Consider the following 47,557-nt stretch of genomic DNA (forward strand, 5'->3'; position numbering starts at 1 on the left):
GATAGTGGCGGCCAAGATTAGGATACATTGTCATTCTCCCCCGTGTTTAATTTTGTATCTATCCTATGCAAATGCCTTTAGATCCGTTTGCAACCTCTACGCAAATGGGCATGATTTCCGTACTCCCATCACCTCCCCCTCTGCTACAGTCACCAAAAAAGCCACCCGGCTTAGTATCGGATGGCTGCTGTCACTCTTTCATTTGAATGTTTTACACTTGGCTCGAGGATAACCTGAGAAGCTTTATTCACCTTGCTCCGCTATACAAGGAGAGTAATCCTTTCTGATCAAAATCCCCCGCTTGGCATAGTAACGGGCAAAGTCCTCCAAAGATAGATGATCATTCTCCTGTGTTTGCTGCGAATCTCCAGACGGATTGTGAAAAATGATCTCCCGACGCTGCTCGTCTTTTCCAAAGACGTACACCAGATGCCCGCCTTGCTTGGGCGGTGTCACCTCAGGGTTACGAATGCTCGGGTGGACTGAAGCGATATACACATACCCTTGATCGAGCAGGTCGTATATCTCTTCAATCGAGGTGTGCTCCTTCACCTCGGCCTGAAGGGAAAACCTTTCCGCTATGTAGGCTACAAACGGGCGGTATATCAAGCCTTTGATCGAACCGTCCTCGCTGACTACATATCCCCCGTACTCCCTACATGCTTTCATCAGCTCAATCGTGGGGATAATCCGGTTTTGCAAATGGGCGAGCGCCATTTCTGTCTCCTCCCGTAATGATGGCGACTTTTCCTTGCAATTTGCTGCTGCCAAGATAGTGAGGATTATCGAAAATGGGTCGTGGGACCATGAGATACTCGAAGCCTGGCTGACGGTCCTGATGCTGCGGCGGAAAGCTGATCGGCATTTCCTCGCAGGTCGTCTTATAGCCGATATACGGATACATTGGATACCAAAGAACCCCTCCTGCACAAAAGCGATACCTCCATGATATTCGCCCGTAAAACAGAGGTTCCCACTACGTGAAGGTACGTGGACTCCGAAAAAACGGAAAGACCCCCCGGACATTTCGCTTCATTTTCAAGACCTTTCCATTTCTTCTTTATGCACGGAAGGTTTTTCCTAAAGGCTGACCAAGGCCAAAATAGTGGCGGAAGTTATAGAGGATTGGACTCCATTTTGCTGGATCAATATGCTGATCGTCCTTCAGAATTCGCTCATGTGCGTGGACATGAATGACTTCTGTTTCCACGATGGCAAAGTCAGGTGAATAGTCCGGAATGCGAATATCTTTGACAACGGCTTCCAACTGCAACGGACACTCCAGAATGCGCGTCGGCTTTACGGTAGTAGATGCTATCGAAGTAAATTCACCCATCTCAAATTTGTCTTTTTGATAAGAAAAACCGATGCTTTTCTTGTAATCGGGTACAGGATCTTTCCCGGTATAGGGTGCCAGCCGCTCTACCTGCTCCCACAGGGTCGGGTCCGGAAGATTAAGCACACATTCACGGTGACGCTGCATATTTTCCAGTGCTTTTCCTCCTACACCTACTCCCAGAACGACTGTATACCCCAATGCCCACGATGAGGAAATCGGGCTTATGTTGGTCGTTCCATCCTCGTTCCATGTATTCAGCAGGACGACAGGTGTGCCGTAATACAGGATTTTTGGTTTCACGGTTATTGTATTCATCCTTGCACGCTCCCTTTGTTGTTTCTCTCGATGTGATTGTAAAAGAAAAGGATTTCCATCCCCATCGAAGTATGAAAGACAACAGAATACAAGTCAGCTTTTCAAGTAAATAACAGCTACAATAATCCCTGTAACGACTAGGCTTATCCCTGCGGTCAGTTTTATTTTTCCTCCTCGATCCAAAAAAGTTCATCAAGTTTTTTATCTAACGCTCGAGCCAATAGCAGACATAGTTTGATGGTGGGATTGTACTTTCCAGACTCAATCAGACTAATAGTTTGCCTGGTTACTCCCACCATTTCAGCCAACTCCTCTTGTTTGAGATTTCCCTTTTCAATACGAGCAATTTTCACTCTGTTTTTAATAGATGGATCCTTCATATCACCCTACTCCTTATTGATTTCGTTACTACAAATGTAACATATACATTTTATTTGTCAATTATATATTACAAACGGAATTTATATATGTATTTTTCAGTCTCAACTCCATCATTCTATTACTCATGATATCTTTCCAACTTTAACAAGTGCTTGATTTGACTCGAAGATTTATAGATAGTAGAGATGGACTTCCTTTTACTAGAAAATGATGAGGTATATAAAGGAGAATAGACGGGATGACCATGAAACCGTTAGAAACCCAAGACGTACAGCTATCCATGTATGAGGCAGCATTTGATGAGGCTCTCAGTCAGTTCTACCTCCCCGAAGAACAGCTGCAGTTTACAGCGCTGCCAAACTGGGTGCTGGATGAGTCCCTGCGAGATCCGGATCGCTATCCAGTCGTGATTCTGGCTGATCAGACTCCAGTCGGCTTTTTCGTTCTGCATAAAGGCGAAGGGGGCTCAGATTACACCTCCAATCCCCACGCCTTGCTTCTGCGCGCTTTTTCGGTGACCGAAGCCCATCAAGGCAAAGGCTACGCCAAAAAAGCCATGCTAGCCCTGCCTGGCTTTGTAGCTGATCACCTGCCGGGCATTGACGAGATCATTCTCGTGGTCAACGAGCGAAATCTGGCTGCCAAGCAGCTCTATGAAAAAACCGGCTTTGTGGACAAGGGAATCCGGCGCATGGGACCGATCGGCAGACAGTTTATGCTGCACTTTTCCCTCTAAATCCAACAGGGCTGTCGATGGTATCCATCAGACAGCCCTGCCATTACACCCTATTCAAATTCTTTATGTCAACGACAGCTTCATTCCCTCATGACTCGCTACGAAGCCGAGCCGATCATAGAATCGGTGGGCGTCCGGCCGCTTCTTGTCTGTCGTCAGCTGAACGAGTCCGCAACCATGCTCTTTTGCCAGTTCGATCGCGTGACGGAAAAGAGCTTCCCCGATGCCTTCTCCATCTTCCCACTCCTCTCATGATTGTCCCTCTATGATTCGTATAAGGTATACGCCAATGATCATTCATTTCCTTTTTATAGCGGCTAAGCCTAATCACCGCTACTCGTCACGCATAGCGATGGCCATTTTCAGCACAGCGCTTCGCTTGATTTCGTAATACCGCTGACGCGAAACCCCCAGCACCTTGGCGATCACCGTATTCTTATCCCCGTCCAGCAGCGCTTCTACGATCAGCCGCTCCTGCTCATCCACAATCAAGTCCACTGCCCGATTGATCCGCTCGATTTTCTTTTGCAGGTTTTGCAGCCGATTCCATTTGCGTTCCCGACGAACGACTTCAGCATGCGTCTTATCCCCGTTCAAGCCCTTTCCTTTGGGCATAGCCGCCTCCAAGCCGTACTGAGCTACCATGCCCTCTCCTGCATCACGCAGGTAACGCTGAATCCGAATCACTTCTATCTGCATGTACGGGTAGTCGCGTATGTCGTCCTCCGTTTGTTGAATGATTTCCAGTGCAGGCTGCCATTCGGAAGATGGGGCTTTTCTGCCTGGCTCCTGCATCGTTTTGCCTTGCTGATCCTGGATGAACTTGTCCCATTCCGGGCAGGACTCAATCATCCCGACATGCTGGTCGTGCACCTGACAACGCGCCTTTTTCCCCCATCCAGTCGCAGGACACTGCTCGCAAACCATCTCCCTCAGACAATCACTGCTCAACAATGTGTTCGATACCATTCCGCTTCCCTCCCTAACCGAAATGGGAACAAGTGTTCCCCTTATTTGGTACAAGTATCTCATACTTACATGTATAGTTCAAGCAATTTTTACTAATCTTTGTCAGCAAAAAAGCACCACCCCTTTTTTCGGGATGATGCTTTTTATGACCTTCATGTCCTATACCAGCTTTTTTGCTTCCCCAAGCTTGCTTCCCCGTGCCGACAAGACCTCCTTCTCGTAAGCCTTCACTTCAGGCAGCCAAGCTTCGCGTACCGGAACACCATTTTTTGCACAGTAGAAATCCCAGATCGCTCCAAAAGGATACGATTTGAACTCTTCCATCAACGCGAGTCGGGTCGTATAATCCCCAGCCAGCTCCACCTGCCGCAAAAGCTCGGTCGGCTCCAGCATCGCACGCAGCAAAGCCTTCAGCGTACTGCGCATCCCGATCACCCACGCCGCGACCCGATTGATGCTCGCGTCAAAAAAGTCGAGACCGATATGCGTCTTAGAAAGCAGATCGTGACGGACCAGCTCACGGGCAATGTCCAGCAGCTCGTCGTCCATAATGACCACGTGATCACTGTCCCAGCGCACAGGACGGCTGATATGCAAGAGCATCCCCTCGGCGAACAGCGCCAGCGAAGAGAGCTTGTTGGAGATCGTTTCGGTCGGATGAAAGTGACCGGCATCCAGGCAAATCAGCTTGTTGTTTTGCAGACCGTAGCCCATGTAAAATTCATGTGAGCCAACCACGTAGCTCTCCGAACCAATGCCGAACACCTTGCTCTCCACCGCATCCAGATGCAGGGCAGGGTCCAGCTGCTCGGCAAAAATCTCGTCGAGCGACTCCTTCAACCGCCTTCTCGGCCCCATGCGGTCGACAGGAATGTCCTTGTAGCCGTCCGGCACCCAGACGTTGGTCACGCAGGTCTGTCCCAGCTCTTGCCCGAAGTAGGCACCGATCCTCCTGGATGCCTTGCAGTGATCGATCCAAAACTGCCGAATCTGCGGATCAGGATGACTCAGCGTAAAGCCGTCAGCCGATTTTTGATGAGAAAAGCAGGTCGGGTTAAAATCGAGCCCCAGTCCTTGCTCTTTTGCCCATTCGACCCATTTGGCAAAATGCCTGGGCGCAAGCTGATCCAGCTCCACCCGCTCATCGGTATCCGCATAGATCGCATGCAGATTGACCTTGTGCTTGCCAGGGATCAGGGAGAAGGCTTTCTCCAAATCCTGACGCAATTCATCCGCTGTACGTGCAGCACCCGGGTAATTCCCCGTTACGGCAATGCCCCCCGTCAGTTCCTGGTCACGGTTTAGGAAACCGCGTACGTCGTCTCCCTGCCAGCAATGCATGGACACTTTGACCTGGGCCAATGCTTCCAAGGCCTTCTCGACATCAATGCCGTGACTCGCGTACAGTTCCTTCGCCATCTGAAAGCTCGCAATCTGATTTACCTGCATGTCCCCTGCTCCCTCCTGCTCCACGTTTGGTAATTTGGGTAAACGACTCGAACCAGACTCTCTGATCGCCCGGGTCTTGTGGCAGATACGTCTTCCCGACAAAAGAGTCCCGGATCAGCCTTCTGCCTTCCTGCACATCCTTCACCTTTTGGCTGGCGATCATCTGGACGAGCAGATTGCCCATCGCCGTCGATTCGGTCGGTCCCGCGACCACCTTTTTCCCAGAGACATTTGCCGTCCACTGACAGAGCAGCTCGTTGTTCGCCCCACCGCCTACGATGTGGATGACTTCAATCGGCGCTTGTGTAATCGCTTCCATTTCCTTGACGGCGAGTGCGTACAAGATCGCTAAATTATCAAAGATGCAGCGTGCGATTTCGCCCGGAGTTCCGGGTATCTCCTGTCCGGTCTCCTTGCAGTAGGACTGGATCTCCGCTACCATGTCGAACGGATGCAAAAAGCGGTCGTCCGTGAAATCGACATAATACCGAAACGCCTCTAGCGGCGTGGCCATCTCGACAAACGACGCAAACGAGTACTGTTCGTCATAGCTGCGATGCACTTCCTGAATCAGCCACAATCCCATGATATTCTTCAGAAACCGGTAAGTATGAAAGGCGCCCCATTCGTTGGTAAAGTTGCTGGTCTGCGCTTGCTCATCAACAATCGCTCGGATCGTCTCTACGCCGATCAACGACCAGGTGCCGCTGCTTAAATAAGCAAAGGACTCTTCTTCCGCTGCCGGAACTCCGAGAACTGCCGAAGCCGTATCATGCGTGGCGACTGCAATCACTTCGCAATCCGGCAAGTCGTACTTCTCTCTCCAAGTCTGTCTGATCGGCCCCAGAACAGTTCCCGGCTGCACCAGCTCGGCGAACTGATTCCGCGTAAGCGACAATAGACGGAGCAAATCCTCGTCAAAATCTTGTGTGTGCAGGTTGAGCAGCTGGGTCGTCGAAGCGTTGGTCACCTCATTGATATGCCTTCCCGTCAACAGATAATACAAATAGTCGGGAACAAGCAAAATCTTGTCCGCTTGCTGAAGCTGTGCCGGATCATGGACTGACAGCTGAAACAAGGTGTTGAACTTCTGAAACTGGATACCGGTCTTCTCGTAAATCACCCTCGCCGACAGCTGACTGGTCACCCTTTCTACCGCATCGCGTGTCCGCTCATCCCGATAGGCGTACACTTCCTCCAGCCTGTTTCCTTCCCGATCCAGCAGGACGTAGTCTACTGCCCACGTATCGATGCCCAGGGTGCAGGCCGTAATGCCCTGTTGCTTCGCTTTTTGCAGCCCGATCAGCACCTGCCCGAACAAATAGTCGATATTCCAGTAGCAATGCCCACCTCGCTCGGTAAAGCCGTTCGCAAAACGGTGGATCTCCTGCAAGGACAGCTCTCCATCGATCACCCGGCCCCAGACAAGCCTGCCACTGGATGCTCCTATGTCTACGGCAATATGGTCTTCCACTGGCTGCACCTCACCTTTGCCCGAGATGAAACACTTCTTTTAGCTCGACCGTGACCGGGCTGTGATCCTCATTTGTCTCCATGACGTCCTTCATATACGTCCACCACTTTTGGCAGATTTCCGTCTCGGCAGTCTTGCTCCAACGCTCTTCGTCCTCAATCTCCAGATAGGCGAACAGTGTATTGGACTGGGCATTCAGGAAAATGGAGTAGCTCTGTGCGCCATACTCGCGCAGCATCTCCACCATCTGCGGCCAAATCTCGTCATGGCGTCTTTGGTACTCCTCATGGCAATCGGCAAACACCTTCATGGTAAAGGCTTTGCGAATCATCGTGGATTCCTCCTCCGTTTATTTGGGCAGATGCATCAGCCGACGATCAGGGCAAATACGACGCCCGGTCCGTGAACGCCAATCGTCAGATCGTTCTCGATATCCGCAGAGCGGCTTGGCCCGGAAATAAAGTGAATGCCGGCAGGAAATTCGGCTCGGGGACGACCATCAAAATGCGCCAGCACCTCCCCCAAGCGCGTCGACATCCGTTCTGCTGGAAGGATCGCCATCACGACAGCGGGCAAGAGACTCACGGATCGTCCTTGGTCGCCTGACGAGGTGCAAACCAGAGACCCGGTATAAGCGACGCCATAATCCGCCATCGTAATCCCGATATCTGCTCCTGCCGCATAGCGGAGCACATCCGCCGCCTGTTCGGTCTGCCAGACGACCATCTCCACATCTGGCATTGCCCTCTCCCAATCCAGCGCGTTCAGCTCCGGTTGATTCTGTCGAATGATTGCGTGTGCCCTCAGCTCCTCTGCCTTTTCCGCTATAAATTGCTTCGCTGCCTCCAGATGAGGGAAGCGAAAGACATGACCGCCAGCCTTTTTCCAGTTGTCGCTAAACAGTGCGATTTGCTCTTCCTGGTCGAGCGCATAGCGATGCCATTCTGGCGGAGCGCCTTTGAACGGATGTTCTGGCTTTTCCGTCACCCTCTGCCGACCCAGCCGATCCGCGATCTGCTGCATGAATCGCTCCTGCTTGCTTCGCGACTCCTTTTCCAGCCTTAGAAGTACCTCCCGATCCGCTTCATTCATCGCCCTTGCTTCCTTTCTCTTGTCCTTCAAGATAGCGCCGCAGCCGTTCTCTTACCCGCTCATCCATCCCGCCATGCTCCCGCTGGATGTCCTGCTCCAATGCCTGCCAGCCCTCGCGAAAAGATTTCTTGGGCAGCGGAGTTGTATGCCTGTAGCTGTTCCAGCCCTTGAGCGGCCCGATTCTCACTTTGATGACACCGTCTTGCAGCAGGAGCTTTTGCATGACTCGTGCCCAGCGCAGAGCCCTGCCGTACCGCTTGTGCGAGGACATGACGTAGCGAAATCCTTTCATGCCTGTGCTCTCTTCTCGCGACCTTTCGCCCTGTTCCACTTTGCGCTGGCGCAAATAGACCAACATGTCGTGCAACGGAATCTTGACCGGGCACGCTTCATAGCAGGCGCCGCACAGACTGGAGGCATTGGCGATGTCATCCCACTCCGCCACGTTTTTGTTCAGCGCCGGCTTCAGCACCGCGCCGATCGGTCCGCTGTAGGTGCTGCCGTACGCGTGTCCGCCGATGTGCCGATAGACCGGGCACGCATTGAGACAAGCGCCGCAGCGAATGCAGTTGAGCAGCTCCTGAAAATGCGGATCGCCCAATTGCAGGGAGCGTCCGTTATCGACGATGATCAGGTGCATCTGCTCGGGACCGTCACGATCCTCTGCACGGCGTGGCCCGGAAATCCCCGACATGTAGACTGTCAGCTTTTGTCCCGTCGCAGACCGAGGTAAAAGTGTCGCCATCACCTCAAGATCAGCCCAGGTGGGAACGATCCTCTCCATGCCCATCAGCGTGATTTGAGTCTTTGGCACCGTCGTCACCATACGGGCGTTGCCTTCATTTTCAAACAGAACGATCGAGCCGCTCTCCGCGATCGCGAAGTTGCAGCCTGTCATCCCGATATCAGCTTCGAGGAATTTCTCCCGCAGCTTTCTGCGCACAAAGCCTGCCAAAGCAGTCGTATCCGGTGGCAGCTCCTCTCCCGCTTCCTTGGATAACAGCTCGGCGATCTGGTAGCGGTTCTTGTGTATGGCCGGAATGATGATATGAGATGGAGGTTCTTTTGCCAGCTGGATGATGTACTCACCCAGATCCGTCTCCACCGCTTCCACGCCTGCCCCTTCCAGCGCCTGGTTGATGTGCAGCTCCTCCGAGACCATGGACTTCGATTTGACGACTGAACGTGCACCGCGCAGTCTCGCGATTTCAAGCGTCAGCGCAGCAGCTTCCTCCGCCGTGTCGGCAAAATGGACGTGAACCCCGTTGGCCCGCGCATTTTCAACGAATTCCTGCAGGTAGTAGTCCAGATGCGCGATGGTGTGCAGTCTGATCTGCCGCGCGCGCTCCCGCCACTCCTCCCAGTTGGGGTGCTCCTCTGAAGCTGCCTGCTTGCCGGCGCGAAGCCGTTCTGTCGTAAATTTGACGGCATTGCGCAGGAATTCGTCGGAAAGTGCGTGGCGTACCCGCTCCTGAACCGTGCTAGGATCGGCTGATCGCATGTCCGCTCACCCCCTCGTACAGCAATTCCGCCAGATGCATGACCCGGATCGGCTCCTTTCGAACATGCAGATGTCCCGCGATATTCATCAGACAGCCCATATCCGTCCCAACCAGCACCTGTGCCTCGGTCTCCAGGATGTGGTCGACCTTCTCACTCACCATCGCACCGGAAATATCGCTCATCTTCACGGCAAACGTACCGCCAAACCCGCAGCAGTCCTCGGCAAAAGGCAATGGAACAAGCTCCAGCCCCTTCACCTGCTCCAGTAACAGCAGCGGTTCTTCCTTGACCCCGAGCAGCCGAGACCCGTGACAGGAAGGATGGTAGGTGACTTTGTGGGGAAAGGTCGCCCCGATATCCTGTATGCCCAGCACGCGAATCATGAATTGGGAAAATTCAAACGTTTTCTTCTGCAAGCGGAACGCTTTTTCCAGCATGACCGGATCGTCAGCAAACAGCTCGGGATAGTAATGGTGAATCATGCCCGTACAGGAACCGGAGGGAGAGAGGACGTAATCGCTCTCTTCGAAGGCCTCCAGAATCGTGTGTGCTGACGCTTTGGCTTCCTGCCAGTAGCCACTGTTGAACGCCGGCTGCCCGCAGCAGGTCTGCACGTCAGGAAAGTGAAGCGCAATGCCGTATCGGGCCAGCAGGCGGACCATCGCCTCCGCAGCGCGCGGATACAGACTGTCGCACAGGCAGGTCACAAACAAGGAAATTTTCACCGTTTCCACCTTCATTCTTCCGTCATCCCTTTTTCTTCGTGGATGCGGTCACAGATACCTGCCACTATCGCGTGAATGCCGCCGGTACACCGCCGTCAATCGTCAGCATGCAGCCCGTCGTTTTTTCCGCTCGGGAAGAAGCAAAGAACAGGATGCCCTCCGCGATATCCTTCGGGTAGATATTGACCAAAAGAGTGGTTCGCTTGCGGTAGTACTCTTCCAGCTCATCCGGCTCGATCCCGTAAGCAGCGGCACGCTCATTGCGCCAATTGGAATTCCAGATGGCCGAGCCCTGCAAAATCGCGTCTGGAAGAATCGAGTTGACACGAATCCCGTACTCGCCCCCCTCAGCAGCGATACAACGGGCCAAATGAACCTCCAATGCCTTGACGGAGCTGTAGGCGGTCACATTTTTCCCTGCGTAGACAGAATTTTTCGAGCCGACGAATACCATGCTGCCCCCGATTCCCTGCTCCTTCATTTGCTTGAAAGCCTCGCGAGCCACGAGGAAGTAGCCTGTGCCAAGCACGGAAAGGTTGAGCTCCCACTCCTTGAGCGTCGTTTCATCAAAAGGGCTGGAGGTAGCCAGACCGGCATTGTTGACCAGCACATCGATTCCACCGTAGGCAAGCGCCGCTTCCTTCATCGCCGCCGCTACCTGATCTTCGCGCGTGACGTCCATTTTGACCGCGATGGCCCTGCCCTCACCATAGCGCGCATTGATTTCGTCCGCCACCTGATTGGCACCCTCTATATTCAGATCAGCAACCACGACATGAGCACCCTCAGCCACAAAGCTGCGGCAGGTTTCGCTTCCGATCCCACCTGCTCCTCCCGTCACGAGCACGACTTGACGGGAAAACTCTGCTTCGGGTGGTGCCAGCGTCAGCTTATACAGCTCCAGCGGCCAGTACTCCACCAGAAATGATTCGTGTTCATGCAGCGAGACGAAGGTACCGAGTGCCGTTGCTCCGCGCATCACCGCAATCGCCCGATGGTAGAGGGCGCCACTCACTTTGGAATTGGACCAGTTTTTTCCTGTGTTGATCATGCCGATTCCCGGTACTAGGATCACGCGGGGTGCGGTTTCTGAGATTTGATCCCCTTCGCTGTGATGACGCTCAAAGTACGCCTGATACTCCACCTGAAAACGGGCAATGCCTTCGCGAATCTGCTCTTTGAGGACATCGACATCTCGTGTTGCCGGGTCCCAATCGACGATCAGCGGCACCATCTTGGTATGAACTAAATGATCCGGGCAAGCCGCTCCAATCTGGGAAAGGGTTCTGGCATCCCTGCTGTTGACGAATTGCAGGATATCCTCAGCGTCATCGTAGGTCAGGATCATTCGTTTCTGTCCGCTGACGGCACCGCGGATTAGCGGCATGATCTGAGCGAGGATGTCTTTTCGCTCCACTTCGGGAAGGCTTTCACAAACTGCCCCGCCAAATATCTGCTCTTCCTGAATCCTCGCCTCGATGTACGCTTCTGCTTCGGCAATGATGGCAATCGTCTTGGCGTAGCACGCTTCGGACGTTTCGCCCCAGGTGACCAGACCATGCTTCTCCATCAGAACCAGCTCGGCATGCGGATTTCTCGCGACGCCCTCTGCAATCATTTTGGACAGGGTGAAGCCAGGCCGCACATACGGCACCCAAACAAAGCGGTCGCCAAATATCTCGCGCGCTACCTCCTGACCGTTGTCGGCACAACAAATGCTGATGATCGCATCCGGATGCGTGTGATCCACATGCGCAAAAGGCAGAAATGCGTGCAGCAGCGTCTCGATGGAAGGACGCGGGTGTTTGCTGTCGATCATGCAGTGAGCGAGGTAGGCCACCATCTCTTCATCCGGCATTTCCTCTCGCTCCAGCAGCGGCATGACATCCTGCAGACGCAGTCCGGTAAACTGCTGAGCCTTCATCGTGGCGAGATCTGAACCGCTTCCCTTCACCCACATCACGTCGATCTGTCTGCCGCGAAAATCCGTCTCTTTTGTTTTCGTAGAGGTATTTCCCCCGCCCCAGTTGCAAACCCGACGATCTGCTCCGATCAGGTTCGATCGATAAACCAGCTCTTCCAATCCGCTTTGCAGGTGATCTGCTTGGTCACGATCCCATAAGCTTCGTATCATTTCGTACCTCCAACGAATGTAAGGATTTTAAGTGGTGCCCCCAGCAATCAGGCTGCTGGGGGCACCGATACGTACCGGGAAGACTAGTAGACCTGTTTCCACTCTCCGATGTTCGCAGGATCGAATTTGAACGGATCACCCAGCATGATCTGCGTACCATCCCCATCCGCGATGATTTCCTTCTCACCCAGCTTGCCTGCGGTGAACTTCTCGCCAACCTTGCCCGTGATCGTTCCCTTGACCAGCGCATCCGCGGCATAGCCCGACAGGTAGCCTACATCGACCGGGTTCCACAGGTACATCCACGGGCTGACTCCGCTTTCGATGTACTCGGCCATTTCACTCGGTAGTCCCAGTCCAGTCAGCTTCACTTTGTCCTTCAAGCCTTTGTCCGTCAGCACTTTCCCAGCCGCCGCAATCCCGACAGTCGTCGGTGCAATGATCGCTTTCAAATCAGGATAGGATTTGAGCAGGGCTTCGGTCTCGGACACGCTCTTGTCGCGCAGGTCGTCTCCATAAGCTACCTTGACCAGCTTCATATCCTTGTATTTGGGATCTTCCAGCTCTTTTTTCATCCATTCGATCCACAGGTTCTGGTTCGTCGCCTGCGAAGTGGCGCTCAGTACCGCGATCTCCCCTTTGCTGCCAATCATTTCAGCTGCAGCCTGGACCTGGACACGGCCAATCCGCTCGGGGTCTGCCTGGTTGATATGGACCAAGCGGCTCTGTGTGTTGACTGCGGAATCCAGCGAGAGTACCTTGATGCCGGCATCCATCGCTTTTTTCAGAGCTGGCTGCAATGCGTCCGGGTCGTTGGCGACGACGGCAATCGCATCTACCTTTTGTGAAATCAACTCTTCGATCATTTGAATCTGCGCCTCTGCTGTAGGCTGATCCGGCGCTTTCAGAATCGCTTCTCCGCCTGTCTCTTCAATGGCGATCTTAAAGCCTTCCATCTGTTTTTCGCCGTATGGATTGCCTGTGTTCTTAAAGATGATTGCGAATCGTTTCTTCCCGCCTGCGTCACCACCGGAGCTGCCCGGCTGACTCGCCGTTTGGCTACACGCAGCCAGCATGGATGCCGCTAGCAGAACGGTTAAGAATGATGTCAAAACCTTTTTCATGCCAATTCCCCCCATTTTCAATTCCTATACACAACAGGTTTCATCCTGTGATGTATCCCGCATCAACCACTTTTTTTGCCCTTGTATGGCCGCCCCTTGAGATTGGGAATCATGACTGCGGCGATCAGGAGCAGACCGATGATGATCAGAAGCATTTGGGCAGGCACATTGACAAGACCCAACCCATAACGCAGGTAGCCGATCAGAAATACAGCCAAAATCGCCCCGATCATGCGTCCCTTGCCTCCTGACGTGCTGATCCCGCCAAGCACCACCATCGCAATTACGTCCAGCTCATAGCCTGTCGCGATGTTAGGTCTGGTGCTGCCCATTCGCGAGGTCAGAAAGAGCGCCGTTACCGCTGCCATCAAACCAGCCAACGTAAAGACGATGATCTTGATTCGATCCACCTTGATCCCGGAAAATTGGCTGGCAGTCGCATTGCTGCCCATCGCGTAGACACGCCTGCCAAAGGTCGTCTTGTGCAGCAAGAGAATGAACAGAATGGCGAAAAGCACAAAGACGAGAAAGATAAACGGCACTGGCCCCACATATCCCCAGCCCAGGTAGCTGAACCACTCGGGAAATTTACCGGCAGCCTGATCTTCCAGGATAATGTAGGCGATTCCCCGATAGATAATCATCGTCGCCAGCGTCACGATGACCGCAGAAAGCTCTTTGAATTTCGTGATCAAAAGGCCGTTTATGTAGCCGCAGAGCGTTCCCACCGCCAGGCAGATGAAAATCGCCAGCTCCATCGGTACACCTCGCGTATACAAGTCCGCCATCACGACAGAAGACAAGGCGACGATAGAAGCAACCGATATATCGATATCTCCGAGAATGATGATTAGCACCATCGGCAGCACGATGAACGCCTTGTCCAGAAAGGTCATCGTCGCGTCTCGCAGGCTGTCGCCATTCAGATAGTAGGGGGAGAGATACGTATTGATAACGTTTACAAGAATAAAAATCAGGACGAGCATCCATTCCCATTGCAGAAAAAACGATTTCCACGAAAAATCACGACGGCCGAGCAAGACTCGCTTTTCCATGCCTAGATCCTCCTCCTCATCAAGTTGTTGCGATCCACGCCCCGCTTCACCAGTGCATTGATCACGACGGCAATGAGGATGATCAAACCCTGGATTCCCATTTGCCAGAACGGGGAAACATTGATCAGCGGCAGCGCATTATTCAGCATGCCGAGCAGGATCGAGCCCAGAATAATCCCGGAGATCTTGCCGGAGCCCCCCGCGATGCTGACACCACCCAGGACACATGCGGCGATGACGCTCAGCTCGTAGCCGACTGCCGTATCTCCCTGTGCAGAAGCGAACTTCGCAACCCATAGCACACCGGCCAGACCGGACAAGCCGCCCATGATCGTGTAAACCAGCCAGAGGATCTTGTCGTTGTTGATCCCGCTGATCCGAGCCGAGTCAGGATTGCTGCCGACGGCGTAGATTTGCCTGCCGGTACGCGTGTACGTAATGAAATAATAGAAGAGGGCATAAATGATGATGGCGATAAAAATGAGCGTGTTGATTCCCAGAATGGAGCCTGTGGCGATCGCCTTGAACGACGCCGGCATCTGATGGGCACTCACCCATTTTCCGCCGCTGACCATAAAAGTAGCGCCGCGAAATACGTTCATCATCCCCAGCGTCGCAATAATCGGAAGAATGCCCGACTTGGAGACGAGGAGGCCGATGATTGACCCGCATAGGAGACCGACCAGCGTCCCCAGAAGAATCGCCCACAGCGGATGAACATCGGGGTACGCACTCACGGTCAATGCCGCGATCATTCCTGACAAGGCCAGGGTGGCTCCGATGGACAGATCGATACCGCGTGTAACGATGACCAGCATCATTCCTACAGCCAGGATGCTTAATATCGCGGTATTGGTGACCATGTCATTGATATTTTCCAGAGTCAAAAAGCTCGGATTGCGAAGCTGTACCCCGATGGAGAGCAAGAGGATAAAGAGCAGCAAGCCCAGCTCACGAAAGCGGGCAAATCTCGCCCCGAGCGAGGTCTTCTCCAGTGTATTGCCTGTCAACTCAACCACCACCTTCTACTGCCAGCATGCCTCTGGCAGGTGTCTAGGAAATTGTCTGACTTACCATCGCAGCCTCCAGGATCGCCTCCTGGGTTACAGTCGCGGCATCGAGTGCAGCGGTCACTCTCCCCTCGCGCATGACGATGACCCGGTCACTCATCCCGATCACTTCCGGCATTTCGGAGGAAACCATGATGATGCCGTACCCTTGTGCTGCCAGCTCGCTGATCATTTCGTAAATCGCTGATTTGGCTCCCACGTCAACACCTTTGGTCGGCTCATCCAGAATGATGACGTCCAGCTGTGCCGTCAAAAGTTTGGCCACGACCACTTTTTGCTGATTGCCTCCGGAAAGAGAGCTGGCCAGATCAAAAATGCTCTGTGCCTTGACCTGCACCTTTTCCGCCAGAGACTTCGCCAGCTCCGCCTCTTTCTGTTCATCCACCCAACCGCGACTGGACAGCTGGTCCAACGCAGATAGCGTGATGTTGCGCCCGATGCCCCAATCCAGCACCAAGCCCTGCTTTTGCCGATCCTCTGGCAAATAGCCAATCCCCGACTCCATCGCCTGCCAGGGATGCTTGATGTGAATTTCCTCTCCACGCAGAAATATTCGCCCTTTATCGTAATCCGTAATGCCAAAGATAGCCTGACACACCTCTGTCCTGCCTGCCCCGACCAACCCTGTCAGACCGAGAATCTCTCCGCGCTTCAGGGAAAATGAAATGTCCGCAAAATACCCGGTCTTGCCCAGTCCCTCGACCCGCAGCAGTTCTTCTCCCGGCTCTCCTTGCCGCTTGGGAAAAAGCTGAGTGATTTCCCGTCCCACCATGGCGACGATCAAGTCCTCGTTGGCGATGTCGTTCACACCCCAGGTCCCGATGTAGCGGGAATCGCGAAACACCGTCACTTTGCTCGCCAGACGGTACATATCCTCGAAGCGATGGGAGATGAAGATAATGGCCGCCCCTTGATCCCGCAGCTTCTCCGTAATTTTGTACAGCTCCTCGCTCTCACGCGTAGTCAAGGCGGCCGTCGGCTCATCCATAATAATGATGCGAGCCTGCATGGACAAAGCTTTGGCAATTTCGACGATCTGCTGCTGGGCTACGCTGAGAGCGCCCATTTTCGTTCTCGGGTCCAGATTGCTGCCCAGCTCCTGCAACAGGCGCTTGGCTTCCGCATGCATGTCATTCCAGAGAATCCGCTTTGCTCGTCTGCTGATTTTCTCATGCCCCATAAAAATGTTCTCGGTCACGCTGAGGTCAGGAAAACAGGTCACATGCTGGTAAATGGCGGCGATCCCCAGCTTCTGCGCGTCTTTGGGACTTTTGATTTCTGTCCGTTCCCCATTGAGGTAGAGCTCACCCTCATCGGGCAGGTGAACGCCTGTAATGATTTTGATAAACGTGGATTTACCCGCGCCATTCTCCCCCATCAATGCGTGAATTTCGCCTTTTTTGAGCTGAAATTGGACCTGATCCAATGCCCGCACGCCTGGAAACGCTTTCGTAATTCCTTTCAGCTCCAGAACATATTCCGACATAAATCTCCTCTTTTCTGCCCGAATATATGTTTCTACGTTTGATTAACGGCTTTATTTTATTTGTTTTCGTCTGTTTTTCTTTATATCGCTGATTATATATGTTTTGTTTTTGTTTGTATATGTAATTTTTCTATTTTTCTTTGTTTTCTAAAAAATACTTCACATTCCGAGAGTACAAAAAAGCTGTCCAAGAGTCGCGGGACTCTTAGGACAGTTTCTTTATACTTGATGGGCGTGTTTTGGATAGCAATCACACGTCGTGATGTGGTCATTCACCATGCCCACGGCTTGCATATAGGCGTAGCAGATCGTCGATCCAACAAACTTGAAACCACGCTTCTTCAAATCCTTGCTCATCCGGTCGCTGATTTCCGTCGAAGCCGGCACTTCACTCAGCTGCTGAAAATGGTTTTGGATCGCCTTGCCCCCTACGAAGGACCAGATGTATTCGTGAAAGCTGCCGAATTCCTCTACTACCTTAAAGTAAGCATGGGCATTATTGATGACGGCGCGGATCTTCAGTTTATTGCGTACAATGCCTTCGTCCTGAAGCAGCTCCTCGATCTTTTTCTCGTCGTATTGGACGATTTTCGCCGGGTCAAACTGGTGAAAGGCCTTTCGATACCCTTCCCTTTTCTTCAAAATCGTGTACCAGCTCAACCCTGCCTGCGCCCCTTCGAGATTGAGAAATTCAAACAACAGTCGATCATCGTATACCGGGACACCCCATTCATGATCGTGATATGCTTCATACAAAGGATCTTGTGTCACCCAGCCACAACGGTTCATCCTACCTGCACCCCTTTAATAGCGAACGTATATTCTTATTCTAGAATGAATACTCCCACCACCTATAGAGGTGGGGGTTTCTTATGTGTCGTCCTTATCGGACGCTTAACACAAGCGGAGTTGACACAGCGACAGCCGACAGGCCGTCCAACCCCTCTATTCCATTAGCGAATACCTTTGGAACTTCTTTTCGCAAAATGTTGTAGGCTCCGTTCACATCGGCATTGATCAATGTCCCGTTTGCGCAACGGTACATGCCACGGTGAATTCGCTTCCCTGAAAAGATTGCGATTGTATCGCTTTCACCATACGTAGGGATGTCGTCGTTATCTAGGAAGCTTGCTTTTGAAGTGTAGGATTCTTCCCTCACGATGGTTGTCATCCCTGACCGCTTTGCCTTGTAGCGAATCATTTGAATCAACAGGTTGTGCGGAATGTGGCAAAACGATTGATTGTTCCTTTTGCCCATATTGGATTCGCTTTTCCATTGGGTGTTATGACCAATGACAATCGTTCCGATCTGCTCTTGTAAAGCGATTTCCACAATGGCATGACTTGCCTTATGGAAGATGTCCTTGATTTTGAGAAATCGCTTGCGATGCAAACGTTCCAGTCGTTTCGAGGTCTTTTGTCCTTCATGCGACTTCTTTCCTTGGCGCAAAATGCCAACAAAATACGCCTTTTGCTTGTTGTAATACTGATTGATCGACTTGACAACTTTGCCCTTGACCAACGTAGGCGTTCTGCCTGTATTGGTCACAATGGTTGCAAGGTTATCAATGCCCAGATCAATCGCCATCACTCGATCCAAAGGATGCTGTTGCGGTTGCTCGTCACAAGTAAAAATGAGTTCCACCACATAGCGTCCGTAGGACGGAATCACTCGTACTTGCATAAGCCTCCCGTTTGTAAAGCCGACTTTCCCAATATTCAACCGTTGCTTCGTAAAAGGAAGCTTCAAGAACCGATGATTCCTGATTTCGCAATCCTGATTCGTGAAAATGAACTCTTTTTGTGGAGTACGGCAATACTTCGGAATCCGTGGCTTTCCTGACAAGGAAGTTGGATTGCTCTTATACTTCTTGATTAAGGCAAAAAAACTCTTCCAATTTTGAAACGCTACTTTCATGATGTTCTGACTGCTTTGCGTCGGTAAGGCTCGATAGTTTTCCTGCCCCATCGCTTTGAACAGCGCATCGAGGAAGTGGTAGCTAAGCATCGGTTCTTCCTTGGTTGGAAGGGGAAGCAGGTTCGCTTTCACGTCTTTACGCTGCTCCTCAGGCTTCATGCTTTCCTTTACCACCTTTTTCTGGAAAGCAAGAAATTGATTCTCATTCATTGCATCCAAATGTTGATGAATGAGGTCCATCACTTCCTGTTGGAGCGGTTGAAGCTCCTTGCCTTGGGTGAGAGCCGTATACACCTGCCGAATGAAGAAGTTCGTGGTGTTGTACAAGCTTTTGGCTTGTTGACACAACTGCTGAAAGTACGGAAAGAGCCGATGTCCTGGTTTGATCCAGATCTGGTAGGTTTGGTAGGAACCTTTGTCGTGCATGTGTTTTCACCTCCTTTTGCAAGCGTCCTGCATACGGAACATTCGTTCGTTATGTTCTCTTTGATTATATGCAAAAGAAGGAAAAAAGAAAAGCGATTCACCCCACCACTTATAGAAGTGGGGGTACTCTCGCTTAACTTAGATAGATGATCTTTGGAGGGAGTGCAAGTTTTGTTGCCAGAATGCTCCAATCATACTCCTGCTTCAGACTCTTCACCGGAAGCAGCCCCCGCTTCTTCAGCAGCTGTGGCTGCTTCCTGTTCCAATTGAAGCTGCTGCTGATGCTCCCTCACCGCCTTCAACCCGCTCGTAATCGCGACGAACATCGCAATATAGGACAACGAGACAATCACTTCCATACCCACCGTAAGCAAGAGCAGGTTGATAGAGTACTCTTCCTCCATCAACAATCTTCTGTTCAGAAAGCTATAGATCATATGAGAAAAATAATAGTAGGGAATGAACGCGCGCAGTCTTTTCCCATGCTTTTTGACACTGGTATCATACTGGATCAAAAAACGCGACATATTTGAATAGATCGTCCAAAGCCCGACGATGTTGTAGAACGGGATCAAGATTCGGCAAAGCGCCCCGCCAGGTGTGACCGGATAATCCGGGCTGATCTCCTTGTATTCTTTATGCACGCGATAAATCCAGCCTAAAAATAAAATCGTCGCAATAATTGCCGCAATACTGGTAAAAATCCCAACTGCAATATCGAGATCTATCACGAATTCCATGTAAAACGGCTCATTCCACGCTTCGACCAGGCTAAATAGCAGGCTGACCCCTGAACTCGCCAAACCAACTATCAAAAAGACAAATAAATATTTGCCCCATGCATCGACTTTTTCTTGCATCTCACTGACTCTCCTTTTTTCTCCCTTACGGCAAACTCGCTAAATAAACCAGGGCTTCATCCAAGGTTTCCACGGGGACAATCTTCATCTTCGGATTGACCGTAAGCTGATATTGCTCTGCTTCTTCCTGATTGCTCAAGCCATCGTAGAAAAAGGAGTACACTTCCTTGTCTTTGGGAACCAGAAAGTGGGTGACGCCCTGCTCTTCTGCCGTCAGCAGCTTTTCCTGGATTCCGTCAATAGAGCCAACCGTTCCATCGAATTCCATCGTCCCGGTCCCTGCAATCATGTACTTCCCACCTCTGGAGAAATCCTCGCCCGTCTCTTCCTCCACTAGCCCGATCGCGACCATCAGACCAAAGGAATCACCGTGATACTCGGCAGCCTGATCCATGATGCTCGCATATTTCTCGTCCTGTGAGTCCTCCTGGTTCACAGAATATCCTGAAACCTCAATAGCGTTGGAGACAACCATTTCTTTATAATCGTCGCCAATCTCTTCTGCCTCATCGTCCAATTCGACCTCTTCTTCACTCATGGGGCGAAACCTCACATCTCGCTCCTCAGCCCAATAATCCATTTGCACCAGGATTTTTTCGAGATTGTTGGCCGTAACCCCACCTTCGATATAAGTAAAGTACACGTTGCCATCAATGCCCAGCTTTTGAATCGACACGATCTCTCCCGTCGCGTAAAAGCTTTCGTAGCGCGGATAGGCCAACAGGAGGGTAAGCACTGTAGGAATGGCCAGCAATCCCGCCAAGACCCATTTTTCTTTCTTGTTAAATTTCACGTTGATCACCTGTCAGTAGGTTTCTTTTCCAAATTATACAATTTTTCATTATACATGAATACAGGATTTCCTTTCCGGTTATTCCCATGTACAAAAAGAAACCCGAGACAGCGGCCTCGGGCAGTGGTGAGAAAATAGCCTAATCACATAAAACGTCGCAGTGAAAATGGAGTGATATCCATCTCTGTCTTCCCTTTCAAGCTCATCTGCATGGCGATTTCGCCAATCGCGCTGGCAAACTTGAAGCCGTGAGCCGAGCAGGCTGAGATGAGCAGGACATGCTCGTGGTCGGGATGACGATCGATAATAAAATCGTGGTCGGGCGTCCAGGTGACAAGACATACCTGTCCGCGCTTGTTCTGGCGGGACACACCCGGGAAAAAGCGTTCGACCATGAGGGCCAAATCCCCCTCATCATCGGGCTGGGAACCAAATTCCCTGTTTACCTCGTCAGGGTCAACGATTCTTCCTGCATCATGGCTGCCTATTTTCAACCCGGAGCCCTGGATGCTAGGGAAGCCATAGAAGCGCTCTCCCGGCAAATCCATGAAGTACGAGGGAAAAGATCCAAGTCCGTACAAGGCTTCGTCAGCTTCGTACCACACTGCCGTTTTTCGGAAGGGCTGCAGGGGAATGTCAAGATCGCGCAGCAGTGAGCCAGTCCACGCTCCAGCGGTCACAACCAGCCTGTCCGCCTGAAAATCCCCCTTTTCCGTATGCACAGTCACGCCGTCTGCATGATAGGTAATCCGATTCGCTCTCGTGTTCATGCAGAGCTCGGCTCCATGATGCTGTGCGACACGGCGATAGGCGGAAATGCACGCCTCGCTGTAGAGCAGCCCGGAATTTGGTTCAAAGGCGCCAATCAAGTCGTCTTCTATCCGAATCCCCGGCCAACGCTTCCGCACTTCTGCCGCTTCCAGGATCTCCAGCGGCAAGAAAAACTCCTTGGAGCTGGCGATTTCCTCTATGAGAAAAGGAGAATCCGATTTTCCAAGTCCCAATACGCCAGTCTTCTCGAAAAGGCGCTCTCCCGTCTCTTCCTCCAGTTGATGCCATAGCTTCTGAGCGTGCAGCACCAGCGGTACGTATTTTTTCCCTTCCCCGTAGGCGTGCCGTATCATGCGCGTATCACCGTGATGGCTGCCCTGATGATCAGGCGGATCAAATGCGTCCAGCAACAGCACACTGGCCCCCTGCTTGGCGATAAAGGCCCCTGCAGCCATTCCCATCGAGCCTGCCCCTAAGACGATGACGTCAACTCTCTTCTTCATTCCAGTACCCCCTCCAGGCTTTATCTCTAAAAAACAAGGCCCCCTCCTAATAGGAAGAGACCTGTGTAGACGGGTGAATAGACAGACTGCCGATTACCAGGCAGCTACCATCGAATCACCGTATTTTTCTTCAACGAACTTCTTCACCTCATCAGACTGGTAAGCTTTCACCAGCTTTTGGAACACTGGCTTGTCTTGTTCTCCCTCACGAACGGCAATAATGTTCACCCAAGGAGAATCTTTTGGTTCCATGTAGATGGCGTCTTTGGTTGGAACCAATCCAGCTTCGATCGCGAAGTTGGTGTTGATCACGGCAGCGCTCATATTACCCAATGTTTTAGGAATGAAAGCGGCATCCAGTTCTTTGAAAGTCAGGTTTTTCGGATTTTCTGCGATGTCGAGGACAGTCGCTTTTACACCTTTGCCTTCTTTCAATTTGATCAGACCAGCGCTTTCAAACAGAATCAGAGCGCGTGCACCATTGGTCGGGTCGTTTGGCAGACCTACGATGTCTCCTTCTTTCAGCTCGGAGATATCTTTGATTTTCTCGGAATAGATACCGATCGGGAAGTTGATCGTATCAGCCAGCTTCACAACTTTCGTGCCGTGGTTTGCATTGAACTCTTCCATGTACGGTACGTGTTGGAAAGCGTTGGCATCGAGATCACCTTTGTCCAAAGCTTTATTTGGCAGCACGTAGTCGTTGAACGGTACGAGCTCCAGAGTCAAGCCGTCTTTTGCTGCTACGTCTTTTGCTACTTTCCAGATCTCTTCTTCCGATCCGGACATTACGCCGATTTTTAGTGTTTCATTTTGTTGTTCGGCAGCTGGTGTGCCACCTTCAGAACCAGTGCCGGTTTGTGGAGCTGCTTGCTGACCGCCGCCGCAACCAGTCACAACCAAAGCCAGAGCGAGTCCCATAAATAGAGATAGATATGACTTCTTCATAATGTCCCCCAAATTTTGTTAATATTTCCGATTGGATAACTACGAATTAAATTATCCACATCTTCTCTAGTTTCGTCAATCCTTTTTCTATTTATTAATAAACTTATCGTGTGGTCATTCATGGATGTGATTCTACTATAGTGCTTCTGCCATCAGGAGGATAAGATACAGGAGAATTCTTTGCGCGTAACCTGTTCCGGCGCTCGATCGAGATACAGGACGATTTCCCCGCCTTCTTCTTTAACCTCGTACATTTTGATAGACAGATCCGGCGAGAACATCGCTTTCCCTGTTTTCAGGTTGAATTCCCAACCGTGCAGCGGGCAACGAATGATCTCATTGTGATTGCCGTAGATGTACTGATGCGGATCAGAGGGTAGCATCGTTCCCACAACCGAGCCGTACAGCATCGGAACACCCTGATGGGGACAGCTGTTTCGAAAGGCGTAGCAGACTCCCTCTGCACGAATCAAGCCGATTTCTACTCCGTTGACTTCGATCAGCTGCCGCGAGCCTTCCTGCATTTCCTCGGCAGGACAGACGACCAAACGATGCTTTTCTTTTGTACTCACTTCCCGTCTCCCCTTCCTATTAAAACCGGAATGACTCCAGCGGATTTTGATAAAAGATCTTATCCTTCAGCTCTTGCGGGAAGTGCAAGAACGCCCGATCCAGCTCGTCTCCGTCCCAGTGCGGATAATCACTGCAGAACAGCAACATGTGCTCGGCGTCGATCATCTGAATGATTTCGATCAGGTCTTTTGGTCTGGCAGGCTCCTCGATGGGCTGGGTACCGAAGCGGATATTGCGGCGAATGTACTCGCTTGGCAGCATTTTCAGCCAAGGCACCTCATGACGCAACGCCTTCCAGTTCTTGTCCATCCGCCACATCGTCGGTGCGATCCAGGAAAAACCGTATTCGATGAAATTGACCTTCAGGTTCGGAAATTGTTCAAAGACACCGTCTGCGACGAGACTGATGACATTGCGCTGACCGATCAGACCCAGCGAGGTGTGCCACTCCATATACGTAGAAGCCGGTCCGACCCCAGCAGTCGCTGCATACTCCCCAGTACCCTCAGAATCCGGGTGCAGCACGATTGGAAGATTGTACGCCTCAGCAATCTCATAGATTGGCCAGTAGTGACGTTTGCCCAGTGGAATATTCACGCAGTGCATGTTGATCCCGACGATTTCAGGACGCTTGCCGATGCGCTCGATCTCTTTTACCGCCGTTGCCGGATCAAGCGGGGTGATCTCCATCGTCATCCGGTAGCGTGGATCGCTTTTGATCCATTTGTCATACAACCAGTCATTGGCAGCGGACGTGTATTTCGCTGCTACCTCAACATTGTGGAAAGCAGCCATCGTCCCGTGACCAATATTCAAGATACCGTAGGTGGTATTGCAGCGATCCAACAGATCTTGCGCCAGAAAAGCAGGATCACTGCCGGGAATATCGCCATTTGGCGGAAAAGCATCCGCACGCAAAGGCACTGGCAACGGATTGGCATACGGCGAGGAAGGAAACTTGAAGGAACCGCTGTTTTGCTTCGCCAGAGCACCCTTGGCGAATTTGCCGATATTCATATACTGCTGGATCGATTCGTCCAGATAAGGAACCAACTCGTTGAAATCGCTCAATACCGGATGGATGTCACAATCGATCAAACCACCCGTTCTTTTGGACTGCGCTACCATGCCAACACACCTCTTTTGAATGGAGTATTTTGAATACGGTCATATTATGAACGCGTTCATAATTTAAGTTGAACCTATTATCTCTCTCCTGAAAAAGAGGGTCAAGAAGAAAAAAACGGACTATAGCGTCCGCATGATGGTTCGGATGTATTTCATGGTTTTCTCGGCAGCTTCCTGCGGGTCGGCATCCCGACGCTTGTTCAGCACTGTCGTCATCATCCCTTCCCAGATCAGGACAGCCATATCGTTGACCTCCTCAATTTTCTCATCCGACAGCTGCTGCTCCTGCTTGGCCAATTCCAGCAATGCCTTGCTGCGCGAGGTGAGATCCGGATCGTACAGCATCGGCCTGATCTCTTCTGTAAAGCCGATCAGATCGCTGGAGTAGATGGAAAAGTAATGCTCCAGCATGTCCTGAGGTTTTTGCCCCAGATCGGCAATGAACAAGGCGTGATAGATTTGCGGTTTGGCAAAAGAATGTTTGCAAAAGCACTCCCAGCTCAGCACGTACTTGTCCACGTACGTCTCTCCCCGCTCCAGATACAGCGGAAGCTCTTGCAAGTATTCCTTCACAAATCGCATGGAGGCAAAGTAGAGAAGATGGGACAGCTCTTCAAAATAATTGTAGATCGTCGAACTGGTGTATCCTGCACGTTCCCCGATTTTTCGGGCGCTGACATGCTCGATGCCCTCCTCCTCGATGATCTCCACTGTCGCATCCACGAAATATTGCAGCATCCGCTTGATCTGCTTTTCTCTTCTCGCCATAAGCGGCCACCTTTCTTGATATCTGCTCATGGTCAAGCAGAACTCTTCATCTCCCTGATTATACCGTATCCGGCAAGATAAATGGCAAAATCACCCTGATTGCAGGTTTTTGAGCATTCCGTAGAGTAAGATATTTATGAGATTCGTTTTTCCATATGTTAGATCGAACAGCTTCAAAAGCAGATCGAGAACTTACATGAAGCTGAATCCATGAGGAATCTAGGAGATAACCAAGTGATGCAAGATTATGACTATCTGGTGAAGATGTTCAACTCAACGGATGATAAAGGAGCTGGCCATGATTTTGATCTGCAGCATCAGCCCGGAAGCCAGGATTACAAAGCCGTCCTGAAAGCATTTGTACAGCACGAACTGAAGAAGGAAATCCGCAGTTTTATAACGGTAAGCCACTCTGTCAATCCTCGAACCATGCTGGTCACGACAACAGACGGTACCGCGATCGAAGTGCGCATGCAAAAACTGAACAACCTCGATCACATATGGAGAGTTACGGGTTCCAACTGGATGACACCAACTGGCTACGCTTCAGCTGACGAACGCTACCGCATGTTGCAAATAGAGGAGGCTCCTGTCCAAGTTCGTGAATGGGCAACCCAATGGATGGCCTCTTCGGATTGGGAAAAACACTACTTGCTGCTCGGCGAAAAAACGTACGTATTGATCAAAACCTCAGAAAGCAACACAGACTCTGTGGAATTGCAGGATCTAGGTTTTTGGGCAGGGGAACTGTCCGTATCATTCCAGACGTTTGATTATAGCAAAACAGCAGATCCCTCGCTGATTAGCGATTATCTGCTGCTTGAAGTAGACTATGCTGCCGAGCATGGGGTCAGCTTTAGGGAATCCTACTCCTACCGCGAGTAGCTGGAGAGCCTTCTAAAAAGCGCTACATCCTACCTGGCAAACACCTGACTGTGCTGCCTCTGGATAAAGCCGATCGACAGACGATTGAATTCATCCGGTTGATCAACGTTGACCACATGACCAGATTTGGCAATCATGCTAAGTTTGGAATTTTTCTGTTTTTTTACGTGTGACTGAACGGATGGCAGGAACATGTAATCCTCTTCGCCCATGATATACAAAGTAGGAATCTCGGTTTCCTTTGCCAACAGGTTAGATAGAAAACCATTCACACCCTTGGTCAGCTTGAACCATCGCTTGAATTCCTTTTGACAGAGCTTTTTGGCCTCCCGTACAAACAAGGAGCGTGATTCCCGATGTCTTTGGCTCGGCATGATCACCCAGGCAAACAAACGGTACAGCCACATGTAAGGGACGATGTGCTTTACCAAATTGCCCAGCGAAATCAACACCTGGGAACGAAAATTCAGACGAATGACGGCACCACCCATGACCATCGAGCGGATTTTGGACGGCTCCTTCTCGGCAATCGACTGAACAATGATCGTCCCCAGCGAGATCCCGACAAAATGGGTGGAGGAAATGTTCAGATGGTTCAACACATCGATGATATCTTTGCTTACATCTGCAAAAGTATAATCGGCAAACCATTTTCGCTTCACATTCTTGGATTTTCCATGCCCGCGCAAATCAATTAACAAGATGTTGAACTTCTCCTTGAAAGCTCGAAGCTGTTTATACCAAATGGATGAACTTCCGCCGGCACCGTGTACAAAGGTCACCCATTCACAATTTTCTCCACGTATGTACGTCTTGTAGTAAATCAAAAGCACAACCTCCCGGATCTATTATATAAGAGGTTGTGCATATAAGAAAAGGTTTACCATTCTCTGGAACACGACGGCATTACGCCTTCCGTTTTCTTCTCACCTGATAGTAGGTAACAGCCAGTGCCAATGCCAGCACGACCCCTTTGATAATATCGTAGGCGTAATAGGGAAGATTGAGCATGGTCATGCCGTTCAACAGCACCCCGATCAGGATCGCACCCACGAACGTACCGAATACGTTGGGCTTGCCTACCCCAAAGACTGAAAAGCCGACAAAGGCTGCTGCTACCGCATCCATCAGCATGGAGCTGCCACTGCTCACCTGTCCTGTTCCGATACGGGCCGCCAACAGCATGCCCCCTAGTCCAGCAAACAGAGCGGAAAGCACGTAGGCGAGCGTGCGATAACGATTGACAGGTATCCCGGACAAGCGGGCTGCCTCCAGATTGCCACCTGTCATGTACAGCATGCGTCCCTGCTTGGTATAGGTCAGGTATACGTGTGTGATCGCGACCAACAAAAAGGTCAGAATCACCGGAACCGGCACAGAAAACCATTCCCCCTGGCCCAGCCAGAGAAACCATTCCTGGAATTTGCCCGGAGCCGTGGTCCCGTCTTGCATCGGCATGTTTGCATAAATCGAGTAGCCCTTGGAGTAGGTCATGTGCACGCCATTGACGATATAGAGCATCGCCAGTGTAGCCAGCAGGTCCGGAATGCGGATTTTTACGACGAGAAAAGCATTGACCAGCCCGACCAAGAGACTGAGTACGATCGGCACCACCAGGGTAAGAAACGGTCCCTGCTCATACCAGACCATCATGGACGCTGCGGTCACCGTCGTCAGGGAAACAGTGGAACCCACCGAGAGGTCAAATCCTCCGACGATCAGTGAAAACGTAACCCCGATCGCAACGAACGTCACAATCGAGATCGAACGCAATATATCCTTCAGATTGTCGTATGTGAAAAAGTACGGATTGGTCAGACTGAAATACAGTACAACCAGGGCGATTACCGCCACCGTACCGTATTTATAGACCCAATCAAACAAACTCGTTTTTTGTCCCTCCATCTTACTCACCTCCGCTTGCGTAATACATGATCAGTTCCTGAGTCGCTTGCTCGCGATCCAATTCCTTGACGATTCTGCCCTCGCACATGACCAGAATCCGGTCCGCGATTCCCAGTACTTCTGCGAACTCGCAGGAAAAGTACAGCACACCCTTTTTATTTGCTGCCAGATTGCCGATCAAACGATAGATGTCGCTCTTCGCTCCGATGTCTACGCCCTTGGTCGGCTCATCGAACATAAATATAGAAGAATCGGTATCCAGCCATTTGCCGATCGCTACTTTTTGCTGATTGCCGCCGCTGAGCAGACCCACGAGCAAGCTGCTGTCCGCTGTTTTGACTCCGACTCGCTTGATCAGATCATTGGCCTGCAGGGCTTCCAGACTATGACGTACAAAGCCGAATGCAGACGACAGTGTCGCTACCGACAAATTGCGCTTGACCGACTCCTCTACGAAAATCCCTTCCTTGCGTCTTTCTTCCGGCACGAGGACGATACCGGCATCTACCGCATCCTTGGGTGTTCGCAGATGAAGCTTCTTCCCTTTCAGAACGATGTCTCCTGCATCACTTGGATCAGCTCCAAAGAGGAGGCGCGCCAGCTCAGTCTTTCCTGCGCCGACCAGACCTACGACACCGACGATCTCTCCTTCACGCACCGTCAAGTCAGCACCGCGAACCTTGCCGCCTTTTACCCCGGCAACCTCCAGAAGGGGCTCCCCCATCTCCACATCGACCTTCGGGAACTCCTCGGCAAAGCTTTTCCCCAGCATATGGCTTATCACTTCGTCCATGTCGGTTGCAGCGGTTTCCGTCGTATGCACCCGCTGACCGTCGCGCATGATCGTGATTCGGTCGCATATTTGAAAAATCTCCGGCAGACGATGCGAAATGTAGATAATCCCGACTCCTGCCTGTTTCAGCTGCGCAATGATCTGAAACAGCCGCTCGCACTCCCGGTTGCTCAGTGGGGCCGTCGGTTCGTCGAATATGACGAACTTCGCCTTTTGCACAGTGGCTCGCGCGATCAGGATCAGCTGTTTCTCAGACAGCGTACATGCTTCTACCTGTTTTTTGACCGAGATCGAAAAGCCAAACTCGCGCAAAATGTCTTCCGCCTGTGAGTAGATTCGCGGCCACCGAATCAAATCCGTGCCTTTGGCTTGCACGAGCTGGTCCAGCAAAATGTTCTCTGCCACGCTCAAATAAGGGATCAGAGCGGTATCCACCTCCTGGTAGACACACTGTACACCCTGCGCTTTGGCATCCTGAGGCGAATGAATCTGCAGCTGCTCCCCATCGATCGAGATCGAGCCTTCGTCAGTCTGATACGCCCCCGTCAATATCTTCATCAACGTGCTTTTTCCAGCGCCATTCGCTCCCAGAAGAGCATGAACCTCCCCTGCCTTCACTTCAAAATCGACTCCTCGCAAAGCAGGCACACCGGAAAAAGCCTTGACGATTCCTTTCATTTGTAGAATCGACATCCCATTCACCCCCTAAATGGAAGATTCCCGTTGATGGATCAACGGGAATAACCAACCAGCACGATCCGCATTACTTGCCCCACTCAGTGATATATTGGGACAACTCTGCCATCGTTACTTTTTTATCCTTTGGCAAGTCATCCTGCTTGACCAGCAATGGATTCAGCTTCACACTGTCGGGAACCTCTTCCCCTTTGATTTTCTTGAAGACCGTTTCCGCGTGAATACGGCCAATGTTGGATGGATCGACAGCTGCTGTAGCTGCCCAAGGTGAGTTGTCTGCTTGCATCAGCTGCAGGTCCTCGTCACTCAGGTCAATTCCGTAAACCTTGATCTCCGTACGTCCGGCTTGCTGGATCGCGCGAGTCGCTCCTTTGGCGAATTCATCCCACGCTGCCCAGACAGCAGTGATGTCTCCCTTGTTCGGATATTGACGCAGGATCGCTTCCATCTGTGTTTGTGTATCTACTGCGGTATTGTTCGTCGCACTGCCGAATGCCGCGATTTCTTTGATATCTGGATATTTCTTCAGGAATTCCTCGTATTTCACCTGACGTTTTTCCATCGGTGCGAAGCCGGCCACCCAGATCTTCACGATGTTTCCCTTACCGTTGTGGTCACTCGCCAGTTGTTCCAGGCTCAGTTCAGCCAGCTTCTGGTCATCCTGCTCGACGACAGGCACTCCCGGAATGCTGATATCGGTGTCAAACAAGACGACTGGAATCTTTTTGTCGACTGCTTTTTGGGTTCCTTGCTGGAGCGCTTCCGCCGTTCCGTGGTCGATCAGAATGCCATCGAAGTTCTGGTTGACTGCCGCATCCAGATTGGACGCCATTTTCGCCAGATCCGTATTGGCGTTAAAGACAGTCAGCTCGCCGCCATGTTTCTCTACCTCTGCTTTTACGCCGCTGATGTATTGTGCCGAGAAGGTTCCGACATCCTGGCGCATCACCAAAGCGATCCGCTTTTTGTCTCCAGCTGCCGCATCTCCACCCTGGGATGTGCTACCAGCACCGCCTCCGCAAGCGGTCAATAACAAGGACAAACTCAATGCCAAAAAACTAATCCGACTAACATGCTTTTTCATATTGTTTTACCCCCTTTTGTCTGTTTACCTTGATCCAAAGAAGAGGCCTGAGCAATCAAAAAGCCCCTTTCTTTATATAAAGAAAGAGGCTTCAATCACAGATCTACGCCTCTTATCTTTCAGGTATGCGATCTACCTGTAGGAATTAGCACCTTGGTACGCCAATAACTCGTACTAGGTTGCCGGGCTTCATAGGGCCAGTCCCTCAGCCTTCTCTGGATAAGAGTAATTTACATATTCACAAGTGTAATTCAAGTTCTATAACAGAATAGTATTCAAGAATCACCTAGATGTCAACTTGGTTTTTTAAAAATTTGAGTTGTCTTTCAAACTGTACATTGCGTTTGTAAAAAAAGGAATTAATGTGAGTTTTGTCGAACTTATGATGGCCAAATAGACTGAAAACCTCTGGTGGGGATGCGAATTGAGTCTTATCAAAGAAATTACTCTTCAGCTCTTTTTTGCTCTGATCCCTTTTGTTATGTACAACATTTATTACAGAGACAAGATGAGGAGCTACAGCTCGCTATTCATTCTGATTACCAGCTCGATCTCTTTGCTGCTGGCGATGACCTTTGCCTCCAGCGCCGTAGAGGGTTTAATTTTTGATATTCGTTACGTCATCATGTTTTTTGGACTTGTTTACGGAGGAATTCAGACAGGTCTGATTCTCCTTGTCGAATTCGTCATGTACCGTCTTTATCTGGGTGGTGACGGAAAATGGGTCGCCTTGTTGATCATAGTCGTTTCGTTTTCCCTCTCTCTGGTCTTTGCCAAAAAATATCGGACTTCTCAAAACAAAACTTCCATCATTCTAGTAGCCGGCATCGTCTTTTCAGCCCTTCCCATGCTGATGACCTACCTGTTCCTGCATTCCTTTTTTGTGCAAAACATCCCGTACCACGCGATTACCATTACGCTGAAGAATTGTATCGGCATCTGGCTGCTCATGACCTTGTTCAGCAAGGCTGTAGAAGATAAAGAAATGTTCATCCGTCATGCCCAAAACGAGAAAATTACCACGATCAGTCACGTAGCCGCCTCCCTCGTCCATGAGGTTCGCAATCCACTCACCGCGGTGAAAGGTTTTTTAAAGCTGATCAAGGAGGCTCCCGATGACCTGCCCAAGGTGGAGCAGTATATCACGATCTGTCTGGACGAGGTAAAACGCACCGAGGCTATCCTGTCCGACTACCTCTCGATCTCCAAACCACTGTCAGAGAGGCATGAACGGATCGATCTGTCCGCCCAAATCACTACCATCCATGACGTCATGTTCCCTTTTGCCACCATGAATAATGTGGAGCTGGAGGTTCAAGCTCCCCAGACACCCGTTCTGATCATGGCCAATCCCGATGAAATCAAACAGGTTCTGGTCAACTTTATCAAAAATGCTGTCGAAGCCTGCTCTCATTCCGCACAAGGGAAAGTAACCTTGCTTCTCAAAACCGAAGAGAGTCAGGCCATCCTGGAGATCAAGGACAACGGAATCGGCATGAGTGAAAAAGAAATGAGTCGCCTCGGCTCCATCTATTTTTCCACCAAGTCGAGCGGCACAAGACTTGGACTCACATACTCGTACAATGCGATACACGTCATGGGCGGGAAGGTAGCTGTAAACAGCATACCAAGAATCGGTACGACCTTTACGATTTCATTTCCGATGAAATTCGAATCTCCTTAATCGATGTCACACGCAACTTCTCTCCAGCATTTTCCGTATAGTGTAGAAAGGAAACTGCTGGGAGGTATCGCATTGATTGAAATGCGTGGTGGAAAAGATCTCAAGTATTCGAATGAGGTGCCAGTCTGGGCCCGATACGTTCATCACGTTCTTTTGGCCTTTTCAATACATTGACCAGCTCCATCATGAAAATCTGCAGGAAGCGTATGGACAGATCCCAAAAGTCTTCTATGACAGCAAGAGCCCGTATTTCCAAACTGGCTTTAAGACCTACGAACCGCTCCCCGAATGGAAAAGTACCGGGATGAAACAGGTGGAAGCCGGTCATCAGGCACGCAACGACGCTAGAATTTTCAAACCAGTCTTTTATGGTACCCTGTTCCTCAACTTCCTGATCGCCCTATTGTGGATGCCTCATTGGGCCATTGAAGATATCAACTTTCTGGAAGATTCCCCATCTGCGATGATCGGGCTGCTGAATATCTTCCTGCTCTTCTTCTCCAGGACCTACTGGCGTAAAAACCAGGCTTGGTACCGCCCACTCCTGGACATTACACTGCTGATTGCAGTCCAATTGAGCGGCATGGCTGCATCTACTCTTTTGTATCCGCCGATTCCTGAGACCTATTTTGAGGCGGTCATCATCGATGGATTCGTTCTCGGGTGTTTCCTTTTTGCCGTGTTTGTCGGCAGTCGCCTTGCTTTCAGATCTCCAGCGTCATAAATACCTGTTCCGCCATTTTCGTAAACGCCGCACGCTCCAAGGCTGATATGACGCGGTGATTGCTGACAGGCAGGTTGACCGTCAAGCGATGATAGCTGGCATTTTCCGCATCACAAGACGCATACACGCCTTCCAGCGCATACTGGATAATCTCGTCCGCATCCGTGCGCTCGGGGTGCGCCCCAGCATCGAACAGCAGCACAGTGGAAAGCTCCCCGTTGTCACCATAGATTCGACGATACAAGGCATAGCCAATCACCAGCTCCTGCTCATCACGAATCAGAAGTGCTTCCCTGTTTTCAATCGTATTCCACTGCACATCCCAGATTGGCTCATTCCAAAACGGCAGACGATAGACATCCTGCGGTATGCCATGCTCACCTCGGTATGGCAGATTTTCTTTCGTGGAGCGGGAATCCGGCCACTCTTGGCTCTCCAGAAAAATCGAATGCCCGACTACCTGAAAGCCCATACGTTCATACAGGGAGATGGCTTTGCTGTTTTCTTTGATCGCGACCAGAGCTGCCATATCTACCCCCTGCTCCCGATAGATCTGCAAGGTCTCCTCCATCAAGCGCTGCCCTACTCCTTGTCTTCGGTATTCAGGCGCTACCCCAGTTCCGCCGTTCCAGGCAATCCGTTTTCCCTTTCGATTCCAGATCCCGTTCAGAACAATCCCGATCGGCTCCTGGCCGTGAAAAGCGACCAAGGAATGTACCGGAGACAGCTCCTCCTTGCCGAGCTTGTGTGCAAGACTGTCTGCCGTTTTGGATTGGTCGAAAAAATAGCCTTCAAATCCTCGATTGTACCCCCGTACCGCTTCATCCAGTGTACATTGATTCAGTCTTTTCAACGTAATCATGCCTACTCCCCCTCTACATCTTTATTTTGTACATACAGTTTATAATATTTTTTAAATTGAGAAAATATATTTTATTGAGGTATAGAAAATATTCACAAAAGGAATAGAACGTGCCGATACTAATACAGGCATATCTGCACCAAGTCTCTCTCATCTGGAGGAAATCAAATTGAAAGCATCACGTACCGTTTCCTGTCTCTTGTTCATTGCGCTGTTCGTGTTCCTGACTGGCTTTTCACCTGAAGATCAAAAAATAAAAGCAACCTGGCTGTGGCAAACCACCATGATTGCCTCCGAGCCGGATCACATTCTCTCTTTTACTCAGGAGCAAGGCGTCAATCTGCTCTATCTAAAGATCGATATCACGCGAAAGCCTGCCTACTACCAGCCCTTTATCAAAAAGGCACATGCTGCAGGTGTAACCGTACATGCGTTGGGCGGCAATCCGAACTGGGGCCTGAAGGAAAACCGCTCCAAAATTCTGGATCTGGTCGATTGGGTGAACGCCTACAATCAACAAGTATCACCGGATGAAAAAGTCAAAGGCATCCATCTCGATATCGAACCGTACCTTTTGCCGGAATGGAAACAGGACCAGGCTTCTGTCATGCGCCAATGGATGGATAATGTTGAGGCGTATCTCGCACGGGCCAGTGCAGACCCGACTCTGGAAACCGGCTGCGACATCCCTTTCTGGCTGGACAAGAACCCGATCCCTGGTAATCCACAGCTGACGATCACCGAATGGCTCATTGCCAAACACGATCACGTAGCAGTGATGGCGTATCGCGACAAGGCAGAAGGCTCCAACAGCATCTCTGCATTGGTACCGCAGGAGCTGGGCTGGGCAGATGAGTTAGGCAAAAAGGTATTGATCGCAGTGGAAACGAAGCAAAGCAACGAAGGCGATTTCATCACGTTTTACGAAGAGGGCGCCACGTATATGAACGAGGAGCTGGCCAAGCTGCCCGGGTTGCTGGCACAGCATCCTTCGTTCGCAGGCGTTGCAATCCACTCTTACGAATACTGGAAGACCTTGAAGAAGGAATAAAAAAAGCGATCCCTTCGTCTCGAACAAAGACGTTGGGATCGCTTTTTTGTAAGTGATTTTTTACAGAGTCCGTACCGATCAGCCCTTCATCGCTTTAACTGCCAAATAGCCGGAGGTTCCACCAAGACCTGCCCCCGGATGCGTGGAGGCACCGATGTGATACAGGTTTTTGATCGGTGTCTCATGCCGTTTGTAGCCTGTTCCTGGTCTCCAGAACAGGAATTGATCTACGGACGACGAGCCGGAGTAAGGATCTCCGCCTACCAGATTGGGGTTGAAACGTTCCAATTCGACCGGGGATATCGCGACGCGCTTCAAAATCGATTCCTTGAAATGCGGGATATGCTGGCTGATTCGCTCCTCGATCCGATCCACATAAGCACGGACCACCTGATCGGTATAACCTCCCGCTGTATCGATCTGTCCTGCTGCATCCCCTGCCAGTTTGCGCGGCATCTCCTGCAATTGAATCCACAGCGTATGCTGTCCTTGCGGTGCACGGCTCGGATCATAGGAGGTGTGCTGACCCAGCACGATCGTTCCCTCTTTGGGCAGCAAGCCATTGGCGGCTTCCGTGACGGATTGGCTGACGCCATTCATTCCGCCAGTCAGGTGAATGATCGCAGCCCGCCTTAATTCTTCGTCTTTCCAGTCGAGCGGTCGATCCAATGCGTAGTGGATCTGCATATCAGCCCGCCCATACTGGTAATTTTGCGCGTCCTTGCGCACCTGTGCCGGCACCTGATCTGGTGTGAGCAGCTTGTCGTAGAGCTGCTGCGGCGTCACATTTGCCAGTACGAACTGAGCGTGATATTCGCTCTTGTCCAGAGTCCGAACCCCTTTGACCCGTCCGTTTTCTACCAGGATCTGTTCCACCTGTGCGTTGGTGAAAAACTCTCCGCCGTTGTCGGTGACGATTTTCATGATCGCCTTGACCAGCTCGCTTCCCCCGCCTTTTGGGATCGGCATACTCGCTGCTTCCAGTGTAAAGACGATCAGCTGAGCCATGATGCTGCCCGCTGCATCGTCCGGTCCGACTCCCGTATGAAGAATCCACGGCGCGATTAGCGCTTTGATCGCATCGTTTTGAAAATGCAGGTCCAGCCATTTTCGCGTAGGAGCAACCATGCTGCCCACGTGGTGGGTAAATTCCGTTACCCCTTTGCTGCGAAGGGATTTGAGCACAGACTGGATCGCGGCCCACGACATCGGCTCGTTGCCGAACAGCGTAAAGATCATTTCGGAATTGGCTTCAAAATATTTCATCGCTTCATGATAACGATCACCATCACCTGGCATGAGGCGGTTGAAATGCTCGATATTCTTCTGGCGATTGTTGTAGAGCACAGCGCTGCGCTGATCAGGCAGGATTACACCTGTTGGCACATCCGTATTCACGTACTCCAGCCCGTTTTTGTGAAGCTCGTCCTTTAGCTCTCCGTATGCAGGTCCGGTCACAAACAGAGGGTGCCACCCGGAGAACACATCATGCTTAAAGCCAGGCAGCGTGATCTCGTCGGTGCGAATGCAGCCGCCGATCCAGGAGCTTCTCTCCAGCACCGCTATCTTTTGACCTCTTTTCGCCAGCATCGCCGCTGCCGTCAGCGAGTTGATCCCGCTCCCAATTATCACTGAATCATATCGTTTCATCGATGAACCTCCCACGTATACGATTGCTGCCCAATCAAGCTTTCAATAATTGCTTTGCCAGCAGATAGCCGGAAGTTGCGTTCAAGCCTCCACCCGGCCAGGTCGATGCCCCGATGAGGAACAGCCCGTCCACCGGCGTTTTGTAGCGAGACCAGCCTGGCACGGGTCGAAACAAAAAGTTTTGATCCAGATGGTGGCTTCCCGATACACTGTCCCCGCCCACCAGATTTGGGTTGGCGACTTCCAGATCACGTGGGGAATAGACGGTGCGGCCGATGATCTGCTGAGTCACATTTGGCGCGTAGACCTCCAGCTTTTTCAGGACACGATCCGCATAGGCATCCTTCATCTGATCCCAGGTGCCGATCCCGATTTCATGCAAAGAATCACGCTGCGGCTTCGCCGGGAGAGCGCGCACCTGTACCCACAAGGTGTGTTTCCCTTCTGGCGCTCGCGATGGATCAAAGGCGCTTTGCTGCCCGACTACCAGCAGGGGACTGGCTGGCAGCTCTCCGTTCAAGGCATCCGAATACGTACGTGCTACGTCTTCCACGTACGGCCCGATATGCACATAGGCAAACTTGGCATAATCTTCACCCGCTTTCCAAGAGAGTGGGCCATCCAGCGCCAAATGAATCATCATCGTCCCGGGTCCATAGCGGAACTTTCGGTAACGCTCCACATATGCCGAAGGAAGGGTCTCCTGATCGAGCAGCTTTGTGATCAGCTGTGTCGGTGTAATGTTTCCAATCACGGCTTTTCTGGCATGAATCTTGTTTCCGTTCGCCAATTGTACGCCGACTGCCCGATTGTTTTGGACCAGCACTTTTTCTACCGGATGCTGGGTCAGCACTTGACCACCCCGCTTTTCCAAGGTCTTGACCATGCTTTGAATGAGGTTGCTGATGCCCCCCTTGGCAATCGCCATGCCATTCCGATGATCCAAAGGCGGTTCTACAAACGGAAATTGCGCACCGCCAGACACATCTGGCCCGAAGTCCAGGTGGAAAGCCCAAGGAATAAACAGCGATTGTACCTTTTCATTCTCAAACCAATACTCCGCAAATTGTCGCGGACTTTTCAGGATCATGCTGCCTAGCTCAACAGTCTTGGCATATCCGAGGGCCCTCCACATCCGGTAGAGCTGACGCGCAGCGGGCCAGGATGGCAGAGGCATTTGCAGCAGAGGCAGGAAATGTGGAGCTGTTTCATCAAAAAATTTTAACAGAGCCTTCCAGGAATCGGCGTCGTGGTTAGAATGACGCTGAAACTGCGCGATCGTTTTTTGTGCATCTGTGTACACGCCGATTCCATCCCCATCGGGAAACACACTGGCAAACGGCTGGTCACTCACAGCAATATCAAAACCGTTCTGATGAAATTCTGTCTTCATCTCCTGGTAGATCTGCGAACCGAGAAACAGGCCGATATTCGTCGCGTACAAATCATGCGTGAAGCCTGGTATTGTCACTTCCCCGCTTTTCGACGCTCCACCCGCTTGATCCGCCTGTTCCAACACGAGTACCTTGTGGCCAGCCTGTGCCAGCTTCAACGCACAAGCCAGCCCGTTATGACCTGAACCAACGACGATATAATCTGCGTCGTTCATAGCATCACCTCATCGACATTTGAAGCACTGCGCATATCTAAAAAGGTACGGGACCATAGAAGTTGAATCCGATTTAAAGCTTAGAAATAAAGGTATGATGACCAAAAATCCATTGGCTCAGATATACAACCTGCTTAACTTCTCGCGTTCTTTAATCACGATCATGCGATTTTGAATATCGATCAGATCGTTCTCTTTCCACTTTTTCAAGATCTTGTACACCGTAATGCGCGTCAATCCCGTACAGTTCGCAATGTCCTGCTGCGTCATCGAAATCCTGTCGGAGCGGTACGTCCTGCAAAACTTGGAGAGTGAATACGCGATATACTGCTCGGCTGTAAACGTTTTCAAAAGTATATCTTCACTTAATATTCTCATTTTTTGGACAATTGAATCGATAAAAAAGGAAAGGAAATCAGGACAGGCCTGCACCATCTCCCTGAACACTTCTCTCGAGAAATAATAGAGGACCGTGTTCTCGACAGCTACGGCCGTGGAGAAGTAAGCCAGCTGATCGATTGCTTGCTCCCCAAACAGCTTGCCTTCTCCGTGAATATCGAGTATTTTCCGGCTTCCTTCCGGCTTCACCGTCATGATTTTGACGAGTCCAGAGTGTAAGTAGTAAAAACCGTTTCCTACCTCACCTTGTGAATAAATAATCGCCTTCTGTTTCTTGAACTGTCTTTCTCCATATTTGAGGTAGGGCTGCCAGGATACACTCTGTTCCTGATGCTTGTGGTTCAGAATCATTGACATGAAGATGCCCCCCTAATTTTGAAAGAATGAAGGTATGCCATTATTTCTTGCACATGCTCGTAAACGCGTCCAGCTTCTCCACCAGACCCCCGTGACCGAACTTGAAGCTCGATTTTTTGTTCAGGTTGGCCTGACTGGTACCGATCGATTGCAAAAATGAGAGGATCATTTGGCGTCGGACAACAATATCCTTGTTTCCTTTTTGATAGAAGTAAGAATCAATGGTGTTGTAGATCCCCCGATTCACTCCGTACACGGTTTCGCATACCTTGCAGAACGAAAAGTCAGGCAAATGGATATTTTCCTCGACTGCATTCCGCATTTCAAATCCCCCATTCCTTCCTTTCTTTCGTAGTCGCTGAGCTCAGCTCTGCTCAATACGCTTTCTCGTCTCGTCCACATCCTGTTCCACGGAGAGGTTCGCTGTTGGAAAACCAATCTTTCGTCCGATTTGTTGACCATAGATAACGATTCCGGTAAAGGATACCACGATTTCGTGTGCGGGGATGTTAACTGCTTCACGATTTTGCCATATTTTCATCATGCTTCCCCCAAAAATTTTGGTAAAGAACATGGACAAAAAGAGGGTAATCCCTGAATTCAGAAATTACCCATTGAGGTTTGTTGCACTGCACGGGAGCCTGCGCTTATTTGAAGTTCGGCATAACCTGCTTGCTGATCAGCTCTTGCTGCTTGATCACTTTCCAATGATCCATTCCGCCGTAGTTGGTCAAGAAATCGATCTCCGTCAAGCCTTCTACCTCACGCTTCACGCGCTCAATTTTTTCACAGATTTCTTCTGGCGTACCAATCCAAACCACATCGCCCTCGGTGATTTGCTCGTAAGTCATGTCTGCCAATTTCTCCAGAATGCCTTTGGCGTAGAAGTTGAATCCGGCGTTGAGCATGCGGTCGCGGTTTGGCAAAGCGACGGTTGGCGCACTGTTTCCAGCGAGGAAGTTTTTGAAGTGCTTCTCGGATTCCTTGCGAATTTGCGCCGCGTCATCGTCCATGTAGACCGCATGCAGCCAGACAACCTGCGGCTCATTGCCATGCTTGTAGCAAGCGTCACGATAAATATTGAGCTGTTCCTTGAGATTTTCCAATGGTAGCAATGGCGGTACAAAAATTCCCCAGCCTTTGATACCGGCTTGTTCGTAAGTATGATTGCTGGTTCCACCTGTATAGTAGGGCATTTTCTTTTGCAATGGGCTTGGTACGATATCGACGTCTTTCGCTGTATAGTATTTGCCTTCGAAATTGACGCGACCTTCACTCAGTCCCTGCTCCAGAATCGCCAATGCTTCTTCAAATCTCGGTTTGGCTTCTTCGATCGGTACGATGCCCTCGTCCGGGAATACCCAAGCGTGGCCGCGCCCTACTCCGACCTCAATCCGGCCATTCGTCAAAATGTCTGCGACTGCAATTTCTCCTGCCATGCGCAGCGGGTTTACTTGTGGCAAAATGTGCAAGGCTGTACGGAAGCGAATATGCTGTGTCTGATGCGCCACAGCCGTATAGATAGCCAGGGGATTGGCAGAGATCGAGAACCTGGAGAAATGGTGGTGATCGATCAGCGAGTATACATCAAAACCCACCTGATCCGCATGAATAATCTGCTTGATCACTTCATCGTACAATTGCTTTTCGGTTTTGCCGTTTGACAGCTGCATTTCGGAATAAAGTCCAAATTTCACTAGTCAACTCTCCTTCGCACATTTTATAGTGAATATTTCATATATTCTGTTTCTTTTTCTACTATATTCGACAATTCCCCGAAATGTATATGTGTAGTCCCGTAACTTCGGGATTCCCCTGGCACGAAAAAAAGTAGCCTCCCTCCGAAGATTCTCTTTTCGCACGAAACAAAAAACCAGTCCCTCGTACAAGACATGCTTGTTTGAATGGACCGGTTTCACGGAGTCTGCTATTTCCTTTCACTCCATTACTGGATCGGGTTCTCTACGATTTCGTTGAGGCGTTCTTTGATACCTCCCGAACAAACTCCCCCGTGATAGGTAATCACATGATCGATGTCATAGTCTAGCAATTTGCCTACCGACAGCAGGGCAGTCTCTTTGTCCGGAGTAAATTTGGGATCAAAAGGCATGAGCACTCCATCTCGAGATGTGAGTGCATCGCCGGAGATCAAGGTCTTGCTGGGGCGATGATACAAAGAGATATGATCAGGAGAATGCCCCGGCGTATAGATGATCTCAATGCCTCCACAGTCAGGGAGAAGTTCTTTGTCCTGAAGCGTCTGATCGACTTTTACATAGGGTGCCAGCGCACCGCTTTTGATGAGCGGGGTTTCCCCTGCCAGGTACGGCACCGCGATTTCATGAGCCAGCACTTGGACTTTCCCGCCAAAAGCCGCAACCAGCTCAGGCAAGCTCCCGATGTGATCCCGATCCTGATGAGTAATGATGATTTTGGTTAAACGGTCAAACGAAATGCCTTCCTTCTCCACTGCCTCGCGGATCAGCTCCAATTGTCCCGGTATACCCGTATCCACCAGAATTACTTCGATCTCATCCCAGAGCAAAGCTGCGTGAACGACAAATGGTTGGTCTCCTACATTCATCTCTAACCGAAGTGCTCTCATACCGCTTGAAACCATGCTTCATCCTCCTATTATCTAGCCGATTCTATGAATCTATGCTCCTTCATCCACCCTGACTCTCGCTATGTATCTGTGTGCGCTGTACCGATTTTCCCGTACTTCTCGATCGCCTCTGCTCTTGATTTCACATCCAGTTTTTGATAAATATTGGTTAAATAATATTCAATAGAGCGTGTGGTCATGTACAGCTCTTTGGCGATCTGCTTGTTGGTAAAGCCTCGCCCCACTCTCGTTAAAATATAGCTTTCCTTTTCCGTGAGCGGCTGATCTTTTGTACTGGCCTTGCTCTTGGTCTTCTGAAAATCGATCTGACGAAAAAGGCTGAGAGGGATGACCGTTTCGCCGCCCTGGACAGCTTCAATCATGCGAATCACCTGCTCCGGTGTGGCTTCTTTGGTTAGAACGCCACTGATCCCGATGGCAATCAGCTTTTGCAGGATGGGGAGATAATTCATCCCCGTAAAAATAACGATGTGGGCATCAGGGTTGTGTTCTTTCATTCTTCTCGCTACTTCGATTCCTTCCATATCCGGAAGCATCAAATCCAGGAGAATGACATGCGGGCTGAATTGCTCGAACATTTCGACAGCCAATACTCCGCGGTCAGCGACCCCGACTACCTCATACTTCTCTACGCCTTCCAAAATAAATCTTGTCCCGAAGCTCACAGTAGGATGATCATCCACAATTAACACTTTACATCGGTTGGATGTACAGCTCATTTCATTCATCCTTTCTTTTTCGCACACTTGTTCATAAAAAATGCAAGGTGGTCATGATGCTTGAAGAACAGACAAAAGCAATCTGATGCCCTATCATCACAAGTCCAGGATAAAATGAGACAAACCTTACAAAACCTGCAAAACGTAGTCTTTACCTACACCAAGCGAGAAGATGGTGTTTTCATCTATACCTTGTACGAGGGCAAAATTGCGGAAGAGCTAGGCTTGACTACGGATACGATCTTTGGCAAAACGCTGCATCAGGTCTTCACAGCCGAGAAAGCGGACTATTTGACCCGGTTCTACACGGAAGCGTACAAAGGGATTACCGTTACCTATGAATTCGAGTATGCAGGAAAGATGTTTCACAATGTCCTCTCCCCGATCATCGAGCATGGAGAGGTTGTAGAAGTCGTAGGCTCTGCGATTGACATCTCCGACCGAAAAACAATGGAGCTTCAATTGGCAAAAGCCAGAGACCAGGCATTGCTGTCTTCCCGGCTGAAGTCCGAATTTTTATCGACGATGAGTCACGAGATCCGTACGCCCATGAATGGCATTATCGGGATGATCGATCTCCTTTTGCAATCGCCGCTGAACGACGAACAGCAAAGGTACGCCAACATCGTCAAGACATCGGCCCACTCTCTTCTGGCGATCATCAATGACATCCTGGATTTCTCCAAAATGGAAGCGGGCAAAATGCAGCTGGAAATCATCGATTTTGACCTTCTGGCATTGATGGAGGACACCGTAGAGCTGATGGCAGCCAAAGCATCTGGCAAACAACTCCCGCTCTATTTGTATGTGGACCCGTCCCTCCCATCGATTTGGCGGGGAGACAGCGGACGAATCCGTCAAGTACTGCTCAATCTGATTGGAAACGCGATCAAGTTCACCAATACAGGTGAAATCGCCATTCGCGTTACAGCCAAAACTGATCATGCCCAGATTCCAACGCTCTCCATTTCGGTGCGAGACACAGGAATCGGCATTCCTAAAGAAGATGCACATCGCCTGTTTCAGCCCTTTACCCAGATCAACGGCTCCGCTTCACGCCAATTCGCCGGTACAGGTCTAGGCTTGTCTATTTGCAAACACATCGCTCAATTGATGGATGGCGAGGTCTCTTTTGAGAGCGAGGTCAACAAGGGGTCTACATTTACTTTTACGATCCCGCTTGAAGTCGTGCAGGATCAGCAGGCTGAGTCCAGACAGATGTCTGCCCTCCCACCCAAGCTGCGAATTTTATGTATACTAAACAATCAAAGAGATTATGAGCATATCCGGGAGTATCTGTCCAGCTTGGGCGTACAGAGCCACTATGCCCAAAACGCAGAACTAGCCGCCAGCTTGTTTTTGCCGAGCAAACAGGTCCCTTACGATTGCCTGATCGTCGATTGTGAAGAGAATGATCTTCTTCCATTATACTCCGTGATTAATCATCCCATAAATTTGAAAATGATAAAGATTCATTCCTCCCTTCCTTTTGCGAAAGAGAGCAAGACTGCTTCTGTCCAACCGCTCCTCTTTGACAGCTATCTGTCCAGACCGATCAAACAATCCCAGCTGCTCTACCTGCTGAGTGACAAAAAGAGGCAGACACAACGGCTCCCGCATTTGCCAGGGGAAACGCAGCCAGGCAATGCCATGGCGAGCAAATCTGATTTTCAAATATTGCTTACGGAAGATAACGAAATCAATGCGGAAATCGTCACGCTCCAATTAAAACAGCTTGGCCTCCACCCCCATCTGGCTAAAAACGGTCTAGAAGCTCTCGGATACACAGCCAAACACCGTTACGACCTGATTTTTATGGACTGCCAGATGCCTGAAATGAACGGCTTTGAGACGACCCGACGAATTCGTCAAAGCGAGCTGAGCACGGGGCTACACGTCCCGATCATCGCCCTGACAGCCAATGCCATGCGTGAGGACCGCGACTTGTGCCTCGAAGCAGGGATGGATGATTACCTGAGCAAGCCTTTTACCTTCGAACAGCTTCAAGCGATACTGGAAAAATGGCTGCCTGGTGTGATTCCCACCAACCAGATTTTGTTTGATGACCAAAAAGTGATTCATCTGTTTCGCCGGGGTGCACATCCAGAAGGGCAGGAAAAATGGCATGCCTTTATCCAAACCTTTGAACGGCAAAATACGAAAGCCATGGCGCAGCTGAAAGAGGCCATTTTACAAAAGGACCAGCCTTTCTTTACCCGAATCCTTCATTCTACCAAATCAGGCTGCGCATTTATCGGAGCCATCAGTTTGGTTGAGCTCCTTGCTCAGATGGAGGAAATGGACTGCAATTCCAATCAAAGAGAGGCTCTCACCTATCTATCGGCAGTTCAGCGAGAGTTTTGGAGAGTCCATGAATATTTGCGGGGGCTTCAAACCTCATAATCCATAGGCAAGTGTGAAAGCCAGAATTCTGCTCGACGTAGAATTCTGGCTTTCGTGTATGGCATTCTGGGTAAAAAAACTAGGCAAACCAACTATCCGGGATGCTGCCGACCTTGCGTCTGAAGTACAGCAAGGGCTCTTTGTCTGTTTTTTCAATATGCACCACTTCGCCAATAAAGATCGTGTGATCCCCGGCTTCCACGACCTGGGCTGTCTTGCATTCCATCAACCCTAGCGACTCCGGCAGAACAGGCAGCCTTCTCTTGGACCAGCTCCACTCTACATCGTCAAACTTGTTGGGCTCTCTGCTCGCAAAGCGCCAGCAAACCTCGTTCTGATCCACTGCCAGAATGTGTACGGCGAACCTCCCTGCCTTCTTAAAAGCATGCAAGGATCCCGCCTTGGCGTCTACACAGAAGAGTACCAACAGAGGATCGATGGAGACGGATACAAAGGAGTTCGCCGTCAGACCAGCTGGATTCCCTTCTGCATCCTCTGTCGTAATAATGGTAACTCCCGTTGGATAGCTACCCATGATCGCCTTGAACGTATCGACGTTCTTGTTCACATGTGTTTGCATTCGTGTTCCTCCCCTTCTCCTATCCGTTGCTTCTTTTCTCTCTTTTGATTATGCGGGAACGGCGATTTGCTTTTCGTTACTCATTTCATGTTTAAGGAACGCAAATTTGGTCCATCCACCGCATACTTGGGCTTGAATACATACAAACGAAGGATCGGATAGACGACACCGGATACGACCAGTGATGTAAAGAACTCAATCGGCACGACGGTATTCAGGACGTAGTGTGCCAGGATTACCCCAATGATTGTAGACAGGACGCCTGACCAGTTGATTTCCTCTGCTCCGAATTTGGCTGTATCCTGCTGCCCCAGCTTTGGACGAACGATGAAATAGTCTGCGATCATAATACCGGCAAAGCAGGTTGTAATCACACCCAGAATCGTGATCCAGGCGTTGACCAACGCAAGGATTTGCCCGTAAAGCATGATCAGACCAATGACGTTCCCCATCACGACGAAGACGAAGCGTCCGGGCTTCCAGTTCAAACTGGCGAAAAGATTGGACAAGGCGAGCGAGCCGCTGTACGTATTGAGCACCTGTGCCTTGAATTGCGCCAACACCATTAATATAAATCCAATGATTCCACCGAAAATGATAAAGGCTGCTGCGATACTGTCAGGGCTTTGCAAGGCTGTCTGTGCCGCTGTCGCCGCATCCATGCCCTGCACCTTCATATAGTATTCCGTAATCGTCGGCATCCCGGCAAACATCACCAGTCCGCCAATGGTCAGCATGCAAATATCCATTGCGATGTTCCCCAGGAATGCTGCGATCCCGATATCCCGCGACCTTTTCGCATAGCGCCCAAAGTCTGCATCGACCAGCGCCAAAGCTCCCGCAGACCCGATCAGTACGTTAATCCCGAAGATCAGCTTGTCCGTATCGCTCGTCACGCCCATCGAAGCGAGAACCTCAGGTGGGAATTGTGCTCCGAATGAGAGGACAGAGCTCCAGGACTGACCCGATGCCGCGATAATGTCAAAGAGCATGTACAGCAGCACGGCGAAAAACGCGATCAAAGAATAGGATGATACCTTCGCTACCAATTTGAAACCGAATGTGGTAATAACAATCCATAATATCGTTAAGATTCCGTAAATCACGATCTTTGCTGTCAGCGTGTCCTCGATGGCAAAGAAAAATAGAAAGCCCTTGTACAACAACGCATTCTCAATGGCTAAAAAACCTAGAATCATGAAGCCATAGATCGCGGAAGCAATAATCGAGCCTTTGATTCCGAAGCCGTATATGCGCGACATGACCGTACTTGAAAGGCCTGATTTAAAGGCGATGTGCCCAACAGCCCAACCCAGCGCTCCTCCTACGACCGTCACGATCAGCCCTGCGATGATCCCGATTTTAATCCCTGCAACAAACGTGACCAGTGCCCCGAAAAACAGCTGAATGAGTGTGGTCGCAATCCCCGCTGTATTCCAGGAGAGACTCAGCCAGCCTTGACGCTCTGACTCCGGCACGCTCTCCAGCGCATGGTCTTCAATGACAGACTGCATATCTTTTTCGCTCATACTCGTAACCACCCTTAAAGGAATAAAATAAATGAAGAATAAAAAGATCCAACATTAAAAATATTCTGTATATAAATGAATCAATTTCATAAATTAGAGCCCTACGGGCTCAAGGTTTTTTGAGCATAGAAAAAGGAGTACCTCCCCAAATCTCTAATAAGTTAAGTACGACCAAAACTTATGAGAACTGGAGGTGACTCCCAATGTCCATTATAAGACAAGGAAGCCTGTTTGATATACAAGAATTATTCGATTTAGAACCTCCCAAACGATTTGGAGCGATTTTTTCCACCCTTGACATCGATCCGATTCTTTGTGTTATCTCCAAAAAGTCGATCTATGGAGCTCCTACTGAGTTGAATTATGTTGCTATGCTGTATTCTTTGGTCGCTCGAATCGTAGAACGGATTCCAACCGTGAAAGATTTACGGAAACGGCTTAAACATGACTTTATCTTTCGA

General features: G+C 50.5%; 46 protein-coding genes, 3 pseudogenes and 1 riboswitch (1 of these 50 running past the window's edge). Of the genes and pseudogenes, 7 read left to right on the top strand and 42 right to left on the bottom strand.

The window, feature by feature from the left end; translation table 11 throughout:
- The 5 genes and pseudogenes from EDM52_RS16165 to EDM52_RS16185 all read right to left on the bottom strand — a co-directional run.
- Positions 1–28: the 5' portion of a cupin domain-containing protein gene (locus tag EDM52_RS16165; RefSeq protein ID WP_122910009.1), read on the bottom strand. The gene continues 533 nt to the left of window position 1, outside the view; the window shows 28 of its 561 coding nt (coding positions 1–28); it begins with the start codon at positions 26–28; its stop codon lies off the left edge, out of view.
- 215 nt (positions 29–243) lie between these two features.
- Positions 244–717 (bottom strand): C39 family peptidase, encoded by a 474-nt coding sequence (locus EDM52_RS16170; protein WP_122910010.1) that lies wholly within the window; start codon positions 715–717, stop codon positions 244–246.
- Positions 698–904, bottom strand: a pseudogene (locus tag EDM52_RS16175) (NAD(P)-dependent oxidoreductase); the annotation flags it as partial. The pseudogene EDM52_RS16175 and the gene EDM52_RS16170, both read right to left, overlap by 20 nt.
- A 156-nt stretch (positions 905–1,060) precedes the next feature.
- Positions 1,061–1,654, bottom strand: coding sequence for a flavin reductase family protein (locus EDM52_RS16180; RefSeq protein WP_122910011.1), 594 nt, complete (start codon positions 1,652–1,654; stop codon positions 1,061–1,063).
- A 161-nt stretch (positions 1,655–1,815) separates the two neighbouring features.
- Positions 1,816–2,034 (bottom strand): helix-turn-helix transcriptional regulator, encoded by a 219-nt coding sequence (locus EDM52_RS16185; protein WP_122910012.1) that lies wholly within the window; start codon positions 2,032–2,034, stop codon positions 1,816–1,818.
- Positions 2,035–2,273: 239 nt separating this feature from the next.
- Here EDM52_RS16185 and EDM52_RS16190 point away from each other — a divergent pair, with 239 nt between their 5' ends.
- On the top strand, positions 2,274–2,771 hold the full coding sequence (locus tag EDM52_RS16190) for a GNAT family N-acetyltransferase (protein WP_245997019.1): 498 nt from the start codon (positions 2,274–2,276) through the stop codon (positions 2,769–2,771).
- A 63-nt stretch (positions 2,772–2,834) separates the two neighbouring features.
- Here EDM52_RS16190 and EDM52_RS16195 read toward each other — a convergent pair.
- From EDM52_RS16195 to EDM52_RS16300, 22 genes and pseudogenes are all read right to left on the bottom strand, one after another.
- Positions 2,835–3,005 (bottom strand): annotated as a pseudogene (locus EDM52_RS16195) (GNAT family N-acetyltransferase); the annotation flags it as partial.
- Between the two features lie 99 nt (positions 3,006–3,104).
- The gene (locus EDM52_RS16200; protein WP_245997022.1) at positions 3,105–3,740 is read right to left on the bottom strand and encodes an ArpU family phage packaging/lysis transcriptional regulator; all 636 of its coding nucleotides are present in this window, start codon (positions 3,738–3,740) and stop codon (positions 3,105–3,107) included.
- A gap of 159 nt (positions 3,741–3,899) precedes the next feature.
- Positions 3,900–5,189, bottom strand: coding sequence for an L-rhamnose isomerase (gene rhaA / locus EDM52_RS16205; protein ID WP_122910013.1), 1,290 nt, complete (start codon positions 5,187–5,189; stop codon positions 3,900–3,902).
- Positions 5,125–6,663: a rhamnulokinase gene (gene rhaB / locus EDM52_RS16210; protein ID WP_122910014.1), complete on the bottom strand. Its 1,539-nt coding sequence runs from the start codon at positions 6,661–6,663 to the stop codon at positions 5,125–5,127. The genes rhaA and rhaB overlap by 65 nt, the downstream gene beginning before the upstream one ends.
- A gap of 10 nt (positions 6,664–6,673) precedes the next feature.
- Entirely contained in the window at positions 6,674–6,994 is a 321-nt protein-coding gene (rhaM, locus tag EDM52_RS16215) for an L-rhamnose mutarotase (RefSeq protein ID WP_122910015.1), read from the bottom strand.
- 35 nt (positions 6,995–7,029) lie between these two features.
- Positions 7,030–7,755, bottom strand: coding sequence for a LutC/YkgG family protein (locus EDM52_RS16220; protein WP_122910016.1), 726 nt, complete (start codon positions 7,753–7,755; stop codon positions 7,030–7,032).
- Positions 7,748–9,256: a LutB/LldF family L-lactate oxidation iron-sulfur protein gene (locus EDM52_RS16225; protein ID WP_122910017.1), complete on the bottom strand. Its 1,509-nt coding sequence runs from the start codon at positions 9,254–9,256 to the stop codon at positions 7,748–7,750. The genes EDM52_RS16220 and EDM52_RS16225 overlap by 8 nt, the downstream gene beginning before the upstream one ends.
- Positions 9,237–9,983: a (Fe-S)-binding protein gene (locus EDM52_RS16230; RefSeq protein WP_122910058.1), complete on the bottom strand. Its 747-nt coding sequence runs from the start codon at positions 9,981–9,983 to the stop codon at positions 9,237–9,239. The genes EDM52_RS16225 and EDM52_RS16230 overlap by 20 nt, the downstream gene beginning before the upstream one ends.
- 64 nt (positions 9,984–10,047) lie before the next feature.
- Entirely contained in the window at positions 10,048–12,117 is a 2,070-nt protein-coding gene (locus EDM52_RS16235; RefSeq protein WP_122910018.1) for a bifunctional aldolase/short-chain dehydrogenase, read from the bottom strand.
- 83 nt (positions 12,118–12,200) lie between these two features.
- Complete coding sequence (gene rhaS / locus EDM52_RS16240; protein ID WP_122910019.1) at positions 12,201–13,241, bottom strand: rhamnose ABC transporter substrate-binding protein; 1,041 nt, start codon at positions 13,239–13,241, stop codon at positions 12,201–12,203.
- A gap of 62 nt (positions 13,242–13,303) precedes the next feature.
- Positions 13,304–14,296, bottom strand: coding sequence for an ABC transporter permease (locus EDM52_RS16245; protein WP_122910020.1), 993 nt, complete (start codon positions 14,294–14,296; stop codon positions 13,304–13,306).
- Positions 14,297–14,298: 2 nt separating this feature from the next.
- On the bottom strand, positions 14,299–15,306 hold the full coding sequence (locus EDM52_RS16250; RefSeq protein ID WP_122910021.1) for an ABC transporter permease: 1,008 nt from the start codon (positions 15,304–15,306) through the stop codon (positions 14,299–14,301).
- 43 nt (positions 15,307–15,349) lie between these two features.
- Entirely contained in the window at positions 15,350–16,852 is a 1,503-nt protein-coding gene (locus tag EDM52_RS16255) for a sugar ABC transporter ATP-binding protein (protein ID WP_122910022.1), read from the bottom strand.
- A 219-nt stretch (positions 16,853–17,071) separates the two neighbouring features.
- Positions 17,072–17,641, bottom strand: coding sequence for a DNA-3-methyladenine glycosylase I (locus tag EDM52_RS16260; protein WP_122910023.1), 570 nt, complete (start codon positions 17,639–17,641; stop codon positions 17,072–17,074).
- Between the two features lie 94 nt (positions 17,642–17,735).
- A complete protein-coding gene (locus tag EDM52_RS16265; protein ID WP_122910024.1) occupies positions 17,736–19,196 on the bottom strand; it encodes an RNA-guided endonuclease InsQ/TnpB family protein in 1,461 nt (486 codons plus the stop codon).
- Between the two features lie 191 nt (positions 19,197–19,387).
- On the bottom strand, positions 19,388–20,056 hold the full coding sequence (locus EDM52_RS16270; RefSeq protein WP_122910025.1) for a DUF4328 domain-containing protein: 669 nt from the start codon (positions 20,054–20,056) through the stop codon (positions 19,388–19,390).
- A gap of 25 nt (positions 20,057–20,081) precedes the next feature.
- Positions 20,082–20,849: a S16 family serine protease gene (locus tag EDM52_RS16275; protein ID WP_122910026.1), complete on the bottom strand. Its 768-nt coding sequence runs from the start codon at positions 20,847–20,849 to the stop codon at positions 20,082–20,084.
- A 143-nt stretch (positions 20,850–20,992) separates the two neighbouring features.
- Complete coding sequence (solA, locus tag EDM52_RS16280) at positions 20,993–22,123, bottom strand: N-methyl-L-tryptophan oxidase (protein ID WP_122910027.1); 1,131 nt, start codon at positions 22,121–22,123, stop codon at positions 20,993–20,995.
- A 93-nt stretch (positions 22,124–22,216) separates the two neighbouring features.
- Complete coding sequence (locus EDM52_RS16285; RefSeq protein ID WP_122910028.1) at positions 22,217–23,071, bottom strand: MetQ/NlpA family ABC transporter substrate-binding protein; 855 nt, start codon at positions 23,069–23,071, stop codon at positions 22,217–22,219.
- 152 nt (positions 23,072–23,223) lie between these two features.
- A complete protein-coding gene (locus tag EDM52_RS16290; RefSeq protein ID WP_122910029.1) occupies positions 23,224–23,643 on the bottom strand; it encodes a Rieske (2Fe-2S) protein in 420 nt (139 codons plus the stop codon).
- A 19-nt stretch (positions 23,644–23,662) separates the two neighbouring features.
- On the bottom strand, positions 23,663–24,772 hold the full coding sequence (locus EDM52_RS16295) for an amidohydrolase family protein (RefSeq protein ID WP_122910030.1): 1,110 nt from the start codon (positions 24,770–24,772) through the stop codon (positions 23,663–23,665).
- Positions 24,773–24,892: 120 nt separating this feature from the next.
- Positions 24,893–25,540 (bottom strand): TetR family transcriptional regulator, encoded by a 648-nt coding sequence (locus EDM52_RS16300; protein WP_122910031.1) that lies wholly within the window; start codon positions 25,538–25,540, stop codon positions 24,893–24,895.
- A gap of 234 nt (positions 25,541–25,774) precedes the next feature.
- Here EDM52_RS16300 and EDM52_RS16305 point away from each other — a divergent pair, with 234 nt between their 5' ends.
- The gene (locus tag EDM52_RS16305) at positions 25,775–26,425 is read left to right on the top strand and encodes a hypothetical protein (protein WP_148038767.1); all 651 of its coding nucleotides are present in this window, start codon (positions 25,775–25,777) and stop codon (positions 26,423–26,425) included.
- Positions 26,426–26,454: 29 nt separating this feature from the next.
- Here the strand turns inward: EDM52_RS16305 and EDM52_RS16310 are convergent, their stop codons facing one another.
- The 4 genes from EDM52_RS16310 to EDM52_RS16325 all read right to left on the bottom strand — a co-directional run bounded on the left by EDM52_RS16310 (position 26,455) and on the right by EDM52_RS16325 (position 30,903).
- The gene (locus EDM52_RS16310; RefSeq protein ID WP_122910033.1) at positions 26,455–27,252 is read right to left on the bottom strand and encodes an alpha/beta fold hydrolase; all 798 of its coding nucleotides are present in this window, start codon (positions 27,250–27,252) and stop codon (positions 26,455–26,457) included.
- A 79-nt stretch (positions 27,253–27,331) separates the two neighbouring features.
- The gene (locus tag EDM52_RS16315) at positions 27,332–28,330 is read right to left on the bottom strand and encodes an ABC transporter permease (protein WP_122910034.1); all 999 of its coding nucleotides are present in this window, start codon (positions 28,328–28,330) and stop codon (positions 27,332–27,334) included.
- A gap of 1 nt (position 28,331) precedes the next feature.
- On the bottom strand, positions 28,332–29,816 hold the full coding sequence (locus EDM52_RS16320; protein WP_122910035.1) for a sugar ABC transporter ATP-binding protein: 1,485 nt from the start codon (positions 29,814–29,816) through the stop codon (positions 28,332–28,334).
- Between the two features lie 70 nt (positions 29,817–29,886).
- Entirely contained in the window at positions 29,887–30,903 is a 1,017-nt protein-coding gene (locus EDM52_RS16325; protein WP_122910036.1) for a sugar ABC transporter substrate-binding protein, read from the bottom strand.
- Positions 30,904–31,012: 109 nt separating this feature from the next.
- A riboswitch (SAM riboswitch) is annotated at positions 31,013–31,129 on the bottom strand.
- Between the two features lie 198 nt (positions 31,130–31,327).
- Here EDM52_RS16325 and EDM52_RS16330 point away from each other — a divergent pair.
- Both EDM52_RS16330 and EDM52_RS16335 read left to right on the top strand, forming a co-directional pair.
- Positions 31,328–32,587, top strand: coding sequence for an ATP-binding protein (locus EDM52_RS16330; RefSeq protein WP_122910037.1), 1,260 nt, complete (start codon positions 31,328–31,330; stop codon positions 32,585–32,587).
- Positions 32,588–32,699: 112 nt separating this feature from the next.
- On the top strand, positions 32,700–33,311 hold the full coding sequence (locus tag EDM52_RS16335; protein ID WP_148038768.1) for a hypothetical protein: 612 nt from the start codon (positions 32,700–32,702) through the stop codon (positions 33,309–33,311).
- Here EDM52_RS16335 and EDM52_RS16340 read toward each other — a convergent pair.
- Positions 33,292–34,173, bottom strand: coding sequence for a GNAT family N-acetyltransferase (locus tag EDM52_RS16340; RefSeq protein ID WP_122910039.1), 882 nt, complete (start codon positions 34,171–34,173; stop codon positions 33,292–33,294). The genes EDM52_RS16335 and EDM52_RS16340 overlap by 20 nt on opposite strands.
- A 169-nt stretch (positions 34,174–34,342) precedes the next feature.
- Here EDM52_RS16340 and EDM52_RS16345 point away from each other — a divergent pair, with 169 nt between their 5' ends.
- Complete coding sequence (locus tag EDM52_RS16345; protein WP_122910040.1) at positions 34,343–35,224, top strand: hypothetical protein; 882 nt, start codon at positions 34,343–34,345, stop codon at positions 35,222–35,224.
- 78 nt (positions 35,225–35,302) lie between these two features.
- Here the strand turns inward: EDM52_RS16345 and EDM52_RS16350 are convergent, their stop codons facing one another.
- The 8 genes from EDM52_RS16350 to EDM52_RS16385 form a co-directional block, all read right to left on the bottom strand.
- The gene (locus EDM52_RS16350; RefSeq protein ID WP_122910041.1) at positions 35,303–36,874 is read right to left on the bottom strand and encodes a phytoene desaturase family protein; all 1,572 of its coding nucleotides are present in this window, start codon (positions 36,872–36,874) and stop codon (positions 35,303–35,305) included.
- 34 nt (positions 36,875–36,908) lie between these two features.
- The gene (locus tag EDM52_RS16355) at positions 36,909–38,483 is read right to left on the bottom strand and encodes a phytoene desaturase family protein (RefSeq protein WP_122910042.1); all 1,575 of its coding nucleotides are present in this window, start codon (positions 38,481–38,483) and stop codon (positions 36,909–36,911) included.
- Between the two features lie 117 nt (positions 38,484–38,600).
- Positions 38,601–39,239 (bottom strand): Crp/Fnr family transcriptional regulator, encoded by a 639-nt coding sequence (locus EDM52_RS16360; RefSeq protein ID WP_122910043.1) that lies wholly within the window; start codon positions 39,237–39,239, stop codon positions 38,601–38,603.
- A 40-nt stretch (positions 39,240–39,279) separates the two neighbouring features.
- A complete protein-coding gene (locus EDM52_RS16365; RefSeq protein ID WP_122910044.1) occupies positions 39,280–39,561 on the bottom strand; it encodes a hypothetical protein in 282 nt (93 codons plus the stop codon).
- A 42-nt stretch (positions 39,562–39,603) separates the two neighbouring features.
- Positions 39,604–39,780 (bottom strand): riboflavin kinase, encoded by a 177-nt coding sequence (locus EDM52_RS16370; protein ID WP_183185148.1) that lies wholly within the window; start codon positions 39,778–39,780, stop codon positions 39,604–39,606.
- Between the two features lie 106 nt (positions 39,781–39,886).
- Positions 39,887–40,936 (bottom strand): LLM class flavin-dependent oxidoreductase, encoded by a 1,050-nt coding sequence (locus EDM52_RS16375; RefSeq protein WP_122910046.1) that lies wholly within the window; start codon positions 40,934–40,936, stop codon positions 39,887–39,889.
- A gap of 248 nt (positions 40,937–41,184) precedes the next feature.
- Positions 41,185–41,859: an MBL fold metallo-hydrolase gene (locus EDM52_RS16380; protein ID WP_122910047.1), complete on the bottom strand. Its 675-nt coding sequence runs from the start codon at positions 41,857–41,859 to the stop codon at positions 41,185–41,187.
- 65 nt (positions 41,860–41,924) lie between these two features.
- Entirely contained in the window at positions 41,925–42,584 is a 660-nt protein-coding gene (locus EDM52_RS16385) for a response regulator (protein ID WP_183185150.1), read from the bottom strand.
- A gap of 60 nt (positions 42,585–42,644) precedes the next feature.
- On the opposite strand from EDM52_RS16385, the gene EDM52_RS16390 reads away from it, so the two are divergent.
- Positions 42,645–44,987: an ATP-binding protein gene (locus EDM52_RS16390; RefSeq protein ID WP_122910049.1), complete on the top strand. Its 2,343-nt coding sequence runs from the start codon at positions 42,645–42,647 to the stop codon at positions 44,985–44,987.
- 79 nt (positions 44,988–45,066) lie between these two features.
- Here the strand turns inward: EDM52_RS16390 and EDM52_RS16395 are convergent, their stop codons facing one another.
- Both EDM52_RS16395 and EDM52_RS16400 read right to left on the bottom strand, forming a co-directional pair.
- Positions 45,067–45,567 (bottom strand): flavin reductase family protein, encoded by a 501-nt coding sequence (locus EDM52_RS16395; protein WP_122910050.1) that lies wholly within the window; start codon positions 45,565–45,567, stop codon positions 45,067–45,069.
- An 80-nt stretch (positions 45,568–45,647) separates the two neighbouring features.
- A complete protein-coding gene (locus EDM52_RS16400; protein WP_122910051.1) occupies positions 45,648–47,096 on the bottom strand; it encodes a purine-cytosine permease family protein in 1,449 nt (482 codons plus the stop codon).
- 203 nt (positions 47,097–47,299) lie between these two features.
- Between EDM52_RS16400 and EDM52_RS24955 the strand changes: the two are divergent.
- Positions 47,300–47,557, top strand: a pseudogene (locus tag EDM52_RS24955) (IS5/IS1182 family transposase); the annotation flags it as partial.

Source organism: Brevibacillus invocatus, assembly GCF_003710915.1.
Classification (GTDB): domain Bacteria; phylum Bacillota; class Bacilli; order Brevibacillales; family Brevibacillaceae; genus Brevibacillus; species Brevibacillus invocatus.

Excerpts from the sequence above, each read along its gene's own strand:
- EDM52_RS16200 (WP_245997022.1), bottom strand. The coding sequence starts at position 3,740 with ATGGTATCGAACACATTGTTGAGCAGTGATTGTCTGAGGGAGATGGTT.
- EDM52_RS16365 (WP_122910044.1), bottom strand. The coding sequence starts at position 39,561 with ATGCGGAATGCAGTCGAGGAAAATATCCATTTGCCTGACTTTTCGTTC.
- EDM52_RS16300 (WP_122910031.1), bottom strand. The coding sequence starts at position 25,540 with ATGGCGAGAAGAGAAAAGCAGATCAAGCGGATGCTGCAATATTTCGTG.
- EDM52_RS16380 (WP_122910047.1), bottom strand. The coding sequence starts at position 41,859 with ATGGTTTCAAGCGGTATGAGAGCACTTCGGTTAGAGATGAATGTAGGA.
- EDM52_RS16225 (WP_122910017.1), bottom strand. The coding sequence starts at position 9,256 with ATGCGATCAGCCGATCCTAGCACGGTTCAGGAGCGGGTACGCCACGCA.
- EDM52_RS16295 (WP_122910030.1), bottom strand. The coding sequence starts at position 24,772 with ATGGTAGCGCAGTCCAAAAGAACGGGTGGTTTGATCGATTGTGACATC.
- EDM52_RS16255 (WP_122910022.1), bottom strand. The coding sequence starts at position 16,852 with ATGTCGGAATATGTTCTGGAGCTGAAAGGAATTACGAAAGCGTTTCCA.
- EDM52_RS16340 (WP_122910039.1), bottom strand. The coding sequence starts at position 34,173 with ATGATTACGTTGAAAAGACTGAATCAATGTACACTGGATGAAGCGGTA.
- EDM52_RS16285 (WP_122910028.1), bottom strand. The coding sequence starts at position 23,071 with ATGAAGAAGTCATATCTATCTCTATTTATGGGACTCGCTCTGGCTTTG.
- rhaA (WP_122910013.1), bottom strand. The coding sequence starts at position 5,189 with ATGCAGGTAAATCAGATTGCGAGCTTTCAGATGGCGAAGGAACTGTAC.
- EDM52_RS16325 (WP_122910036.1), bottom strand. The coding sequence starts at position 30,903 with ATGAAAAAGCATGTTAGTCGGATTAGTTTTTTGGCATTGAGTTTGTCC.
- EDM52_RS16320 (WP_122910035.1), bottom strand. The coding sequence starts at position 29,816 with ATGTCGATTCTACAAATGAAAGGAATCGTCAAGGCTTTTTCCGGTGTG.
- rhaS (WP_122910019.1), bottom strand. The coding sequence starts at position 13,241 with ATGAAAAAGGTTTTGACATCATTCTTAACCGTTCTGCTAGCGGCATCC.
- EDM52_RS16400 (WP_122910051.1), bottom strand. The coding sequence starts at position 47,096 with ATGAGCGAAAAAGATATGCAGTCTGTCATTGAAGACCATGCGCTGGAG.
- EDM52_RS16370 (WP_183185148.1), bottom strand. The coding sequence starts at position 39,780 with ATGAAAATATGGCAAAATCGTGAAGCAGTTAACATCCCCGCACACGAA.
- EDM52_RS16270 (WP_122910025.1), bottom strand. The coding sequence starts at position 20,056 with ATGCAAGAAAAAGTCGATGCATGGGGCAAATATTTATTTGTCTTTTTG.
- EDM52_RS16355 (WP_122910042.1), bottom strand. The coding sequence starts at position 38,483 with ATGAACGACGCAGATTATATCGTCGTTGGTTCAGGTCATAACGGGCTG.
- EDM52_RS16235 (WP_122910018.1), bottom strand. The coding sequence starts at position 12,117 with ATGATACGAAGCTTATGGGATCGTGACCAAGCAGATCACCTGCAAAGC.
- solA (WP_122910027.1), bottom strand. The coding sequence starts at position 22,123 with ATGAAGAAGAGAGTTGACGTCATCGTCTTAGGGGCAGGCTCGATGGGA.
- EDM52_RS16335 (WP_148038768.1), top strand. The coding sequence starts at position 32,700 with ATGAGGTGCCAGTCTGGGCCCGATACGTTCATCACGTTCTTTTGGCCT.
- EDM52_RS16190 (WP_245997019.1), top strand. The coding sequence starts at position 2,274 with ATGACCATGAAACCGTTAGAAACCCAAGACGTACAGCTATCCATGTAT.
- EDM52_RS16350 (WP_122910041.1), bottom strand. The coding sequence starts at position 36,874 with ATGAAACGATATGATTCAGTGATAATTGGGAGCGGGATCAACTCGCTG.
- EDM52_RS16245 (WP_122910020.1), bottom strand. The coding sequence starts at position 14,296 with ATGGAAAAGCGAGTCTTGCTCGGCCGTCGTGATTTTTCGTGGAAATCG.
- EDM52_RS16220 (WP_122910016.1), bottom strand. The coding sequence starts at position 7,755 with ATGAATGAAGCGGATCGGGAGGTACTTCTAAGGCTGGAAAAGGAGTCG.
- EDM52_RS16360 (WP_122910043.1), bottom strand. The coding sequence starts at position 39,239 with ATGTCAATGATTCTGAACCACAAGCATCAGGAACAGAGTGTATCCTGG.
- EDM52_RS16180 (WP_122910011.1), bottom strand. The coding sequence starts at position 1,654 with ATGAATACAATAACCGTGAAACCAAAAATCCTGTATTACGGCACACCT.
- EDM52_RS16395 (WP_122910050.1), bottom strand. The coding sequence starts at position 45,567 with ATGCAAACACATGTGAACAAGAACGTCGATACGTTCAAGGCGATCATG.
- EDM52_RS16260 (WP_122910023.1), bottom strand. The coding sequence starts at position 17,641 with ATGAACCGTTGTGGCTGGGTGACACAAGATCCTTTGTATGAAGCATAT.
- EDM52_RS16385 (WP_183185150.1), bottom strand. The coding sequence starts at position 42,584 with ATGAGCTGTACATCCAACCGATGTAAAGTGTTAATTGTGGATGATCAT.
- EDM52_RS16315 (WP_122910034.1), bottom strand. The coding sequence starts at position 28,330 with ATGGAGGGACAAAAAACGAGTTTGTTTGATTGGGTCTATAAATACGGT.
- rhaM (WP_122910015.1), bottom strand. The coding sequence starts at position 6,994 with ATGATTCGCAAAGCCTTTACCATGAAGGTGTTTGCCGATTGCCATGAG.
- EDM52_RS16170 (WP_122910010.1), bottom strand. The coding sequence starts at position 717 with ATGGCGCTCGCCCATTTGCAAAACCGGATTATCCCCACGATTGAGCTG.
- EDM52_RS16265 (WP_122910024.1), bottom strand. The coding sequence starts at position 19,196 with ATGCACGACAAAGGTTCCTACCAAACCTACCAGATCTGGATCAAACCA.
- EDM52_RS16185 (WP_122910012.1), bottom strand. The coding sequence starts at position 2,034 with ATGAAGGATCCATCTATTAAAAACAGAGTGAAAATTGCTCGTATTGAA.